General features: G+C 71.0%; 60 protein-coding genes and 1 tRNA gene (1 of these 61 only partly in view). 41 read left to right on the top strand and 20 right to left on the bottom strand.

The features are described from left to right. Window positions 1–111, top strand: the end of a protein-coding gene (locus J3P36_RS10730; protein WP_210507997.1) for a nucleotide sugar dehydrogenase. 1,188 nt of this gene lie to the left of the window's left edge; only the last 111 of its 1,299 coding nucleotides appear in the window; its start codon lies off the left edge, out of view; it ends in the stop codon at window positions 109–111. 171 nt (window positions 112–282) lie between these two features. Here J3P36_RS10730 and J3P36_RS10725 read toward each other — a convergent pair. After that, window positions 283–356, bottom strand: a tRNA-Gly gene (locus J3P36_RS10725). A 54-nt stretch (window positions 357–410) separates the two neighbouring features. On the opposite strand from J3P36_RS10725, the gene dcd reads away from it, so the two are divergent. After that, window positions 411–1,016: a dCTP deaminase gene (gene dcd, locus J3P36_RS10720; protein ID WP_210507989.1), complete on the top strand. Its 606-nt coding sequence runs from the start codon at window positions 411–413 to the stop codon at window positions 1,014–1,016. 38 nt (window positions 1,017–1,054) lie between these two features. Here the strand turns inward: dcd and idi are convergent, their stop codons facing one another. Continuing rightward, complete coding sequence (gene idi / locus J3P36_RS10715) at window positions 1,055–1,588, bottom strand: isopentenyl-diphosphate Delta-isomerase (protein WP_210508571.1); 534 nt, start codon at window positions 1,586–1,588, stop codon at window positions 1,055–1,057. A gap of 28 nt (window positions 1,589–1,616) precedes the next feature. Between idi and J3P36_RS10710 the strand changes: the two genes are divergently transcribed. The 6 genes from J3P36_RS10710 to J3P36_RS10690 are packed head-to-tail and all read left to right on the top strand — an operon-like array spanning window position 1,617 to window position 6,593. Then, on the top strand, window positions 1,617–2,684 hold the full coding sequence (locus J3P36_RS10710; protein WP_307807051.1) for a polyprenyl synthetase family protein: 1,068 nt from the start codon (window positions 1,617–1,619) through the stop codon (window positions 2,682–2,684). After that, window positions 2,681–3,544, top strand: coding sequence for a squalene/phytoene synthase family protein (locus tag J3P36_RS16370; protein ID WP_246854622.1), 864 nt, complete (start codon window positions 2,681–2,683; stop codon window positions 3,542–3,544). Before J3P36_RS10710 ends, J3P36_RS16370 begins: the two co-directional genes overlap by 4 nt. After that, complete coding sequence (crtI, locus tag J3P36_RS16365; RefSeq protein ID WP_307807050.1) at window positions 3,541–5,115, top strand: phytoene desaturase family protein; 1,575 nt, start codon at window positions 3,541–3,543, stop codon at window positions 5,113–5,115. The genes J3P36_RS16370 and crtI overlap by 4 nt, the downstream gene beginning before the upstream one ends. Continuing rightward, on the top strand, window positions 5,112–5,432 hold the full coding sequence (locus J3P36_RS10700) for a lycopene cyclase domain-containing protein (RefSeq protein ID WP_210507987.1): 321 nt from the start codon (window positions 5,112–5,114) through the stop codon (window positions 5,430–5,432). The genes crtI and J3P36_RS10700 overlap by 4 nt, the downstream gene beginning before the upstream one ends. After that, entirely contained in the window at window positions 5,429–5,743 is a 315-nt protein-coding gene (locus J3P36_RS10695; RefSeq protein WP_210507986.1) for a lycopene cyclase domain-containing protein, read from the top strand. The genes J3P36_RS10700 and J3P36_RS10695 overlap by 4 nt, the downstream gene beginning before the upstream one ends. Next, window positions 5,730–6,593, top strand: coding sequence for a prenyltransferase (locus J3P36_RS10690; protein ID WP_210507985.1), 864 nt, complete (start codon window positions 5,730–5,732; stop codon window positions 6,591–6,593). Before J3P36_RS10695 ends, J3P36_RS10690 begins: the two co-directional genes overlap by 14 nt. Window positions 6,594–6,705: 112 nt before the next feature. On the opposite strand, the gene J3P36_RS10685 is transcribed toward J3P36_RS10690, so the two are convergent. Next, entirely contained in the window at window positions 6,706–8,088 is a 1,383-nt protein-coding gene (locus J3P36_RS10685) for an MFS transporter (RefSeq protein ID WP_210507984.1), read from the bottom strand. A gap of 250 nt (window positions 8,089–8,338) precedes the next feature. On the opposite strand from J3P36_RS10685, the gene dnaK reads away from it, so the two are divergent. The 8 genes from dnaK (at window position 8,339) to J3P36_RS10645 (ending at window position 16,491) form a co-directional block, all read left to right on the top strand. Beyond that, window positions 8,339–10,198, top strand: coding sequence for a molecular chaperone DnaK (gene dnaK / locus J3P36_RS10680; RefSeq protein ID WP_210507982.1), 1,860 nt, complete (start codon window positions 8,339–8,341; stop codon window positions 10,196–10,198). A 3-nt stretch (window positions 10,199–10,201) separates the two neighbouring features. Beyond that, window positions 10,202–10,843, top strand: coding sequence for a nucleotide exchange factor GrpE (locus J3P36_RS10675; protein WP_210507980.1), 642 nt, complete (start codon window positions 10,202–10,204; stop codon window positions 10,841–10,843). Between the two features lie 27 nt (window positions 10,844–10,870). Further along, window positions 10,871–11,869 (top strand): DnaJ C-terminal domain-containing protein, encoded by a 999-nt coding sequence (locus J3P36_RS10670; RefSeq protein WP_210507978.1) that lies wholly within the window; start codon window positions 10,871–10,873, stop codon window positions 11,867–11,869. Window positions 11,870–11,887: 18 nt separating this feature from the next. After that, entirely contained in the window at window positions 11,888–12,298 is a 411-nt protein-coding gene (locus J3P36_RS10665) for a heat shock protein transcriptional repressor HspR (protein WP_374100718.1), read from the top strand. Window positions 12,299–12,306: 8 nt separating this feature from the next. Beyond that, window positions 12,307–12,627: an ATP-dependent Clp protease adapter ClpS gene (gene clpS / locus J3P36_RS10660; protein WP_210507974.1), complete on the top strand. Its 321-nt coding sequence runs from the start codon at window positions 12,307–12,309 to the stop codon at window positions 12,625–12,627. Further along, a complete protein-coding gene (locus J3P36_RS10655) occupies window positions 12,627–13,064 on the top strand; it encodes a DUF2017 family protein (RefSeq protein ID WP_210507972.1) in 438 nt (145 codons plus the stop codon). Before clpS ends, J3P36_RS10655 begins: the two co-directional genes overlap by 1 nt. A 91-nt stretch (window positions 13,065–13,155) precedes the next feature. Continuing rightward, window positions 13,156–15,321, top strand: coding sequence for an ATP-dependent Clp protease ATP-binding subunit (locus tag J3P36_RS10650; RefSeq protein WP_210507970.1), 2,166 nt, complete (start codon window positions 13,156–13,158; stop codon window positions 15,319–15,321). Window positions 15,322–15,438: 117 nt separating this feature from the next. Further along, window positions 15,439–16,491 (top strand): zinc-dependent alcohol dehydrogenase family protein, encoded by a 1,053-nt coding sequence (locus J3P36_RS10645; protein WP_210507968.1) that lies wholly within the window; start codon window positions 15,439–15,441, stop codon window positions 16,489–16,491. Window positions 16,492–16,560: 69 nt separating this feature from the next. Here J3P36_RS10645 and J3P36_RS10640 read toward each other — a convergent pair whose 3' ends face one another. Next, window positions 16,561–17,607: a low specificity L-threonine aldolase gene (locus J3P36_RS10640; RefSeq protein ID WP_210507967.1), complete on the bottom strand. Its 1,047-nt coding sequence runs from the start codon at window positions 17,605–17,607 to the stop codon at window positions 16,561–16,563. 75 nt (window positions 17,608–17,682) lie between these two features. On the opposite strand from J3P36_RS10640, the gene J3P36_RS10635 reads away from it, so the two are divergent. Beyond that, on the top strand, window positions 17,683–18,882 hold the full coding sequence (locus tag J3P36_RS10635; protein WP_210507966.1) for a glutathionylspermidine synthase family protein: 1,200 nt from the start codon (window positions 17,683–17,685) through the stop codon (window positions 18,880–18,882). Next, entirely contained in the window at window positions 18,879–19,439 is a 561-nt protein-coding gene (locus J3P36_RS10630) for a hypothetical protein (protein ID WP_210507965.1), read from the top strand. Before J3P36_RS10635 ends, J3P36_RS10630 begins: the two co-directional genes overlap by 4 nt. A gap of 91 nt (window positions 19,440–19,530) precedes the next feature. Here J3P36_RS10630 and J3P36_RS10625 read toward each other — a convergent pair whose 3' ends face one another. Both J3P36_RS10625 and J3P36_RS10620 read right to left on the bottom strand, forming a co-directional pair. Beyond that, entirely contained in the window at window positions 19,531–20,910 is a 1,380-nt protein-coding gene (locus J3P36_RS10625; protein ID WP_246854621.1) for a DUF6421 family protein, read from the bottom strand. 103 nt (window positions 20,911–21,013) lie between these two features. Then, window positions 21,014–21,400 (bottom strand): hypothetical protein, encoded by a 387-nt coding sequence (locus tag J3P36_RS10620; protein ID WP_246854620.1) that lies wholly within the window; start codon window positions 21,398–21,400, stop codon window positions 21,014–21,016. A gap of 53 nt (window positions 21,401–21,453) precedes the next feature. Here J3P36_RS10620 and J3P36_RS10615 point away from each other — a divergent pair, with 53 nt between their 5' ends. From J3P36_RS10615 to J3P36_RS10570, 10 genes are all read left to right on the top strand, one after another. After that, window positions 21,454–22,374: an AEC family transporter gene (locus J3P36_RS10615; RefSeq protein ID WP_210507964.1), complete on the top strand. Its 921-nt coding sequence runs from the start codon at window positions 21,454–21,456 to the stop codon at window positions 22,372–22,374. 45 nt (window positions 22,375–22,419) lie between these two features. Continuing rightward, window positions 22,420–23,112 carry a GntR family transcriptional regulator gene (locus tag J3P36_RS10610; protein WP_307807049.1) on the top strand — a complete coding sequence of 231 codons (693 nt, stop codon included), beginning with the start codon at window positions 22,420–22,422 and terminating at the stop codon, window positions 23,110–23,112. A 73-nt stretch (window positions 23,113–23,185) separates the two neighbouring features. Continuing rightward, window positions 23,186–24,163: a sugar phosphate isomerase/epimerase gene (locus J3P36_RS10605; RefSeq protein ID WP_210507963.1), complete on the top strand. Its 978-nt coding sequence runs from the start codon at window positions 23,186–23,188 to the stop codon at window positions 24,161–24,163. A gap of 94 nt (window positions 24,164–24,257) precedes the next feature. Beyond that, on the top strand, window positions 24,258–25,250 hold the full coding sequence (locus J3P36_RS10600) for a 4-hydroxythreonine-4-phosphate dehydrogenase PdxA (protein ID WP_210507962.1): 993 nt from the start codon (window positions 24,258–24,260) through the stop codon (window positions 25,248–25,250). A 73-nt stretch (window positions 25,251–25,323) separates the two neighbouring features. Then, a complete protein-coding gene (locus J3P36_RS10595; RefSeq protein WP_210507960.1) occupies window positions 25,324–26,295 on the top strand; it encodes a tripartite tricarboxylate transporter substrate binding protein in 972 nt (323 codons plus the stop codon). Then, the gene (locus tag J3P36_RS10590) at window positions 26,292–26,843 is read left to right on the top strand and encodes a tripartite tricarboxylate transporter TctB family protein (RefSeq protein ID WP_210507958.1); all 552 of its coding nucleotides are present in this window, start codon (window positions 26,292–26,294) and stop codon (window positions 26,841–26,843) included. The genes J3P36_RS10595 and J3P36_RS10590 overlap by 4 nt, the downstream gene beginning before the upstream one ends. Window positions 26,844–26,845: 2 nt before the next feature. Next, the gene (locus J3P36_RS10585; RefSeq protein WP_210507957.1) at window positions 26,846–28,366 is read left to right on the top strand and encodes a tripartite tricarboxylate transporter permease; all 1,521 of its coding nucleotides are present in this window, start codon (window positions 26,846–26,848) and stop codon (window positions 28,364–28,366) included. Between the two features lie 133 nt (window positions 28,367–28,499). Next, window positions 28,500–30,245 carry a dihydroxyacetone kinase family protein gene (locus J3P36_RS10580; RefSeq protein ID WP_210507956.1) on the top strand — a complete coding sequence of 582 codons (1,746 nt, stop codon included), beginning with the start codon at window positions 28,500–28,502 and terminating at the stop codon, window positions 30,243–30,245. Between the two features lies 1 nt (window position 30,246). Then, a complete protein-coding gene (locus J3P36_RS10575) occupies window positions 30,247–30,717 on the top strand; it encodes a ribose-5-phosphate isomerase (RefSeq protein WP_210507955.1) in 471 nt (156 codons plus the stop codon). 83 nt (window positions 30,718–30,800) lie between these two features. After that, entirely contained in the window at window positions 30,801–31,187 is a 387-nt protein-coding gene (locus J3P36_RS10570) for a hypothetical protein (RefSeq protein WP_210507954.1), read from the top strand. A gap of 98 nt (window positions 31,188–31,285) precedes the next feature. On the opposite strand, the gene J3P36_RS10565 is transcribed toward J3P36_RS10570, so the two are convergent. Further along, a complete protein-coding gene (locus J3P36_RS10565) occupies window positions 31,286–32,122 on the bottom strand; it encodes an exodeoxyribonuclease III (RefSeq protein WP_210507953.1) in 837 nt (278 codons plus the stop codon). Between the two features lie 97 nt (window positions 32,123–32,219). Between J3P36_RS10565 and pyrE the strand changes: the two genes are divergently transcribed. Beyond that, the gene (gene pyrE, locus J3P36_RS10560) at window positions 32,220–32,774 is read left to right on the top strand and encodes an orotate phosphoribosyltransferase (protein WP_210507946.1); all 555 of its coding nucleotides are present in this window, start codon (window positions 32,220–32,222) and stop codon (window positions 32,772–32,774) included. Further along, entirely contained in the window at window positions 32,771–33,433 is a 663-nt protein-coding gene (locus tag J3P36_RS10555) for a septum formation family protein (RefSeq protein WP_210507944.1), read from the top strand. Before pyrE ends, J3P36_RS10555 begins: the two co-directional genes overlap by 4 nt. Here J3P36_RS10555 and J3P36_RS10550 read toward each other — a convergent pair. The 3 genes from J3P36_RS10550 to J3P36_RS10540 all read right to left on the bottom strand — a co-directional run bounded on the left by J3P36_RS10550 (window position 33,430) and on the right by J3P36_RS10540 (window position 36,256). Further along, complete coding sequence (locus tag J3P36_RS10550) at window positions 33,430–34,230, bottom strand: HAD-IIA family hydrolase (RefSeq protein ID WP_210507942.1); 801 nt, start codon at window positions 34,228–34,230, stop codon at window positions 33,430–33,432. The genes J3P36_RS10555 and J3P36_RS10550 overlap by 4 nt on opposite strands. An 89-nt stretch (window positions 34,231–34,319) precedes the next feature. Then, window positions 34,320–35,219 carry a DNA methyltransferase gene (locus tag J3P36_RS10545; protein WP_307807048.1) on the bottom strand — a complete coding sequence of 300 codons (900 nt, stop codon included), beginning with the start codon at window positions 35,217–35,219 and terminating at the stop codon, window positions 34,320–34,322. Window positions 35,220–35,293: 74 nt separating this feature from the next. Beyond that, a complete protein-coding gene (locus J3P36_RS10540; protein ID WP_210507940.1) occupies window positions 35,294–36,256 on the bottom strand; it encodes a quinone oxidoreductase in 963 nt (320 codons plus the stop codon). 50 nt (window positions 36,257–36,306) lie between these two features. On the opposite strand from J3P36_RS10540, the gene J3P36_RS10535 reads away from it, so the two are divergent. From J3P36_RS10535 to J3P36_RS10500, 8 genes are all read left to right on the top strand, one after another. Next, window positions 36,307–36,936, top strand: a complete 630-nt coding sequence (locus tag J3P36_RS10535) for an RNA methyltransferase (RefSeq protein ID WP_210507938.1) — start codon at window positions 36,307–36,309, stop codon at window positions 36,934–36,936. A gap of 84 nt (window positions 36,937–37,020) precedes the next feature. Then, window positions 37,021–38,307, top strand: coding sequence for an adenylosuccinate synthase (locus J3P36_RS10530; protein ID WP_210507936.1), 1,287 nt, complete (start codon window positions 37,021–37,023; stop codon window positions 38,305–38,307). Window position 38,308: 1 nt separating this feature from the next. Beyond that, complete coding sequence (locus J3P36_RS10525) at window positions 38,309–38,926, top strand: GNAT family N-acetyltransferase (protein WP_210507934.1); 618 nt, start codon at window positions 38,309–38,311, stop codon at window positions 38,924–38,926. Between the two features lie 25 nt (window positions 38,927–38,951). Continuing rightward, window positions 38,952–39,293, top strand: coding sequence for a chorismate mutase (locus J3P36_RS10520; protein WP_210507932.1), 342 nt, complete (start codon window positions 38,952–38,954; stop codon window positions 39,291–39,293). Window positions 39,294–39,365: 72 nt separating this feature from the next. Continuing rightward, window positions 39,366–39,914, top strand: a complete 549-nt coding sequence (locus tag J3P36_RS10515; RefSeq protein WP_307807047.1) for a helix-turn-helix transcriptional regulator — start codon at window positions 39,366–39,368, stop codon at window positions 39,912–39,914. Then, window positions 39,911–41,419, top strand: coding sequence for a DHA2 family efflux MFS transporter permease subunit (locus J3P36_RS10510; RefSeq protein ID WP_307807046.1), 1,509 nt, complete (start codon window positions 39,911–39,913; stop codon window positions 41,417–41,419). The genes J3P36_RS10515 and J3P36_RS10510 overlap by 4 nt, the downstream gene beginning before the upstream one ends. A gap of 144 nt (window positions 41,420–41,563) precedes the next feature. Beyond that, complete coding sequence (locus J3P36_RS10505) at window positions 41,564–41,992, top strand: ester cyclase (RefSeq protein ID WP_210507929.1); 429 nt, start codon at window positions 41,564–41,566, stop codon at window positions 41,990–41,992. Between the two features lie 115 nt (window positions 41,993–42,107). Beyond that, on the top strand, window positions 42,108–42,815 hold the full coding sequence (locus J3P36_RS10500; RefSeq protein ID WP_210507928.1) for an ester cyclase: 708 nt from the start codon (window positions 42,108–42,110) through the stop codon (window positions 42,813–42,815). Here J3P36_RS10500 and purL read toward each other — a convergent pair. Next, the gene (purL, locus tag J3P36_RS10495; RefSeq protein WP_210507927.1) at window positions 42,763–45,069 is read right to left on the bottom strand and encodes a phosphoribosylformylglycinamidine synthase subunit PurL; all 2,307 of its coding nucleotides are present in this window, start codon (window positions 45,067–45,069) and stop codon (window positions 42,763–42,765) included. The genes J3P36_RS10500 and purL overlap by 53 nt on opposite strands. A 183-nt stretch (window positions 45,070–45,252) precedes the next feature. On the opposite strand from purL, the gene J3P36_RS10490 reads away from it, so the two are divergent. Continuing rightward, window positions 45,253–45,855: a PadR family transcriptional regulator gene (locus tag J3P36_RS10490; RefSeq protein ID WP_210507926.1), complete on the top strand. Its 603-nt coding sequence runs from the start codon at window positions 45,253–45,255 to the stop codon at window positions 45,853–45,855. 25 nt (window positions 45,856–45,880) lie between these two features. Here J3P36_RS10490 and J3P36_RS10485 read toward each other — a convergent pair whose 3' ends face one another. After that, window positions 45,881–46,630 carry an HpcH/HpaI aldolase/citrate lyase family protein gene (locus J3P36_RS10485; protein ID WP_210507925.1) on the bottom strand — a complete coding sequence of 250 codons (750 nt, stop codon included), beginning with the start codon at window positions 46,628–46,630 and terminating at the stop codon, window positions 45,881–45,883. A 161-nt stretch (window positions 46,631–46,791) separates the two neighbouring features. On the opposite strand from J3P36_RS10485, the gene J3P36_RS10480 reads away from it, so the two are divergent. Further along, on the top strand, window positions 46,792–48,276 hold the full coding sequence (locus J3P36_RS10480; protein ID WP_210507924.1) for a cytosine permease: 1,485 nt from the start codon (window positions 46,792–46,794) through the stop codon (window positions 48,274–48,276). A 259-nt stretch (window positions 48,277–48,535) separates the two neighbouring features. Here the strand turns inward: J3P36_RS10480 and purQ are convergent, their stop codons facing one another. The 6 genes from purQ to J3P36_RS10450 all read right to left on the bottom strand — a co-directional run bounded on the left by purQ (window position 48,536) and on the right by J3P36_RS10450 (window position 52,376). Then, a complete protein-coding gene (gene purQ / locus J3P36_RS10475) occupies window positions 48,536–49,231 on the bottom strand; it encodes a phosphoribosylformylglycinamidine synthase subunit PurQ (RefSeq protein WP_210507923.1) in 696 nt (231 codons plus the stop codon). After that, window positions 49,228–49,482: a phosphoribosylformylglycinamidine synthase subunit PurS gene (purS, locus tag J3P36_RS10470; RefSeq protein ID WP_210507922.1), complete on the bottom strand. Its 255-nt coding sequence runs from the start codon at window positions 49,480–49,482 to the stop codon at window positions 49,228–49,230. The genes purQ and purS overlap by 4 nt, the downstream gene beginning before the upstream one ends. A 73-nt stretch (window positions 49,483–49,555) precedes the next feature. After that, window positions 49,556–50,065, bottom strand: a complete 510-nt coding sequence (locus J3P36_RS10465; protein ID WP_210507921.1) for a hypothetical protein — start codon at window positions 50,063–50,065, stop codon at window positions 49,556–49,558. Continuing rightward, entirely contained in the window at window positions 50,058–50,546 is a 489-nt protein-coding gene (locus tag J3P36_RS10460; RefSeq protein ID WP_210507919.1) for a hypothetical protein, read from the bottom strand. Before J3P36_RS10460 ends, J3P36_RS10465 begins: the two co-directional genes overlap by 8 nt. Then, window positions 50,543–51,259 (bottom strand): hypothetical protein, encoded by a 717-nt coding sequence (locus J3P36_RS10455; RefSeq protein ID WP_210507917.1) that lies wholly within the window; start codon window positions 51,257–51,259, stop codon window positions 50,543–50,545. The genes J3P36_RS10460 and J3P36_RS10455 overlap by 4 nt, the downstream gene beginning before the upstream one ends. A gap of 229 nt (window positions 51,260–51,488) precedes the next feature. Further along, window positions 51,489–52,376, bottom strand: a complete 888-nt coding sequence (locus J3P36_RS10450; protein WP_246854618.1) for a VOC family protein — start codon at window positions 52,374–52,376, stop codon at window positions 51,489–51,491. A gap of 116 nt (window positions 52,377–52,492) precedes the next feature. Between J3P36_RS10450 and J3P36_RS10445 the strand changes: the two genes are divergently transcribed. Continuing rightward, window positions 52,493–53,086, top strand: coding sequence for a hypothetical protein (locus tag J3P36_RS10445; RefSeq protein ID WP_210507915.1), 594 nt, complete (start codon window positions 52,493–52,495; stop codon window positions 53,084–53,086). Window positions 53,087–53,099: 13 nt separating this feature from the next. On the opposite strand, the gene J3P36_RS10440 is transcribed toward J3P36_RS10445, so the two are convergent. Together J3P36_RS10440 and J3P36_RS10435 are read right to left on the bottom strand one after the other, a co-directional pair. Continuing rightward, a complete protein-coding gene (locus J3P36_RS10440; protein ID WP_210507913.1) occupies window positions 53,100–54,185 on the bottom strand; it encodes an ABC transporter permease in 1,086 nt (361 codons plus the stop codon). Next, window positions 54,182–55,063: an ABC transporter ATP-binding protein gene (locus J3P36_RS10435; protein ID WP_210507911.1), complete on the bottom strand. Its 882-nt coding sequence runs from the start codon at window positions 55,061–55,063 to the stop codon at window positions 54,182–54,184. Before J3P36_RS10435 ends, J3P36_RS10440 begins: the two co-directional genes overlap by 4 nt. Window positions 55,064–55,545: the final 482 nt, after the last annotated feature.

The following is a 55,545-nucleotide window of genomic DNA, read 5'->3' as shown; positions in this document are numbered from 1 at the left end:
ATCCTGCTGACCGACCACGACGACGTCGACTACGGTGCCCTGCAGGACGCCAGCGTGCCGGTCTTCGACGCCCGCAACAAGCTGGTGGGCGCGAACGTCGAGCGCCTCTGACGCTTCCGAGCACGACGAGCCCCCTCGGCTCTCCTCACGGAGGTCGAGGGGGCTCGTTCGCGTTCGCCCACTCCTGCTACCGAGCGCGCCCCGAAACACCGAGCGCACCCCGTGCACAGGGGGCTTTCGGTGCTCAGGGGCGCGTTCGACGATCGAGCGCGGAGCGGGAGATGGAGCGGGTGACGGGAATCGAACCCGCGCTACCAGCTTGGGAAGCTGGAGTTCTGCCATTGAACTACACCCGCGTGTGCCGCCGAGGGCGACCGGGTCCATCTTAGGGGAGCCGCTACAGTGGCGGTGTGCTGCTCTCGGATCGTGACATCCGCTCGGAGATCGCCTCGGGCCGCATCGGGCTCGAGCCGCATGATCCCGAGCTCCTCCAGCCGTCGAGCTTCGACGTGCGACTGGACCGGTACTTCCGGCTGTTCGACAACCACAAGTACCCCTACATCGACCCGGCCGAGGACCAGCCCGACCTGACGCGGCTCGTCGAGGCGAGGCCGGAGGCGCCGTTCATCCTGCACCCCGGTGAGTTCGTGCTCGGCTCGACCTATGAGCAGGTCACCCTTCCCGACGACATCGCCGCGCGGCTCGAGGGCAAGAGCTCGCTCGGCCGGCTGGGGCTGCTCACCCACTCGACGGCGGGCTTCATCGATCCCGGCTTCTCGGGTCACGTCACCCTGGAGCTCAGCAACGTCGCCACCCTGCCGATCAAGCTGTGGCCGGGCATGAAGATCGGGCAGCTGTGCTTCTTCCGGCTCACCTCGTCCGCCGAGCACCCTTACGGCACCGGCCCTTACGGATCGCGGTATCACGGTCAGCGTGGGCCGACCGCGTCGCGGTCGCACGTCAACTTCCACCGCACCGACGTCTCGGCACGGGACGACGGGCGGACCGGCGCGTAGCTCACCCCAGCAGTAGCGGCGGCTTCGTATCCCGCCGCTCAGTGGCGGCGCAGCTGCGCCAGCGCCGGCAGCTGCAGTGCGAGCCACGGGCTGAACGCCCATCCGGCACTCTCGACCGCTGCGGTGAGCCGGTCCTCGTCGACCCACTGCCAGTCCATGACCTCGTCGGGGTCCGGGCTGACCGGGCCGCGGACCCGCGCCACATAGACGGGGCACACCTCGTACTCGACGATGCCCGAGGCGTCGACCGCGCGGTAGCGGAAGTCGGGGAGTGTCAGCTCGAGGTCGTCCAGCTCGATGCCGAGCTCCTGCCGCGCGCGGCGCACGACGGCCTCGCCGATGTCCTCACCGGGACCGGGGTGACCGCAGAACGAGTTGGTCCAGACTCCGGGCCAGGCCCGCTTGCCGAGCGCGCGGCGGGTGACGAGGATGCGCCCCTCGTCGTCCCGCACATGGCAGGAGAAGGCGAGGTGGAGGGGCGTGTCGGTGGTGTGCACGTCCGCCTTCGCGGCGGTGCCGATGGGCCGGGCGTCGTCGTCGAGGAGGACGACGAGCTCCTCGCCTGAGTTCATCTTCACCGCCGTATGTCACACTGACCGCGTGGATGCGTCATCGGGGAGTCCGCCTGTCATCGCGGGCGGGCTGTCCGCCGTGGACGCCGTCCTCGAGCGCTTCTTCAGCGTAGCCGGGTCCCGCGCCCGCGAGATCGGCGCCGCCTACGAGGAGCTGTGGTCGGCGCTCCGCAGCAGTGCGGCCGGCGGCAAGCGGCTGCGGCCGCGGCTCGTGCTCCAGGCCTACACCGCGTTCGGCGGCGACGACCGCGAGGCGGCGGCGCACGTGGGGGCCGCCTTCGAGCTCCTGCACACCGCGCTGATCGTGCACGACGACGTGATCGACCGCGACTTCACCCGGCGCGGAGCTCCCAACGTCTCCGGCCGATACCGCGACGACGCGACGACCGCCGGCATCCCGATCCCCACCGCCGAGCACCGCGGCATCTCGACCGCGATCATCGCCGGCGACCTCGCTCTCACCGGCGCGTACCGGGTGATGGACTACGACGGCATCTCGCCCGCGACGAAGGACCGGGTCGTGCGCCTGCTCGACGACGCCGTCTTCGCCTCGGCGGCGGGCGAGCTCATCGACGTCGACTACAGCATCTCGAGGGAGATGCCCACCGTGGAGCAGGTGGTCGAGATGGAGCGGCTGAAGACCGCCGTCTACACGTTCGAGACGCCGCTGCAGGCCGGCGCGGTGCTCGCCGGCGCCGACGAGTCGCACCTGCCGGTGCTCGCCGCGTTCGGCCGCGACCTCGGCATCGCCTACCAGGCCACCGACGATCTCCTCGGCGTCTTCGGCGACGAGCGGGAGACCGGCAAGACCACGCTCGGCGACCTGCGCGAGGGCAAGCGGACGGTGCCCATCGCGTTCGCGGCCACGACGGATGCCTGGCCCGGCATACGACAGTTCCTCGGCAAGCCGGACCTCTCGGCCGGCGAGGCGGACCGCGTTCGAGAAGCGCTCATCGCCTGCGGTGCCGAGGTCTTTACGCGCGGGCTCGCGTCGCGCAAGGCGGCGGAGGCCGTTCAGCTGCTCGACCGACTGCCCGCGCCCGTCGCCGAGGAGCTCGCCCCGCTCGCGCGGCAGGCCCTGGACCGCATCCGATGACGCCGCTCGAGCAGTACGGCCGCGTCGCCGAGGAGGCGGCCGGCGTCGTCATCCGCCGCTACTCGACGTCGTTCGGGCTCGCGTCCCGGCTTCTGCCGCGCCGCAACCGCGCCGACATCCAGAACATCTACGGGCTGGTCCGCGTCGCGGACGAGGTCGTCGACGGCGTCGCGGCGTCCGCGGGGCTGCCGACCCCGGCCGTCGGCGAGCAGCTGGACGCTCTTGAGGCGGACGTGCTGCGGGCCATCCGCACCGGCTACAGCAGCAACCTCATCGTGCACGCGTTCGCGCGCACCGCCCGGCGGACCGGCTTCGGCGACGACCTCGTCGTGCCGTTCTTCGCGTCGATGCGCGCAGACCTCACCGCGAACGAGCACACGCCGGAGTCGTTCGCAGAGTACGTGTACGGGTCCGCCGAGGTGGTCGGGCTGATGTGCCTCGCCGCGTTCCTCGACGGCCGCAGGCCCGCCGACCTGCCCCGGCTCGAGCGCGGCGCCCGCGCCCTCGGGGCCGCCTTCCAGAAGGTGAACTTCCTCCGCGACCTCTCGGCCGACTTCGGGTCCCTCGGCCGCAGCTACTTCCCCGGGGTCCGGGTGCAGGAGTTCGACGAGGACGTGAAGAACCGGCTGCTCGACGACCTCGACCGCGACCTCGCGGAGGCGGCCGACGTGCTCCCGTCCCTGCCGGTCGGAAGCCGGCGCGCGGTCGCGGTCGCGCACGGCCTGTTCGCGGAGCTGTCCCGGCGCCTGCGGGAGACGCCCGCCGAGCGGATCGCCGCCGAGCGCGTGAGCGTGCCGCAGCACGTGAAGCTGCGCATCGTGGCGGCCGGCGTCGCCGGCGCTCGGGGAACCCGGGCGTGAGGGAGCGCGCCGCCGTCATCGGGGGAGGGATCAGCGGTCTCGCGACCGCGGCCCTGCTCGCCCGGGAGGGTCTCGACGTCACCCTCTTCGAGTCGCGGGAGCGACTGGGCGGTCGCGCCAGCCTGCTCGAGCTCGACGGCTTCCGGTTCGACGAGGGCCCGTCCTGGTACCTCATGCCCGAGGTGTTCGACCACTTCTACCGGCTGCTCGGCACCACCGCCGACGAGCAGCTCGACCTGGTCCGTCTCGACCCCGGCTACGACATCCTCTACGAGCCGCAGCCCGGCGGCACGGCCGAGAGGCTGCGCGTGGGGGCGACCCGCGCGGAGAACGTCGCGCTCTTCGAGAGCGTCGAGCCGGGCGCCGGCCGGGCGCTCGAGGAGTACCTCGACTCGGCTGCCGAGGTGTACGAGCTCGCCAAGGAGCGCTTCCTCTACACGACCTTCGCCGACCTGCGGCCCGTGTTCGCGGGCGAGGTCCGCGGCTCCCTCGGGCGCCTGCTCGGCCTGCTGACCCGGTCGCTCGACGCGTTCGTCGCCCGCCGGTTCGCCGATCCGCGGCTGCGCCAGCTGCTCGGCTACCCGGCCGTGTTCCTCGGCTCGTCCCCGTTCGCCACACCGAGCATGTACCACCTGATGAGCCACCTCGACCTGGAGGACGGCGTCCTCTACCCGCAGGGCGGGCTCGTGCGGGTGATCGACACCATCGCGGCCCTCGCCGAGGAGGCGGGCGTCACGATCCGCACGTCGTCGCCGGTGACGCAGATCGCGACCGAGTCGATCGGTGGCGCGAAGTCGGTCGTCACCGGGGTGCGCTACCGGGACGCGGACGGTGCCGAGCGGTTCTTCGCCGCCGACACCGTCGTGGCGGCCTGCGATCTGCACGCCGCCGAGACCCGACTGCTGCCGCCCGAGCTGCGCACCTATCCGGAGTCGTGGTGGCGGAAGCGCACGCCCGGCCCCGGCGCGCTGCTCCTGCACCTCGGCATCCGCGGCGAGCTGCCGCAGCTCGGCCATCACACGCTGCTTTTCGCGAAGGACTGGCGCGCCAACTTCGACGCCATCTTCGGCTCCGACCCGTCCATTCCCGATCCGGCATCCCTCTACATCTGCAAGCCGAGCGCGACCGATCCGGGCGTCGCCCCCGAGGGCCACGAGAACGTCTTCGTGCTGGTGCCCGTTCCCGCGGACCCCGGCATCGGGCACGGGGGAGACGCGCACGTGGAGCGCCTCGGGGACGCGGTGCTCGACCAGATCGCGGAGTGGGCGGGCATCCCGGACCTGCACGAGCGCGTGGTCGTGCGTCGCACGGTGGCCCCCGGTGATCTCGCGGACCGGCTGGGCGTCTGGCGGGGCAGCGCCCTCGGCCCCGCCCACACCCTGATGCAGAGTGCGTTCTTCCGAGCCGGCAACGTCAGCAAGCGGGTGGACGGCCTGCTCTACGCCGGAGGCTCCACCATTCCCGGCATCGGGCTGCCGATGTGTCTCATCAGCGCGGAGCTGGTCGTCAAGCGGCTCCGCGGCGATGTGTCCGCCGGGCCGCTGCCGGTTCCGCTCGAGGCGACGCGGTGAGCTTCCTCTACCTGGCCGCGCTCCTCGTCTCCCTCTTCGGCATGGTCGTGCTCGACCGCAGGTACCGGCTCTTCTTCGCCAAGGACGCGCGACGAGCGGGCATCGTGCTCGCGGTCGGCATCCTGTTCTTCCTCGCCTGGGACGTCGCGGGCATCGGGCTCGGAATCTTCTTCCGCGGCGGCTCACCGCTCCTGACCGGCATCGTGCTCGCGCCCGAGCTGCCGCTCGAGGAGGTCTTCTTCCTGGCCCTGCTCTGCTACGTGACCATGAACGCGTTCGCGGCCGCGCGGATCCTCCTCGAGCGGAGGCGGGCGTGACCTACCTCGCGCTGAACGCGGCGTTCCTCGTCGCGCCCGTGCTGCTGTTCGTGTTCGCGCTGCTCAAGCTGCGGCGCAGCCGGCGCCCGGCGCCCCTGCTGACGGCGGCGGGCATCGCACTCGCCGTGGTGCTGCTCCTCACCGCCGTGTTCGACAACGTGCTCGTCGGCCTGGGCATCGTCGGCTACGACGAGTCGCGCATCAGCGGCATCCGCATCGGCGTCGCCCCCATCGAGGACTTCGCGTACGCCGTCGCCGCCGTCCTCGGCCTCCCGTCCCTGTGGATCCTGCTGCGCCGTGAATCCCGCTAGAGCCCTCCTCACGTCGTCGCGGCCGCTGTCCTGGGTGAACACGGCCTACCCCTTCGCGGCCGCGTACCTGCTCACCGAGGGCCGCGTGGACGCCGCCTTCGTCATCGGCACGCTCTACTTCCTGATCCCCTACAACCTCGCGATGTACGGCATCAACGACGTGTTCGACTACGAGTCCGACCTGCGGAACCCGCGCAAGGGCGGAGTCGAGGGCGCCGTGCTCGACCGCCGGCTGCACCGCACGACGCTCTGGGCGGTCGTGCTCACGAACGTGCCGTTCCTCGTCCCGCTCGTGCTGCTCGGCGGACCGCTGTCCTGGCTCGTGCTGGCGATCAGCATCGCGGCCGTCCTCGCCTACAGCGCGCCGAGGCTGCGGTTCAAGGAGCGGCCGTTCCTCGACTCGCTCACCTCGAGCACCCACTTCGTGAGTCCCGCCGTCTACGGCCTCGCGCTCGCCGGGGCGGAGCCGACCCCGCCGCTGATCGCCGTGCTCGCGGCGTTCTTCCTGTGGGGCATCGCGAGCCACGCGTTCGGGGCGGTGCAGGACGTGAACGCCGACCGGGAGGGCGGCATCGCCTCCGTCGCGACCGTGATCGGCGCCCGCGCGACGGTCGTCCTCGCGCTCGCCGCCTACCTGCTCGCGGCCGTGCTGCTGTTGCCGAGCGACTGGCCCGGACCGCTCGCCGCGATCCTCGTGCTGCCGTACGCGCTCAACGTCGTCCCGTTCCTCCGGGTGACGGACGCGGACGCCGAGCGCGCGAACGCGGGCTGGAAGCGCTTCCTCTGGCTCAACTACGCCGTCGGCTTCCCGGTCACCCTGCTCCTGATCTGGTACTCGCTCATCCGCTGACCCGACCCGTCCGCCCATGGCTGGGTCCCCTTGCTGCCGAATTGCCGGTTTCCGCCCCTATCCGGCCGAGATGAGGGCGGAATGTGGCAACTCGGCCGGGGTGGGGGACGGGTCAGGCGGACGGGCGCGCCTCGCGGGGCACGCGGACGAGCAGCATGAGGACGAGGCCGACCGCGAGCACCGCGACGATGCCGAGGATGCCCCACGCGGTCACGCCGGAGACCGCGATGAGCAGCGTCCAGAGCGCGGGGGAGAGGAACGAGGCGGCGCGGCCCGTCGTCGCGTACAGGCCGAACACCTCGCCCTCCCGGCCGGCGGGCGTGACGCGGGCGAGGAACGAGCGGCTCGCCGACTGCGCGGGGCCGACGAACAGGCACAGCAGCAGGCCGCCGATCCAGAACACGACGTCGCCGAGGTCGCGCAGCACGAACACCGCGGTGCCCGCGACCACGAGGCCGACCAGGCTGCCGACGATGACCGTCTTCGGGCCGAGCCGGTCGTCGAAGCGCCCCGCGACGATCGTCGAGACGCCGGCGACGAGGTTGGCCGCGATGCCGAACGCCACCACCTGCAGGAACCCGAAGCCGAAGACGGCGGCCGCGATGACGGCCCCGTAGCTGAACACACCCGCGAGGCCGTCACGGAACACCGCGCTCGCGAGCAGGAACCAGAACGTCGTCCGCGACTCCCGCCAGAGCCGCGCGACGTGGCGGGCGAGGAGCACGTAGCTGCGGAAGAAGCCGACCCGCTCCTGCCGCTCGGCCGCGGGCAGCTCCGGCACGTTGCGGAAGATGGGGATCGCGAAGAGCAGGGTCCACAGGGCGCAGCCGACCGCGACGATGCGGAACGGCAGCCCGTCGTCCTCGGGGAGGCCGAACCAGTCGGCGGCGTAGGCGATCACGACGAGGACCAGCGCGACGATCCCGCCGAGGTAGCCGAAGCCCCAGCCGAGGCCGCTGACCCGGCCGACGGTGGAGGGGTTCGAGACCTGGACGAGCATGGCGTTGTAGTGCACACCGGCGATCTCGTTGAAGACGCTGCCCACGGCGACGAGCGAGACACCGAGCACGAAGTAGGCGGGGGCGCCCTGCACGAAGAACAGGGCCGCCATGCAGAGGACCAGCAGACCCGTGTTGACTGCGAGCGCCCGCTTGCGCCGGCCCGTGCCGTCGCTGCGCTGACCGAGCACGGGCGCGATCAGGGCGACGAGCACGCCCGCCACCGTTCCGGCGAGCCCGAGCCCGGAGGCGAGGCCCGCGATGCCGGCCTCGTACGCCGGGTCGCCCTCGCCGAGCGCGGCGACCTCGGGCTCCAGGAACACGTCAGTGGTGAGGTACAGCGCCGTGAAGATGAAGGTGAGGATCACCGAGTTGAACGGCTGGGCGGCCCAGTCCCATAGCGCCCAGGACAGCACCTGCCTGCGGGGGACGGCACGGTCCGCGTGCAGCTCGAGACCGGTGGCCGGGACGACGACGTCCGGCGGGGGAGTGCTCATGCGCTCACCGTAGCGGCGGCGGGAAACGGCGGGTGAAGAACGTGCCCCCACCAGTCCGGGGGACGCGGGCGGGGGCAGAACGGGGGGCGCGAGCGGCTGTTGAGTCCCGTAGGCTCAACCCTGGCCCGGGCCGACTTGACACCCCTAGGGCCGGGAATAAACTTGAGCCAGCGGGACTCAACTACACCGTAGAGCTTTCACCGGAACCGGAGCGGTTCCCGACCGCAGGAATCAGGAGAATCGACAGCACATGGCACGCGCAGTAGGCATCGACCTCGGAACCACCAACTCGGTGGTCTCGGTCCTCGAAGGCGGCGAGCCCGTCGTCATCGCGAACGCCGAGGGCTTCCGCACCACCCCGTCCGTCGTCGCCTTCACCAAGGACGGCGACATCCTGGTCGGCGAGACGGCCAAGCGCCAGGCGGTCACCAACGTCGACCGCACCATCTCGTCCGTCAAGCGCCACATGGGCACCGACTGGACCACCACGATCGACGGCAAGCGGTACACGCCGCAGGAGATCTCGGCCCGCATCCTCGCCAAGCTGAAGCGGGACGCGGAGCAGTACCTCGGCGACACCGTCACCGACGCCGTCATCACCGTCCCGGCGTACTTCAACGACGCCGAGCGCCAGGCGACCAAGGAGGCGGGCGAGATCGCCGGCCTCAACGTCCTCCGCATCATCAACGAGCCCACCGCGGCCGCCCTCGCCTACGGCCTCGACAAGGGCCGCGAGGACGAGCTGATCCTCGTCTTCGACCTCGGTGGCGGAACGTTCGACGTCTCCCTCCTCGAGGTGGGCAAGGACGACGACTTCTCGACCATCCAGGTCCGCGCCACGTCCGGCGACAACCGCCTCGGCGGCGACGACTGGGACCAGCGGGTCGTGCAGTGGCTCATCCAGCGCTTCAAGGAGTCGACCGGCGTCGACGTCTCGAAGGACAAGATCGCCCTGCAGCGCCTCAAGGAGGCCGCGGAGCAGGCGAAGAAGGAGCTCTCGAGCTCCACCACCACGAACATCCAGCTGCCCTACCTCTCGCTGACCGAGAACGGCCCGGCGAACCTCGACGAGACGCTCAGCCGCGCCAAGTTCGAGGACCTCACCAAGGATCTGCTCGACCGGACCAAGAAGCCGTTCCAGGACGTCATCCGCGAGGCCGGCATCAAGGTCAGCGACATCGCGCACGTCGTCCTCGTCGGCGGCTCCACCCGCATGCCGGCCGTCAGCGACCTGGTCCGCCAGGAGACCGGCGGCAAGGAGCCCAACAAGGGCGTGAACCCGGACGAGGTCGTCGCCGTCGGCGCCGCGCTGCAGGCCGGTGTCCTGAAGGGCGAGCGCAAGGACGTCCTCCTCATCGACGTCACCCCGCTGTCCCTCGGCATCGAGACCAAGGGCGGCATCATGACGAAGCTGATCGACCGCAACACGGCGATCCCGACGAAGCGCAGCGAGACCTTCACCACCGCGGACGACAACCAGCCGTCCGTCGCGATCCAGGTCTTCCAGGGCGAGCGCGAGTTCACCCGCGACAACAAGCCGCTCGGCACCTTCGAGCTGACCGGCATCGCCCCCGCCCCGCGCGGCGTCCCGCAGATCGAGGTCACCTTCGACATCGACGCCAACGGCATCGTGCACGTGTCCGCCCGCGACAAGGGCACCGGCAAGGAGCAGTCGATGACGATCACCGGCGGCTCGTCGCTGCCGAAGGAGGACATCGACCGCATGGTCCGCGAGGCCGAGGAGCACGCCGCGGAGGACAAGCGCCGCCGCGAGGCCGCCGAGGTCCGCAACAACGCCGAGCAGCTCGTCTACTCCATCGACAAGCTCATCAAGGACAACGACGACAAGCTGCCCGCGGACGTCAAGTCCGAGGTGCAGGGCGACGTGGATGCCCTCAAGGCCGCCCTCGCGGGCGACGACGACGACGCGGTCAAGACCGCGCTCGACAAGCTGTCCGAGAGCCAGACCAAGCTCGGCCAGGCGATCTACTCCCAGCCGCAGGCGGATGCGTCCGCCCCGGCCGGGGACCAGTCGGCGCCGGCCGGCGGCTCGGACGACGACATCGTCGACGCCGAGGTCGTGGACGAGGACGAGGACAGCAAGAGGTAGTCGATGGCTGACAAGGATGATGACGACCAGCAGCCGGAGCAGCAGCCGGGGGGTCGCGCGGGTGAGCCGCGCGACCCCGCCGGGGCCGGCGAGTTCATGTCGATGGAGGGACCGGACGTCGAGACCCCGACCGGGGGAAGCGGCGACCAGTCGTTCTCGCCCGAAGATCTGTCGTTCCTCGAGGACGTCTCCGCCGGCACGGCCGGCGCGGCGACCGCTCCGACGGAGCAGGTCGACGAGCACCTCGCGGACCTGAAGCGGGTCACCGCCGAGTACGCGAACTACCGCCGCCGCACGGAGGCCAACCGCCAGCTCGAGCGCGACCGCGCCGTGAGCGACGTGGTGAAGCTCCTGCTGCCGGTGCTCGACGACCTCGACCGGGCCGAGAAGCACGGCGACCTCGAGGAGGGCGGTCCGTTCACCACGATCGCGTCCAAGCTCCGCGGGAGCGTCGAGCGCATCGGCCTCGTCGCGTTCGGCGAGGCGGGGGAGAGCTTCGATCCCGCCCACCACGAGGCGATCTTCCAGAAGCCGAACCCGGAGGTGACCGCGCCGACCGTCGCGGACGTCGTCGAGCGCGGCTACCGGATCGGCGAGGTGACGCTGCGCGCGGCCAAGGTCGTCGTCGACACCCCGGCCGACTGATACCACCCAGGAGAGGGACTACCGACATTGGCAAGCCAGGACTGGTTCGACAAGGACTTCTACAAGACCCTCGGCGTCGCGAAGGACGCCGACGAGGCGACGCTGAAGAAGGCCTACCGGAAGCTGGCGCGGCAGTTCCACCCCGACTCGAACCCCGGGAACGCCGCCGCGGAGGCGAAGTTCAAGGAGATCAGCGAGGCGTACTCGGTGCTCTCCGACGCCCAGCAGCGGCGTGAGTACGACCAGATCCGCGCCATGGGCTCGGGCGCCCGCTTCGCGGCGCCCGGGTCCTCCGGCGGCGGCGGATTCGAGGACGTCTTCGGCAACATGTTCGGCGGCGGCGGAGGGGGCCGGCCCGGTGCCGGCTATCCCGCGGGCGGCTTCGAGGACATCTTCGGCTCGATGTTCGGCGGCGGGAGCGGCGGCGGCTTCGGGCAGCCGAGCGGAGGGTTCCGCGGCTTCGGCGGCCCGACACCGGGCGGTGACATCTCGGCGACGACCACCATCGACTTCGTCACCGCGACCCAGGGCGACACCGTGCGCCTGCAGGGCGCGGACGGCCGCCCGATCAACGTGAAGATCCCCGCCGGCGTGCAGGACGGGCAGAAGATCAAGCTGCGCGGCAAGGGCCAGCCGAGCCCCGACGGCGGCGAGCCGGGCGACCTCGTGCTCACCGTCACGGTGCGCAAGCACCCGGTGTTCGAGCGCGACGGACTCAACCTCAAGGTCACCGTGCCCGTCACGTTCGCCGAGGCGGCGCTCGGGGCGACCATCGAGGTCCCGACGCTCGGCGGCGAGCCGGTGCGCCTGAAGGTGGCGCCCGGCACGTCGAGCGGCAAGGTGCTGAGGGTCAAGGACCGCGGCGTGCACACCTCGAAGGGCACGGGCGACCTCCTCGCCCGCGTCGAGGTCGTCGTGCCCGCGCACCTGACCCGCGAGCAGCGGGAGGCCCTCGAGGCGTTCGTCGCCGCCGGTCCGCCGGAGAACCCCCGCCGCGAGCTGATCGACCGGGCCCGGGCGGTGTGACCCATGGACGAGGAGGAGATGGCATCCGCGCCGCTCTTCGCGATCGCGGTCGCCGCCGAGCTCGCGGGCATGCACCCGCAGACGCTGCGGCAGTACGACCGGATCGGACTCGTCTCACCCCGCCGCACCGCGGGCAAGTCCCGCCGCTACTCGATGCGGGACATCGCCCAGCTGCGTGAGGTGGCCCGCCTCGGCGCCGAGGGCATCAGCCTGGAGGGCATCCGGCGCATCCTCGAGCTCGAGAACGAGGTGGCGGCGCTGCGCGGCCGCGTGCGGGAGCTCGAGTCGGCGCTCGCCGACGAGCTGCTGCGCCGTCCCGGCCGCCGCGTGTTCGCCGTCGGCGACGACGGCGTGACCCCGCTGCGCGCCGGCATGCGGACGAGCCGCCGCACCGAGCTCGTGCTCTGGCGGCCCGGGTCCCAGGACTGAGGTCGCGGATGCCGCGCGCCGCGACGGAACCCGATGTGCTGGAGGCGACCGGCACGGAGGAGGACCTCCGGCTGGAGGAGGACCTCCGGCTCGGCGCCCCCTGGCACACCGTGGTCTGGGACGACCCCGTCAACCTCATGACGTACGTGTCGTGGGTGTTCCGCAGCTACTTCGGCTACGCGAAGGAGAAGGCGGAGCGCCTCATGCTGCAGGTGCACACCGAGGGATCCGCCGTCGTCGCCACCGGCAGCCGCGAGGAGATGGAGCGGCACGTCGAGGCGATGCACGGCTACGGACTGCTCGCGACTCTGCGGCCGGCGGAGCCCTGATGGGCTTCGTCCGCACCGAGGACGGCGTCGAGCGCGTCTTCCAGCCGTGGGAGCGCGCGCTCCTCGCCGACCTCTCCGGCGATCTCGCCGACCTGCTCCGGGCGGCCGACTCCGTGCCCGGGGACCGGGCTATCGCCCGGCTCCTGCCCAAGGCCTACCCGGACGACGCCACCGCGGCGGCCGAATTCGCGGACTTCGCGCGCCCTCGACTCACCGAGGGCAAGGTCGCGTCGGCGGAGGCGATCCTCGCCGACCTCGCGGCACCGGACCCGGTCCGCATCCCGCACGAGCGGGTCCCCCTGTGGCTGCGCGGGCTCACCGACCTGCGGCTGGTGCTCGCCGAGCGCGCCGCCGAGCGCCCGGATCCGATCCTCGCCGAGGTGTCCGACTGGCTCGGGTGGGTGCTGTCGGACCTGCTCGAGACGATCGAGGACTGACTTCCTGGCGCGGAGCGGAACACCGGAATAAACTTGAGCCGGAACGACTCAACATAAGTAGACTTTCCACCCTTCAGTTCCGAGGAGAACCATGGCGAACTTCCAGGGCGCACGGCAGCAGGACGAGCAGCAGTCGGCGCTCCAGCAGTACGGCATCAACCTGACCGAGGTCGCCCGCAGCGGCAAGCTCGATCCGGTGATCGGCCGCGACTCCGAGATCCGCCGCGTCAGCCAGGTGCTGACCCGCCGCACCAAGAACAACCCCGTGCTCATCGGCGAGCCCGGCGTCGGCAAGACCGCCGTCGTGGAGGGGCTCGCCCAGCGCATCGTCGCCGGCGACGTGGCCGACTCGCTCAAGAACAAGCAGCTGGTCATGCTCGACATCTCCGCCCTCATCGCGGGCGCCAAGTACCGCGGCGAGTTCGAGGAGCGGCTGAAGGCCGTCCTCAAGGAGATCAACGAGTCCGACGGCCAGATCATCACCTTCATCGACGAGCTGCACACCCTGATGGGCGCGGGCGGCGGCGAGGGCTCCGTGGCGGCCGCGAACATGCTGAAGCCGATGCTGGCGCGCGGCGAGCTGCGCATGATCGGCGCCACGACGCTCAACGAGTACCGCGAGTACATCGAGAAGGACGCCGCGCTCGAGCGCCGCTTCCAGCAGGTGTACGTCGGCGAGCCGAGCGTCGAGGACACGGTCGCGATCCTCCGCGGCCTCAAGGAGCGGTACGAGGCGCACCACAAGGTGTCCATCGCCGACTCCGCGCTCGTCGCCGCGGCCGCGCTGTCGCACCGCTACATCACCGCACGGCAGCTTCCCGACAAGGCGATCGACCTCATCGACGAGGCCGCGTCCCGCCTGCGCATGGAGATCGACTCGGCCCCCGTCGAGATCGACGAGCTGCGCCGCGCGGTCGACCGGCTGAAGCTCGAGGAGCTCGCCCTCAAGCGGGAGAAGGACGACGCGTCCAAGGCCCGGCTCGAGAAGCTGCGCGCCGACCTCGCCGAGCGGCAGGCGAACCTCGCCGTCCTCGAGGCGCGGTGGGAGAGGGAGCGCGCCGACCTCAACCGCGTCGGAAACCTCAAGGAGAAGGTCGACAGCCTCCGCATCCGCGCCGAGCGCGCGCAGCGCGAGGGCAACCTGGAGGAGGCGTCCCGCCTGCTCTACGGCGAGATCCCCGTCATCGAGCGAGAGCTGAACGAGGCCGAGAAGGCCGAGCAGAACCCGGACGAGCCCCGCATGGTCAACGACCAGGTCACCGACGAGGACATCGCTGCGGTGGTGGCGGCGTGGACCGGCATCCCGATGGGCCGCCTGCTGCAGGGCGAGACGGAGAAGCTGCTCAACCTCGAGGGCGAGATCGGCCGGCGCCTCATCGGCCAGCGGAAGGCGGTGCACTCGGTCGCGGACGCCATCCGGCGCACCCGGGCGGGCATCTCGGACCCTGACCGGCCCACCGGCTCCTTCCTCTTCCTCGGCCCCACCGGCGTCGGCAAGACCGAGCTCGCCCGGGCGCTCGCCGAGTTCCTGTTCGACGACGAGAAGGCGATGATTCGCATCGACATGAGCGAGTACGGCGAGAAGTTCGCCGTCTCCCGCCTCGTCGGCGCCCCTCCCGGCTACGTCGGCTACGACCAGGGCGGGCAGCTCACGGAGGCGGTGCGCCGTCGCCCCTACTCGGTCGTCCTCTTCGACGAGGTCGAGAAGGCGCACCCCGAGGTGTTCGACGTCCTGCTGCAGGTGCTCGACGACGGCCGCCTCACCGACGGGCAGGGCCGCACCGTCGACTTCCGGAGCACGATCCTGATCCTCACGTCGAACCTCGGCAGCCAGTACCTGGTCGACCAGTCGATCCCGGCCGAGCAGAAGGAGCAGGCCGTGCAGGCGCTCGTCCGGCAGTCGTTCAAGCCGGAGTTCGTCAACCGGCTCGACGACATCGTCGTCTTCTCGGCGCTCACCGAGGAGGACCTCGGCCAGATCGTGTCCCTCTACATCGACCGGCTCGAGCGGCGGCTGTCGGAGCGGCGGCTGCAGCTCGCGGTCACCCCGCACGCGCGGACGTGGCTCGCCGATCGCGGCTACGACCCGGTGTACGGTGCCCGCCCGCTGCGCCGGCTCATGCAGCAGGAGATCGACGACCGCCTTGCGCGGGCACTGCTCGCGGGGGAGATCCGCGACGGCGACACCGTCCGGGTGGACGTCAACGCCGACGGCGACTCCCTCGAGGTCGGCCGCTTCGAGTTCGTCGAGGCCTGATCCCCGTAGTGAGGCCTTCCGAGTTGCCACTTTCCGCCCCTTCCCGAGCGGTATGAGGGCCGAAAGTGGCAACTCGGCCGCGTGAGGCGGCGTCGCTGGGCGGCGTAGGGTCGAAGGATGCTGGCGACTCTCATCCACGGTGAACGCGACATCCGAGTGGAGGAGGTTCCGGACCCGACGCTCTCGACCGGCGGCGACGCGATCGTGCGCGTCGTCGCGAGCTGCGTCTGCGGCTCCGACCTCTGGCCCTACCGGGGCGTGCAGCCCACCACCGAGCCGCACCGGATCGGGCACGAGTTCATCGGCGTGGTCGAGGAGATCGGCGACGACGTGTCGAACGTGGCGCCCGGCGACTTCGTGATCGCCCCGTTCTACGACTGCGATATGACGTGCGCCAACTGCCGGAACGGCGTCAGCACCTCGTGCCTGCACGGCGGCTGGTGGGGTTCGGAGGACCGGATGGGCGGCTTCGCCGACGGCGGCCAGGGCCAGCGCGTCCGGGTGCCGCACGCCGACGGCACCCTCGCGGTCGTGCCCGGCGGAATGCCGGACGCCGACCTGATCCCGGACCTGCTGACCCTCTCCGACGTCATGGGCACGGGGCACCACGCCGCGGTGAGCGCCGGCGTGCGCGAAGGCTCCACCGTCGTCGTGGTCGGCGACGGCGCGGTCGGCCTCTGCGGCGTGCTGGCCGCCAAGCGGCTCGGCGCCTCCCGCATCGTCGCGATGTCGCGACACGAGGCACGGCAGGCGGTCGCGCGCGAGTTCGGCGCCACCGACATCGTCGAGGAGCGCGGCGACGAGGGCGTCCGGCGCGTGAAGGACCTGTTCGACGGCATCGGCCCCGACTGCGTGCTCGAGTGCGTCGGCACGAAGGAGTCGATGCACCAGGCGCTGCGCTCGGCGCGGCCCGGCGGCCAGGTCGGCTTCGTCGGCGTCCCGAACGGAGGGCCCGAGCTGCCCGTGCGCACGATGTTCAACACGAACGTCGGCGTCCGCGGCGGCGTCGCCCCGGTCCGCAACTACATCGAGGAGCTCCTGCCCGACGTGCTCAGCCGCACGATCCGCCCGGGCCGCGTCTTCGACCTCGAGCTTCCGCTCACGGAGGCGGCCGAGGCGTACGCGGCGATGGACGAGCGCCGCGCGATCAAGGTCCTGCTCCGCCCGTAAGCGCCCGAGTTGCCAGTAGGTGTCCCCATTCCATTCGGATGGGAGCACCTACCGGCATCTCGCGGGCGATCAGCGGGCGAGCTCCTCGCGCACCGCTGCGACGAACGCGTCGACGTCCGCCTCGGTGGTGTCGAAGCTGCACATCCAGCGCACCTGACCCGCCGCGCGGTTCCAGTCGTAGAAGCGGTAGCGCTCGCGCAGGCGGTCGGCGGCCGCGTTGTCGAGCACCGCGAAGATCGCGTTCGCGTCCGTCGGCTGCGAGAACGAGAGGCCCGGCGTCCCCTCGAGCGCGCTGCGGAGGCGCTGCGCCATCGCGTTCGCATGCGACGCGGACCGCAGCCCGAGACCGTCGTCGAACAGGGTGAGCAGCTGGGCGCTCATGAAGCGCAGCTTGCTCGCGAGCTGCATGCTCAGCTTCCGCAGGTAGAGGAGTCCCTCGGCGCGGTCGGGGTTCAGGACGACGACCGCCTCAGCGCCGAGCAGGCCGTTCTTGGTGCCGCCGAGGCTCAGGACGTCGACGCCCGCGTCGGAGGTGAACTCGCGCAGCGGGACGCCGAGGGCGGCGGCCGCGTTCCAGATGCGGGCCCCGTCCATGTGCAGCGCCATGCCGTGCTCGTGCGCGTATTCGGCGATCGCGCGCACCTCAGCGGGCGTGTAGACGGTGCCGAGCTCGGTCGACTGGGTGATGCTCACGACGAGCGGCTGGGCACGGTGCTCGTCGCCCCAGCCCCACGCCTCCGTCGCGATCAGCTCGGGGGTCAGCTTGCCGTCCGGCGTCGCGACGGGCAGCAGCTTGAGCCCGCTCACCCGCTCCGGAGCCCCGGCCTCGTCGGTGTGGATGTGCGCCGTCCCGGTGGAGATGACGGCGCCCCAGCGGGGCATCATCGCGGTCAGCCCGACCACGTTGGCGCCGGTGCCGTTGAAGACGGGGAACGTCTCGGCCCGCTCGCCGAACGTCTCGCGCACCACCTCGTTCAGGCGCGCGGTGTAGGCGTCCTCCCCGTAGGCGATCTGGTGGCCGCCGTTGGCCGCCGCAAGCGCGGCGAGGACCTCGGGATGCACCCCCGCGTAGTTGTCGCTGGCGAACGTGCGGATCTCGGGATCATGCAGTCTCACTCCTCAATTCTCGCCTGTCCGCAAGGGGTCGCCGGACCGCCCCGGGAAGCGCGGACCGTGCCATACCGTGAAGCAATGCGGAGGGTCGAGAGCGTTCCTCGCGCCGACTGGCGCCGGCGCTGCGACGAGGTCGGGTTCACCTTCTACGACCTGCCGTCCGAGGGCGGCCGCCCCTACTGGAACGAGTCGGCGGCGTACTCGTTCACGCTCGGCGAGATCGAGGTGATCGAGGCGGCCACCAAGGCCCTGTTCGACCTGTGCATGGACGCCGTCGAGCACGTCGTCCGCAGGAGAAGGTATGCCGAATTCGGCATACCGCCGTCGCTGCACGAGCTGGTGCGGCAGTCGTGGGACGAGGACGACCCCACCGTGTACGGCCGCTTCGACCTCGCGTACGACGGCGACCTCACCGTGAAGCTGCTCGAGTTCAACGCCGACACCCCCACGTCGCTCGTGGAGTCGGCCGCCGCCCAGTGGCAGTGGCTCACCGAGGTGCACGGCGAGCAGGCGGATCAGTTCAACGGCCTGCACGAGCAGCTCATCGAGCAGTGGGAGCACATCCGCACCGCCCGCTGGGGAGTGGCGCCCGGGAGCCGGCTGCACCTCGCGTCGCTGCACGACTCCGGTGACGGCGAGCTGATCGTCGAGGACGCCGACACCGTCGCGTACATGGCGGAGACCGCCGCCGCTGGCGGGTTCGAGCCGAAGCTGATCTTCATGGAGGACGTCCAGTGGGACGTCGACCGCCTCCGCTTCCTCGACGGCGACGGTGAGCCGATCGACCGCATCTTCAAGCTGTACCCGTGGGAGTGGATGGCGCGCGAGCAGTTCGCCGCCTTCCTGCCGACCAGCCGCTCCGGAACCGCCTGGGTGGAGCCGGCGTGGAAGCTGCTGCTCAGCAACAAGCAGCTGCTCGTCGTGCTGTGGGAGCTCTTCCCCGGCCACCGGAACCTGCTGCCTGCATTCACGACGCGGGAGCCGCTCGCGGGCCGCCCCTACGTCTCCAAGCCGCGACTCGGCCGCGAGGGCGCCAACGTCACCGTGTTCGAGGCCGACGGCAGCGTCGCCGCCGTGGCGAGCGGTCCGTACGGCGAGGAGGGCTTCGTGTTCCAGGAGCGCGCCCGGTTCGCGCCCATCCCGGGCAAGACCGCCGTGATCGGCAGCTGGATCGTCGGGGACTCGCCCGCCGGCATCGACCTCCGCGAGACGAGCGGCCCCGTCACGGGAGACCTCGCCGAGTTCGTCCCCCACTTCATCGAAGGAGGTCGAGCATGAGCATCCGCAGGACGAGGTCTGTGTCTCTGTCCGGCATCGCGGCACGCCGAGCCACCACCCGGCGCACGGTCGCGATCGCCTCGATCGCGGGCGCCACGCTCGCCCTCTCCGGCTGCACCGCCCCCGACGAGGGGGTCGTGCTGGAGGGCGCGGACGGTGAGAGGTACGTGGTCCCGGAGGGGACGGAGCGGCCGCAGTACGACTCGCGGGAGGACTGCCTCGCCGACGTCGAGGAGCAGATCCGTCTGCTGGAGGCGCAGGGCGAGGACATCGTCGACGAGCCCGAGGACCTGTGCGAATCGACCGAGGGCTACCGGGGCGCGTACACCCACGCCTGGATCGGGCCGCTCATCTTCGCCGCCGCCCGCTGGAACTCGCCCCGGGTCGCCGCCTGGGCACCCGTCGGCAACGGCGGTTTCGCCGCCCCGGGGTCCCGGCTGCAGGCCGACATGGTGCAGCCGGCGCCGGCCGGCTCGAAGGTGGGAGAGCGGGCGCCGCTGAAGGGCGGCTTCGGCACGAGCGGGAAGAGCGGCTTCGGGGAGAGCGCGGGCGGCTGACCCGTCGCGTTCCGCAGAGCCGAGGTGCCCGTTGCGGCGCCGAGTTCCCGCTGCAGGGGTCACTCCGCGCCGCAACGGGCACTCAGAGGGGTCAGTCGCGGCCGGTGATGCCCGACGTCGAGGCGATGACGTCGCCCATCTTCTTGCCGAGGGCCTCGTAGAACATCGACAGCGGGAACTCGTCGTCGAGCACGGCGTCCGTCATGCCCTTCGGCGGCCCCGAGAGGACCTCGTCGGGAAGGCCACGCGCCCACTGCGACGCGGGATGCGGCGTCAGCGTGCTGCGGACGAGGTCGTACGCGGCGAGCCAGTGCGCCGTCTTCGGCCGGTCGATCGACGCCCAGTAGAGCTCGTCGATGGCGTCCGACAGCGCGACGACCGCATCCGGCACCTCCGCCCAGTCGAAGGCGAGGCGGGTGTCGGTCCAGTGCAGCACGCGCCGCTGGTGCAGCCACGCGAACAGCAGCTGCCCGCCGAGGCCGTCGTAGTTGCGGACGCGGCTACCGGTGAGGGGGAAGCGGAACAGGCGGTCGAACAGGATCGCGTACTGCGCGAGCCGGGCGCGGTCGCGCGTCACCTCGTCGGTGTCCTCCGCGCGCACCAGGCGGACGCTCTCGCGGAACGCGGTGAGGTCGCACCGCAGCTCCTCGAGCGAGTAGAGGAAGTACGGCATCCGCTGCTTGATCATGAACGGATCGAACGGCAGGTCGCCGCGCATGTGGGTGCGGTCGTGGATGAGATCCCAGAGCACGAAGGTCTCCTCCGCGAGCTCCTGGTCGCTCAGCAGCCGGCGCGCGTCCTCGGGCAGCTCGAGCTGCGTGATCTCGGACGCGCGGTTCACGACGCGGCGGAAGCGCGCCGCCTCGCGGTCCGCGAAGATCGCGCCCCAGGTGAACTTCGGTACGACGGCTCCGGTCGCCACCGTCTCGGGGAAGAGCACGGCCGAGTTGGTGTCGTAGCCGCCCGTGAAGGCGAGGAAGCGGATCGGCACGAACAGCGCGTTCGAGTACGCCGTCGTCTCGAGCTCGGCGATGAACTCCGGCCACACGACCTCGACGAGCACCGCCTCGAACAGGCGCTCGGTGCTGCCGTTCTGCGTGTACATGGGGAACACGACGAGGTGCTGCAGCCCGTCCTCGCGCTGCAGCTCCGGGCGGAACGCGGCGACGGCGCGCGTGAAGTCCGGCACGCCGAAGCCGGCGGCCGCCCAGGCGGCGAGGTCCGCTCGCATCGCGGCGAGGTAGTCCGCGTCGTGCTCGAACGCCGGCGCGAGCTCCTCGACGGCGGCGTCGAGGTCGGCGACGAGTCGGGCCGCCTCGGCGCGATCGGCGTCCTCGCGGAGCGAGCCGTCGCGCTGCTGCAGCTCGCGCAGCCCGCCCACCGCGGAGGCGAGGCGGTCCCAGCCGGGCGCCAGCGCCGGGTCGACCGAGCCCGTCCGGCGGGTCTCGTTCGTCGTCAGCGTGGCGTCCATTCGTCCTCCGTAGGTCGGTGTCCTACCGAGGCTATTGAGCGCGGGCGCGGCAGAGGGTTGCGCTGACCAGCGGGTAAGTTGCGGTCGACGCAGGAATGTTGCGTCAGAAGGTGGCGCCGGGCACCGCGCCGATGATCAGCGCCAGCCCGAGGACGAACACCCCGGCCGCCAGCGCCGAGGTGACGAGGGGCACCCAGAACGCGAGCCGCCGCAGCACGAGCAGCACCACGGTGACGACGATCCCGGCGACGACCACGAGCACCGGGCCGAGCAGGGCGATGCCGAAGCCGACCCCCATCTGGTCCAGGTCGCACTGCACGCCCGAGCCGCACGGGTCGCTCGCCATGACGAGGAACGGCGACATCACGAGGAGCAGCAGCCCGAGCCCCGCCGTCAGCAGGAGCAGCACGATCGAGAGCACGAGATCCCACGTGCGGAGGGGGCGCCGGACCTGCACCGCCGCCGGCGCGGCGGGGGACGGCGGAGACATGGTGAGAGAGTAGCGGGGGAGGAGGTCCCTCCCGAAGGACGGAGCGATCTCGCATGACGGGCGTGCTGATCGGCTTCGCCATCATCGCGTCGATCATCGCCACCGGCTACTTCGTCGGCCGTTCGGGCATCCTCGGCAGTGCGTCGAGCGGCGTGCTGGCGCGGCTCGCGTTCTTCGTCCTGTCGCCGTGTCTGCTGTTCACGGTGCTCGCGCGAGCCGACGTCGCCATGCTCTTCTCGTCGCTGCTCCTGGCATCGGTGATCGCGGCCCTCGCGTCGACCCTGATCTTCGCGCTCTTCGCGCTGCTGCTGTGGCGGCGCCGGCTGCCGGAGGCGGTGGTCGGCTCCCTCTCCGCGGGATACGTCAACGCCAACAACATCGGTCTGCCGGTGGCCGTCTACGTTCTCGGCGATCCCGCGTACCCCGCGCCGATCATCCTGCTGCAGCTGCTCATCCTGACGCCGATCGCGCTCACCCTGCTCGATGTGTCGACGAGCGGCAAGGTCTCGGTGCGGCGGATCCTGCTGCGGCCGTTCCTGAACCCGCTGCTCATCGGCTCGGCCCTCGGGGTCGTCCTCGCGGTGACGCACGTCCGGCTGCCCGAGCCCGTGATGGAGCCCTTCGAGCTCGTGGGGGCGGCCGCCGTGCCCGTCATGCTCCTCAACTTCGGCATGTCGCTGCACGGTCAGCGACCGCTGGCTCCCGGTTCCGGGCGGCGGGACATCCTGCTCGCCAGCGCGCTGAAGCTCGCGATCATGCCGGCGATCGCGGCGCTCGCCGGATACCTGCTCGGTCTGCGCGGACAGGAGCTGTACGCGGTGACCGTGCTCGGCGCCCTGCCGACCGCGCAGAACGTGTTCAACTACGCGCAGCGGTATGAGCGCGGCGTCGTCCTCGCCCGCGACACGGTGCTGACGACCACCGTCGGCTCCCTGCCGATCCTTCTGCTGGTCGCGCTCTTCCTGCATCCCTGACCGCCTTCCGGACCTCGCGGCACCGATTTCGTATAGGATCGCGGCGTGGGGACGGGTTCACGGATCGAGCGGCCGCCGGCGCGCCAGATGCTGGCCGACCACGTGTACCAGGCGCTGATGACCTCGCTCGTCGAGGGCCGGCTCACCGCCGGCGAGAGCCTCAACATCGACGCCCTCTCCCGCGAGCTCGACATCTCCCAGACGCCCATCCGCGAGGCCCTCGCCCGGCTCGAGTCGACCGGGCTCGTGGTGCGGGAAGCGCTGCGCGGCTACCGCGTCGCCCCGCTCTTCTCCGCCGAGGAGCTGGCGGAGCTGATGGAGGCCCGGCTCGCGATCGAGCCGCAGCTGGCGCGGCTCGCCGGCGAGGCCCCCGGAGCGGACCTCGTCGCGGCGCTGCAGGACTCGAACGCGGCCCTGGCGCGGTACGGCCAGGACGCCGGCGAATCCCTGGCCTCCTACTGGCAGGCGGACGAGCGCTTCCACCGGCTCATCGCCGAGGGCGCGCACAACCGCTTCCTGCTCTCGGCCTACTCCGCGCTCGGCGGGCACGTGCAGCGCTTCCGCCTCTTCGGCGGCCTGGGCGTGCGCGATGCCGACGCGGCGGTCCGCGAGCACCAGCTGATCATCGACGCGATCGGCGCGAGCGACGCGGAGGGCGCGTTCCGCGCGATGCACCACCACGTCGGGCTCGTGAAGCACCGGGCGATCGAGGAGTCCACGGGAGCCGCGCGCTCCTAGCGGCGCGCCTTGCCCCTCCTTCTCTTGCTGTTACTATTTCCTATAGGAAACACGATCAGCACAACGGAGTGACATGAGCTACACCGCCGACACCTGGCCCATCGCGGCCGCCCTCCTGCAGTTCCCCGGCAGAACGCGGGACGGGCGCTCGGTGCAGGACGCGCCGGCGGAGGCATGGAGCGCGACGCTCGCCGAGGTGCGCGCGCTCGGCTTCTCGGCGGTGGACCTGACGGACAGCTGGCTGCGCATCGGCGATCTCCCCTCTGCGCGCCTCGAGGAGTTCAAGGCCGTCGCCGACCAGCTCGGCCTCGACGTCCCCGTCGTGTCCGTGACCCGGCGCAGCGTCGCGGATCCGGTGGACGGCGACGAGAACCTCGCCTACGCCCACCGCACCATCGAGGCGGCCGCCGCCCTCGGCATCGGGCTGCTCTCCATCGGCTTCCACCAGCCGCTCACGCCGGCGCAGCAGGAGCACCTCTGGTTCTGGAACGCTCCGGGCGGCGGGGACGACGTCGACGATCCTGAGGCGTGGAGCTCGGCGGTCGCCCGGATCCAGGAGGTCGGGCGCCACGCGGCCCAGTACGGGATGGACGTGTCCATCGAGCTGTACGAGGACACCTTCTTCGGCACCGCGGACAGCGCCGTGCGCTTCATCCAGGACGTCGACCTGCCGAACGTGGGGATCAACCCGGACCTCGGCAACCTCATCCGGCTGCACCGCCCCGTCGAGCGGTGGCAGGACATGCTCGCGAAGACCCTGCCCTACACGAACTACTGGCAGGTGAAGAACTACACGAGGGACGAGGACCCGCGGACCGGCGCCATCGTCACCATGCCGGCTCCGCTCGAGCTCGGCGTCATCGACTACCGCAGCGCGATCCGGGACGCCGTCGCCGCCGGCTTCCGGGGAGTCATCACCTGCGAGCACTACGGCGGAGACGGCCTGGGCGTCAGTGCCCGCAACATGCGCTACCTGCGCACGATCCTGCCGAGCGAAACCCCGGCCGGGCAGGACCCGGCCGGCCGGCCGCTCGATCGGCGGGTCGCCTGATGGGCCCCTCCGGCGCCGCCCGGCCCGCCCTCACCGCATCTGCCGCCGTCCGCCTGGACGCGGCGCTTCCGCGCACGACTCAAGGAGATCCGTCATGACCGCCCGCCCCGCCATCGCTCTCACCCTCGGCGACCCCGCCGGTGTCGGCCCCGAGCTCGCGGCCAAGCTCCTCGCCCGGCCCGAGACGCTGCAGAAGGCCGAGGTCTACATCCTCGCCGACCGCAGCGAGGTCGAGGCGGCCGCCGCTGCCGCCGGCGTCGAGATCCCGCTCGCCGACGAGCCGGCCCCCGGCTATGCCGTCGTGCTCGAGGACGGCACCGCTCCCACGGAGCCGATCCCGCTGCGCAAGGTGAGCGTCGAGGCGGGGCAGCGCGTCAAGCACCAGCTGCTCCGCGCCCTGGAGATGGCCCGGCAGGGGAGGATCGGCGCCATCGTCTTCGCGCCGCTCAACAAGACGAGTCTCCACCTCGCCGGCATGCACGAGGAGGACGAGCTGCGCTGGTTCGCCAAGGAGCTCGGCCACGAGGGCGTCACCAGCGAGCTGAACATCCTGCCCGGGCTCATCACGGCCCGCGTCACCTCCCACGTCCCCGTGTCCGCCGTCGCGGAGCGCATCAAGGCACCGGCGGTGACGGCCGCGATCCGGCTGCTGCACGAGACGCTGCGCGACTCCGGTCTCGCGTCGCCGCGGCTCGCGGTGGCCGCCCTCAACCCGCACGCCGGCGAGAACGGCAACTTCGGACGTGAGGAGATCGACGAGATCGCGCCGGGGATCGCCGCCGCCGTCGCGGAGGGCATCGACGCCAAGGGGCCCTTCCCCTCCGACACCGTGTTCCTCAGTGCGAAGCGCGGCGACTACGACGGCGTCGTCACGATGTACCACGACCAGGGCCAGATCGCGATGAAGCTCATCGGCTTCGACCGCGGAGTCACCATCCAGGGCGGGCTCCCCGTCGTCATCGCGACGCCGGCGCACGGCACCGCGTTCGACATCGTCGGAAAGGGCATCGCCGATCCTGGAGCGACCGAGCACGCCTTCGACCTCGCGGTCGCCATCGCCTCCCGGCGCATGGATCGCACTGCCTGATCCCTTCCCCCAAATAAAATATCCGATAGGATATTCGCATCGGGTCGCAGAGGCCCCGGAAACAGGAGAGACAATGAAGTCAGGAAGAATCGGCGCCGCCGCTCTCGGCACCGCCGCCCTCCTCGCGCTCACCGCGTGCTCAGGAGCAGCCGGCGGCTCGCCGGCCGCCGAGGACGGGGCACCGTCGGGTGACGTCCGCATGATCGTCCCGTTCAGCGCGGGAGGCGGCAGCGACCAGTCCGGCCGCGCCATCGCCGCAGGCCTCGAGGACGGCACGGGACTCAACATCAGCGTCGAGAACCGCGAGGGAGGCTCGGGCGCCGTCGGCTACTCGTTCTTCCTCGGCCAGGACGCGAACCCGAACTACCTGCTCGCCGCGGAGACCGCGCTGCTCGCGCTGCCGCTCACCCAGGACGTCGAGTTCTCCTACGAGAGCTTCACCCCGATCATGAAGCTCGGCGACGACTACACGCTGCTCGTCGTGCCCGCGGACTCCGAGTGGGACACCTGCTCCGACGTCGTCACCGCCGCCGGGGACGGCCGCGTCGTGGCCGCGGTGTCCGGTGCGACGAGCCTCGACGAGATCGTCTTCACGCTCGTCGAGCAGGACCAGGACGTCGAGTTCGACCGCGTTCCGTTCGAGTCCGGCAGCGAGGTGCTCGCGGGTCTGCTCGGCGGACAGGTCGACGTCGCCTCTCTCAACCCCTCCGAGGTCCTCGGCCAGCTGGAGTCGGGCGACCTGAAGGCGCTGTGCGCGTTCTCCGACGAGCGGTACGAGTACGAGGCGCTCGCCGAGATCCCGACCGCGACCGAGCAGGGCATCGACGTCTCCTTCGCCCAGTTCCGCGGCTTCATCGCGCCGGGCAACATCACCGACGAGGCGCGCGACTTCTGGATCGAGGCTGCGGAGGAGTTCGCCGAGAGCGACGCCTACGACACCTACATCGCGGACAACGTGATGCAGGCCAACGCGGTCTACGGCGACGACTTCGTCGACTACCTCGAGGGCAACCGCGCCGAGCTCGAGAAGGTGCTCGTCAAGTGATCACCACCCGGAGTGCCGGCCTCGCGGCCAGCATCGTTCTCGCGCTCATCGGAATCGCGGCCGTCCTCGGCGGCGTCGGTTACGGGATGTTCGTGGACGGCGGCGAGGTCGGCCCCGGGTTCCTTCCCGTCTTCGCGGGAGCGCTCGTCGCCCTCTTCGCGGCGATCGACGTGGCCGGCCGGCTGCGGCGACGTCGTCCGCACGACGCGATCCACGAGGTGGTCGCACCCGAGGTCGACGAGGAGCTGCGAGCGGACCTCGCGGCCGCCGAGAGCAGCGACCTCGACATCTTCGGCCGCACCCAGCGGCAGCGCACCCGCATGCTCGCCATCGTGGTCGGCATCCTCGTCGCCACCCTCCTGCTCGTCCAGGTGCTCGGCTTCATCCCGGCCTTCGGCGTGATGCTCCTCGTGATCGCGGTCTTCGTGGAGCGGCGCAAGTGGCTGCCGTCGCTCGCGGTCACGCTCGTCACCTGTGCGGTCGTCTACCTCCTGTTCGTCACGTTCCTCCGGGTGCCGCTGCCCGAAGGCGTCTTCGGAGCCCTGTGATCATGATCGACAACCTCCTCCTCGGGTTCCAGACGGCGCTGACGCCGGAGAACGTCCTGTGGTGCTTCATCGGCGTGCTCGCCGGCACCGTGATCGGGCTGCTGCCGGGCCTCGGGTCCACGACCGGCGTCGCGATCCTCATTCCCCTCACGCTCACCCTGGAGCCGGTCACCGCGCTGATCATGCTCGCGGGCATCTACTACGGCGCCCAGTACGGCGGCACGATCACGTCCGTGCTGATCTCCACACCGGGTGAGGCGGCCAGCGTCGTCACCACACTCGACGGCTACAAGATGGCGCGCAACGGCCGCGCCGGCGCCGCCCTCGCCATCAGCGCGATCGGCTCCTTCGTCGCCGCGATCATCTCGCTCGCGCTGCTGATGGCCCTCGCCCCGCCTCTCGCCGACCTCGCCCTCGAATTCGGGCCGGTCGAGAACCTCGCGATCATGATCCTCGGTCTCGTCATCGTGGTCAGCTTCGCGGGCGGCGCCTTCTCGCGGGGCATGATGATGGCGGCGCTCGGCCTGCTCATCTCGACCGTGGGCGTCGCGACCGGCTTCTCCAGCGCCCGCTTCACCTTCGGCAACGTGGACCTCCTGAGCGGCATCCCCTTCGTCGAGGTGATGATCGGGCTCTTCGCGGTCGGCGAGGTGCTCCACCAGATCCGCGTCGGGGCGGCGGCGCCGATCCGCACCCGCTTCCGCGACCTCATGATCACGCGGTCCGAGCTGAAGCGCAGCGCGGCGCCGATCCTCCGCGGAACCGGCATCGGCTTCCTGCTCGGCATCCTCCCCGGTGCCGGGTCCACGCTCGCGTCCTTCATGGCGTACGGCATCGAGAAGCGGGTGTCGAAGCGCCGGGGCGAGTTCGGCAAGGGCGCCATCGAGGGCGTCGCGGCTCCCGAGAGCGCCAACAACGCCGCCGCCAACGCCAACTTCGTGCCCACGCTCGCCCTCGGCATCCCCGGCGGCGGCACGACCGCGGTGCTCCTCGGCGCGTTCACGATCTACGGCCTGCAGCCCGGGCCGCTGCTGTTCGAGACCCAGCCGACCCTCATCTGGGGCCTGCTCGTGTCGTTCTTCATCGGCAACGTGCTGCTGCTGGTGCTGAACCTGCCGCTCGCCCCGGTGTTCGGGCAGATGCTCCGCATCCCGTACGGCTACCTCTACCCGATCATCCTGCTCACGAGCTTCGTCGGCGCCTACGCGGTCAGCAACAACATGTTCAGCGTGCTCATCGTGCTGGTGTTCGGGCTGGTCGGCTGGGTCATGAAGGAGATCGACCTGCCGATGGCGCCCCTCGTGCTGGGCCTGGTGCTCGGGCCGCTGCTCGAGAAGTCGCTGGTGCAGACCTCGGCGATCGGCCAGGGGAGCTTCCTCGTGCTGCTTCAGCACCCGATCAGCGTCGGCATCCTTCTCGTCGCCCTCGCGCTCGCGGTCGGGCCGACCGTGCTGCGCAAGGTGACGGCGAGCCGCCGGGTGCAGCAGGCCGCGGCCAAGGAGAAGGATTCGGTCTCCCGCTGACCGGGGGAAGCGAAGTGCCGGGGTCTCGGAACAGCCCTCGGCGAGGAGTACCGTCGGGCTCCCCGGGTGCGAGTCCGGGGAGCCCGATCAGGACAGGAGACAGGTGGATGGTGCCGCACACTGAGGCGAGCCGATGACCCGGCTGTACAACGAGCCGGCGGCGTTCGCGGACGAGATGATCGAGGGCTTCGTCGCGGCGAACGCCCGCTACGTCCGGGCGGTGCCCGGTGGGGTGGCCCGCTCGACGGTGTCGCCGGAGGGGCAGGTCGCCCTCGTCATCGGCGGCGGCTCGGGGCACTATCCGGCTTTCGGCGGGCTGGTCGGTCAGGGGCTGGCGCACGGCGCCGCGATGGGCAACCTGTTCGCCTCGCCGGCGACCCAGCAGGTGGAGTCGGTCGCTCGCGCCGCCTCGAACGGCGGGGGAGTGCTGCTCTCCTACGGCAACTACGCGGGCGATGTGCTCAACTTCGACGCCGCGCAGGACCGCATCCGCGCGGCGGGCATCCCGTGCGAGACGGTCACGGTGACCGATGACGTCTCGAGCGCGCCGCTCGCCGAGAAGCACAAGCGGCGCGGCATCGCCGGCGACCTGACGGTGTTCAAGTCGGCGGGGGCGGCCGCGGAGGCCGGCTACGACCTCGCCGAGGTCGTGCGTGTCGCCGCCCTCGCGAACGAGCGCACCCGGTCCTTCGGTGTGGCCTTCACCGGCTGCACGCTGCCGGGTGCTGCCGAGCCGCTGTTCACCGTGCCGGAGAGGCGGATGGCGGTGGGGATGGGCATCCACGGCGAGCCGGGCATCGGCGAGACCGACATCCCGACCGCGGACGAGCTCGCCGGGATGCTGGTCGCCCGGCTGCTCGAGGAGCTCCCGGAGGGCGTCGAGAGCGCGCGGGGCGCCCGCGTGGTGCCGATCCTCAACGGGCTGGGCTCGGTGAAGTACGAGGAGATGTTCGTCGTCTACCGGCGCATCGCCCGGCTGCTCGAGGAGGCGGGGGTCGAGATCGTCGACCCGCACGTGGGCGAGTTCTGCACGAGCTTCGACATGGCCGGCACCTCGCTGACCCTGTTCTGGCTGGACGAGGAGCTCGAGCGGCTCTGGGACGCTCCCGTCGACAGCCCCGCCTACCGCAAGGGCTCCGTGGTCGCCGCCGAGCGCGTCGCCACGTCCGCGCAGCAGGGGGAGCAGGAGGACCGTTCCGGGTATCCCGCCGCGACCCCCGAGTCGAAGGACGCCGCACGCCAGGTCGTGGCGGCGATCGAGGCGCTGGCCGCCACGGTCGACGCGAACGTCGACGAGCTCGGCCGCATGGACTCGATCGCGGGCGACGGCGATCACGGCATCGGCATGCAGCGGGGCTCACGGGCAGCGGTCGCCGCGGCACGTGAAGCCGCTGCCGCGGGTGCGGGCGCGGGCACCGTCCTCCTGCAGGCGGGCGACGCGTGGTCGCACCGCGCCGGCGGCACCTCGGGCGCCCTGTGGGGCGTCGCGCTCCGCGCCCTCGGCGACGCCCTGGGCGACGAGGCGCGGCCGAACGCCGCCATGGTCGCGAGCGGTGTCGCCGCGGCCGCGGCCGGCATCACCTCCTACGGCAAGGCGCAGCTCGGCGACAAGACGATGGTCGACGCCCTGCTGCCCTTCGCCGAGACCCTGACCCGCGAGGTCGCGGCGGGAACGAGCCTGCTCGAGGCCTGGACCTGGGCCGCCGATGCGGCCACGGCCGCTGCGGCCGGTACCGCTGACCTGCTGCCCCGGATGGGCCGGGCCCGTCCGCACGCCGAGAAGAGCCTCGGCACCCCTGACCCCGGGGCGCACTCGTTCGCCCTGATCGTGCGTGCCGTGGGCGACGTGCTCGACGGCGGCCCCACCGAGAGGAGCTGACATGGCGGAGCCTCTGCGCCTGGTCATCGGAAGCGATGACGCCGGGTTCGACTACAAGGAGATCCTGAAGAAGGACCTCGAGAACAGCGACGGCGTCGCCTCGGTCGTGGACGTGGGCGTCGACTCGGACGGCCACACCGCGTATCCGAAGGTGGCCGTGGCGGCCGCCGAGCTGGTCGCCAAGGGCGAGGCCGACCGGGCCCTGCTGATCTGCGGCACCGGCCTGGGGGTGGCGATCGCGGCGAACAAGGTGCCCGGCATCCGCGCCGTGACCGCGCACGACAGCTTCTCGGTGGAGCGGGGCGTGCTCTCCAACGACGCCCAGGTGCTCACCATGGGCCAGCGGGTGGTCGGCATCGAGCTGGCCCGCCGTCTGGTGCGGGAGTGGCTGACCTACCGCTTCGACCCGAGCTCGGCCTCCGCGGCCAAGGTCGCCGTCATCGAGCAGTACGAGAGCACCGGCAGCTGCTGACGCCGCCGCGCCGCCGGTTGCGGGACGGTGTCGAGCGGTCCGGCGCGTCGGCGTCGGACCCGCCCGTGCCCTAGTCTCTGGCGGTGCCCCAGTTCGCCGCTGTCGCGTTCGCCCTGATCCTCGCCGCCGTCGCCGTGTTCCAGATCGCCCTCATCGCGGGTGCGCCGCTCGGGCACCTGGCCTGGGGCGGGCAGGACCGGGTGCTGCCGCCGCAGAAGCGCTGGGGAAGCGTGGTCTCGGTCGTGCTCTACGCCGCCTTCGGCCTGCTCGGCCTCGAGCGGGCCGGAGTGGTCGAGCTGCTGCCGGCGGGGGCGGACACGCTCGTGCACATCGCGATGTGGGTCGTCGCCGGATACCTGGCGCTCGGGATCCTGCTCAACCTCGCTTCGCGCAGCAAGCCGGAGCGCTACGTCATGACGCCCGTCGTCACGGTGCTCGCCGCACTCGGCTTCGTCCTCGCACTCGGCTGACGCCGTCGCGCTATCCGCAACGGCAAGCGCTCGACGCAGCGTTCTCCGGTTGCGGATCGCACCGGACGTTGCGGTTCTGTCGCTGAGGCGTCGAGCGCTCAGAAGATCATCGGGCGGTCCTCGTCGAGCTCGCTCGGCAGGGCGATGTCGACGACGACCGGCACGTGGTCGCTGGGGGCGGTGCCCTTGCGCTCGTTGCGGTGGATGGCGGCCGAGGTCACCAGCTCGGCGAACGCGGGCGAGCCGAGGATGAAGTCGATGCGCATGCCCTCGTTGCGGGGGAAGCGCAGCTGCTTGTAGTCCCAGTAGGTGAAGCCCTCCGGGACGCGCTCTCGCACCACGTCGGTGAGGCCGATGCGCTCGAACTCCGCGAAGGCGGCACGCTCGGGCGGCGAGACGTGCGTGGCGCCGTTGAAGAGGTGGATGTCCCACACGTCCGAGTCGAGCGGCGCGATGTTCCAGTCGCCCATCAGCGCGAGCGGCAGGTCCGGCTTCTCGTCGAGCCAGCCCTTGGTCTCGGCGGCGAGCTTCGCGAGCCAGTCGAGCTTGTAGTCGTAGTGTGCGTGGTCGAGCTCGCGGCCGTTGGGCACGTAGAGGCTCCACAGCCGCACGCCCTCGACCGTGACGCCCATCGCCCGCGCTTCCCGGGGCAGCGTGCCGTCCTCGGCGGCGCTGCCGAAGCCCGGCATGGTGGCGAAGCCGTTGGTGACGTCCTCCATCGGCAGGCGGCTGGCGAAGCCCACGCCGTTCCACTGGCTGAACCCGTTGACCTCGACGTCGTAGCCGGCCTCGGTGAAGGCCAGCACCGGGAACTGATCGGCGCGGCTCTTGACCTCCTGCATCGCGAGCACGTCGACGTCCTCGCGGACCAGCCACTCGACCACGCGGTCCACTCGAGCCCGGATCGAGTTGACGTTCCACGTGGCGACCCGCATGCCGCCCACGATACCCAGCCCCGCTGACGCTCCCGCCCCGGCGGAGCTCGTCGCCGCCGCTCCCGACCTCGGAGCGGGCGCGGCCTAGGCTTGTCGGGTGACCGACGCCCGCAGCCAGCTGATCGACTACATCGCCTCGGACGCCGTCTTCCACGGCGACTTCACGCTCACGAGCGGCAAGAAGGCGACCTACTACGTCGACCTCCGCAAGGTGAGCCTCGACCACCGCGTCGCCCCGCTCATCGGCCAGGTCATGCTCGACCTCATCGCCGACGTCCCGGACGTCGCCGCGGTCGGCGGCCTCACCATGGGCGCGGATCCGATCGCCGCCGCGATCCTGCACCAGGGCGCGGCGCGCGGCGCCGGCTACGACGCGTTCGTCGTGCGCAAGGAGCCGAAGGACCACGGCCGCGGCCGCCAGGTGGAGGGACCCGACCTCGCCGGCAAGCGCGTCATCGTCGTCGAGGACACCTCCACGACGGGAGGGTCCCCCCTCAAGGCGATCGAAGCGCTCGAGAAGGTCGGCGCCGAGATCGCCGCCGTCGCCGTCGTCGTCGACCGCGCGACGGGCGCGAAGGAGCGCATCGAGGCAGCCGGATACCCGTACCTCGCCGCGCTGAGCCTCGCCGACCTCGGCCTCGCGGAGCAGTGACCGGCGGAGGCGGCTCCGTCCCGGCTCCGGCGACCCCCGACCCGGACCCGGACGCTCCTGCTGAAGGGGAGGCGGCGGCCCGCGACCGCCGCTCCCGCATCGTCGTGATCGTCTCGATCGCGGTGCTGGCGCTCGCCGGGCTCGCGCTCGCCTTCTTAGTCGGCACACGCCTCCAGCCGGCCCCGCCTCCGCCGGCGCCGGAGACGACCGCCGCGCCCGTCACTCCCACCCCGACGCCGACACCGACGCCGACGCTCGCGCCGCTCCCCGCCGCACCGGCGGCCCCCGGCGTCGTGTCCTGGGAGGAGCTCGGCGGAGGCGAGTGCCTCGACCCCTGGGCGTCGCCGTGGGCCCGCGAGTTCACCGTCGTCGACTGCGTGCAGCCGCATCGCGCGCAGCTCGTCGCCCGCGGGGTCTTCGATGGGGACGCGCTCGCCCCCTACCCGGGCGAGCAGGCCCTGACCTCGCAGCTGGGCCTGCGCTGCGCGTCGCCCGACGTCGTCGACCTGGTGACCGCCGAGCAGTACGCCGACCTCCAGTACCAGGCCGCGTATCCGGCGACGGAGGAGCAGTGGGCGGCCGGGGACCGGTCCTACTTCTGCTTCGTCTTCCGGGGCTCCGGGGAGCCGCTGACCGGCAGCGTGGCGGTCGCCAGCTAGATCTCGACCTCGATCGGCTCCGTGGCGAGCAGGTCGGCGACCGAGTCGATCACCTCGTCCGGCCGGAACGGGTACTGCTCGATGACCCTGCGATCGCTGATGCCGGTCAGCACGAGGATCGTGTGCAGGCCCGCCTCGATGCCGGCCACGATGTCGGTGTCCATGCGGTCGCCGATCATCGCGGTGTTCTCCGAGTGCGCGCCGATCCGGTTCATCGCGGAGCGGAACATCATCGGGTTCGGCTTGCCCACGATGTACGGGGACTTGCCGGTCGCCTTCTCGATGAGCGCCGCGATCGCGCCGGTCGCCGGCAGGGCGCCCTCGGCGCTCGGGCCGGTCGCGTCCGGGTTGGTGACGATGAAGCGGGCGCCGTTGTTGATCAGGCGGATGGCCTTGGTGATCGCCTCGAACGAGTAGTTGCGGGTCTCGCCGACGACCACGTAGTCCGGGTCGGTCTCCGTCATGATGAAGCCGGCCTCGTGGAGGGCCGTCGTCATGCCGGCCTCGCCGATCACGAACGCGCTGCCGCCCGGCATCTGGGAGGCGCAGAAGTCGGCGGTCGCGAGCGCCGACGTCCAGATCGACTCCTCCGGGACGATCAGACCCGATGCGCGGAGGCGCGCGCTGAGGTCGCGCGGCGTGAAGATCGAGTTGTTGGTGAGCACCAGGAACGGCTTGCCCTGGTCGGTCCACTGCTGGATGAGCTCGGACGCCCCCGGGATCGGCTGGTTCTCGTGCACGAGCACGCCGTCCATGTCGGTGAGCCAGCAGTCGATCTCGTCGCGTGACGTGCCCATCTCGTCCTTCCGGTCAGGTGCTATCGACCCTACAGAAGCGGGGTGAACGCTCCGCTTCGGGGGCGTGCGCTCGTCCACCGGCGGCGGGATCAGAGGGTGCGGAACTCCGCGGTGTCGCCGACGCGGGCGCGCATGACCTCGATCGCCTGGTCGCTCTCGTCGACGAGGACGAAGCGGCGGCCGAGCTCGCGGGCCGCGGCGCCGGTCGTGCCGCTGCCGGCGAAGAAGTCGAGAACCCAGTCGCCCGGCGCGCTCGACGCCGCGACGATGCGGCGCAGCACGCCGAGCGGCTTCTGCGTCGCGTAGCCGGTCTTCTCGGCGCCGGTCGGGGAGACGATCGTGTGCCACCACACGTCGGTGGGCAGCTTGCCGCGTGCCGCCTTCTCGGGCGTCACGAGTCCGGGCGCCATGTACGGCTCCCGGTCGACGGCTGCGGAGTCGAAGTGGTACCGGTCCGGGTCCTTCACGTAGACGAGGATCGTGTCGTGCTTGGACGGCCACCGGCGGGTGGCGCGGCCGCCGTAGTCGTAGGCCCAGACGATCTCGTTGAGGAAGCACTCGCGGCCGAACAGCCCGTCGAGGAGCACCTTCGCGTAGTGCACCTCCCGGTAGTCGAGGTGCAGGTAGAGGGTGCCGCGCTCGTCGAGGAGACGCCACGCCTCCTCCAGCCGCGGCTCCAGGAAGTCCCAGTAGTCGGCGAACCGGTCGTCGTAGGCGTAGGCGACGCCCTTCAGCGTCTCGTAGGTCGCGCCCTTGAAGCCGACGCGTGTGCCGGCCTCGGAGCGGACGGTGGTCAGCGTCGTCCGCTTCTGCTGCCGCCCGGTGTTGAACGGAGGGTCGAGGTACACGAGGCGGAATGCCCCGTCCGGCAGCCGGCGCACCGCGTCGAGGTTGTCGGCGTGCAGCACGAGGTCGGGCCCGTCCGGCGTCCACAGCGGGTCCGCCGCCGGGAGATCCCGGGCGGGCGCGATCGGCTGGGGGTCGGACACGGCTCGACCCTACGTGACGAGTGCCTCCCGGCTCGGGCGGCCGAGCGCACGCCGGCGTACTCGAGCCGCACCGCCTAGGGGAGGAGGAGCACCTTGCCGGTGGTGCGGCGGGCCTGCAGGTCCTCGTGGGCGCGGGCCGCCTCGGCGAGGGGATAGGTGGCGCCGATGCGCACCGACAGCCGGCCGGACTGCACCGCGTCGAACAGCTCGCCCGCCCGCCACTGCCGCTCCTCGGCATCGCGCAGGTAGAAGCTCATGGTCGGCCGCGTCAGGTAGACCGAGCCGGCGGCCGCCAGCCGCTGCGGGTCGACCGGCGGGACGGGACCCGACGCTGCCCCGAACAGCACCAGATAGCCGCGCACGGCGACCGACGCCAGCGACTCGTCGAACGTGTCCCTGCCCACCCCGTCGTAGACGACGTCCGCGCCGCGGCCGTCCGTCAGCTCGCGGACGCGCTCGCGGAAGCCGTCGTAGCGGAGCACCTCGTCGGCGCCCGCGCCGCGGGAGAGCTCGGCCTTCTCGTCATTGCTCACCGTCGTGATGACGCGGGCACCCCGCGCCTTGAGCAGCTGCGTGAGCAGGAGGCCGACGCCGCCGGCGCCGGCGTGCAGCAGCACGGTGTGCTCGGGACCCACCGGGAACGTCGAGGCGGAGAGGAAGTGGGCTGTGTAGCCCTGCAGGAGGAGGGCCGCCGCGGTCCGATCGTCGACGGCATCCGGCACGCGCACGGCCTTCTCGGCGGGGACTATGGCGAATTCGGCATATGTTCCCCGGGCTTCGGCGGTGGCGACCCGGTCGCCCTCCGCGAAGCCGGTTCCCTCACCCGCCTCGACGACCGTGCCGGCGGCCTCGGCGCCCAGCCGGAAGGGGAACCGCACGGGGTAGATGCCGCTCCGCTGGTAGGTCTCGATGAAGTTCACTCCGGTTGCCGCCACCTTGATGAGCACCTCACCCGGTCCTGGCGCCGGCCGCTCCACCTCCCGCAGCTCCAGGACCTCCGGTCCTCCGGTCCGCTCGAACTCGATCGCCTGGGGCATCGGCATCCTTCCGTCTGCTTCAGCCTAGGCACGCGCCGTAGCCTGGGCGCATGGGAGAGCCGGGACCGAGCGCGGAGCTGAGCACCGCCGGCGTCGGCCCGTGGCCGGGGGAGTGGCCGATCGGCGAGCACTGGGACCCCGAGCTGCTCGAGCACGGCGACAGCCGCAACGTCGTCGACCGGTACCGGTACTGGCGGATGGACGCCATCGTCGCCGACCTCGACACCCGCCGTCACCCCTTCCACGTCGCCATCGAGAACTGGCAGCACGACCTCAACATCGGCTCCATCGTCCGCACCGCGAACGCGTTCCTCGCGACGGCCGTGCACATCGTGGGACGACGGCGGTGGAACCGCCGCGGCGCGATGGTGACGGACCGCTACCAGCACGTGGTGCACCACGAGACGATCGAGGACCTCGCCGCCTGGGCCGCGTCTCAGAGCCTCCCGCTCGTCGCTGTGGACAACGTGCCCGGCTCGGTGCATGTGGAGGACCAGGCTCTGCCCGAGCGCTGCGTGCTGCTGTTCGGCCAGGAGGGGCCGGGGCTCACTCCCGAGGCGCTCGCCGCGGCCTCCGCCGTGGTCGACATCCCGCAGTTCGGCTCGACGCGCTCGATCAACGCGTCCGCCGCTGCCGCGATCGTGATGCACGAGTGGATCCGGGTGCACGCGCTCCGCTGACCGAGGAGCGGTGACCGCCGCCGAGGGGCCGGGACCGCGACCACTAGGCTGGAGGGGGTCTTTCGGCCGACGGAAGGGGATGGCATGCCCGCGGTCGTACTGATCGGCGCGCAGTGGGGCGACGAGGGCAAGGGCAAGGCGACCGACCTGCTCGGCAGCCGCGTCGACTACGTCGTCAAGTTCAACGGCGGGAACAACGCCGGCCACACCGTCGTCGTCGGCGACGAGAAGTACGCGCTGCATCTGCTGCCGTCGGGCATCCTGTCGCCGGGGGTCGTGCCGGTCATCGCGAACGGCGTCGTCGTCGACATCGAGGTGCTCTTCAACGAGCTGGATGCGCTGAGCGCCCGGGGCGTCGACGTCTCGCGCCTGCTCGTGAGCGCGAACGCGCACGTCATCACGCACTACCACCGCACCATCGACCGGGTCACCGAGCGCTTCCTCGGCAAGCGCCAGATCGGCACGACCGGCCGCGGCATCGGACCGACGTACGCCGACAAGATCAACCGCGTCGGCATCCGCGTGCAGGACATCTTCGACGAGGGCATCCTCCGCCAGAAGGTGGAGGGCGCGCTCGAGCAGAAGAACCACCTGCTCCTCAAGATCTACAACCGCCGCGCGATCAGCACGGAGGAGATCGTCGACGACCTCCTCTCCTACGCCGACCGCCTGCGCCCGATGGTCTCCGACACCTCGCTCGAGCTGAACCGGGCGCTCGAGGCGGGGCGCACCGTCCTGTTCGAGGGCGGGCAGGCCACCATGCTCGACGTCGACCACGGCACGTACCCGTTCGTCACGTCCTCGAACGCCACGAGCGGCGGCGCTGCGACCGGGTCGGGCGTCGCACCGAATCGCATCGACCGGGTCATCGCCGTCGTCAAGGCGTACACCACACGCGTCGGCGCGGGGCCGTTCCCCACAGAGCTGCACGACGAGAGCGGCGAGTGGCTGCGCGGACGCGGCTTCGAGTTCGGCACCACCACCGGCCGCCCCCGCCGCACCGGCTGGTACGACGCTCCGATCGCGCGCTACAGCGCCCGCATCAACGGCGTCACCGACTTCGTGCTCACGAAGCTCGACGTCCTCACCGGGCTCGAGCGGATCCCCGTCGCCGTCGCGTACGACGTCGACGGCAGGCGCGTCGACGAGGTGCCCGTCTCGCAGTCCGACTTCCACCACGCGAAGCCGATCTACGAGGAGTTCGAGGGCTGGAGCGAGGACATCAGCGGCGCCCGCGAGTTCGGCGACCTGCCGAAGGCCGCCCAGGACTACGTGCTCGCCCTCGAGGAGATGAGCGGATCCCGGTTCTCGGCGATCGGCGTCGGACCGGACCGCGACGCGATCGTCGTCCGCCACGACCTCCTCGACTGACGTGACCGCTCAGCCGCCGGCGCGCACGCCGCTCGTCGGCCGCTTCGTCCGGCTCGATCCGCTCGCCCGGGAGGACCTGCCGGAGCTCTTCGCCGCGATCGGCCGTCCGGAGGTGTTCGCCGGCGGCTACGGCGGCGGCCCCGCCGGCTATCGGGACACTCTCGACGGCTTCCTCGAGTTCGCGGACGGCTACTACCTGTGGGACGGCCCGGGCGTCAGCTGGGCGGTCCGGCGCCTTGCGGACGGCGGCATCGTCGGCACGACGACCCTCGGCGACCTCGACCTCCGCAACGAGCACGCCCACCTGGGCTGGACCGCCTACGCCCCCGAGGTCTGGGGCACCGAGGTGAACCCGGAGGCGAAGCTGCTGATCCTCGGGCACGCGTTCGCCTGCGGGTTCGGGCGCGTGAAGCTGCAGGCCGACCTGCTCAACGACCGATCGCGGGCGGCCATCCTTAAGCTCGGCGCCACCTTCGAGGGCGTCGTCCGCCGCGACCGGCCGCGGGCCGACGGCAGCTGGCGCGACTCGGCGGTGTACTCGATCCTGGCCGACGAGTGGCCCGCCGTGAGGGCCGGACTCGAGCGGCGCCTGGGCCTCCCCGCTTCGTCGAACGGGTGACCGGAGGCGGGGCTAGGGTCGGAGCATGACCCTCTCCGACCGCCCGCTGGAGCCCGAGGAGCAGGAGGCGCTCGCCGACCTGCTCTCGCTCCGCCAGAGCATCGACAACATCGACGCCGCGCTCACGCACCTGCTCGCCGAGAGGTTCAAGTTCACCCAGCGGGTCGGCGAGCTGAAGGCCGTGCACGGCCTCCCGGCCGCCGACCCGGACCGCGAGCGGCAGCAGATCCAGCGCCTCCGGGCGCTCGCAGAGGACGCCCACCTCGACCCCGCCTTCGCCGAGAAGTGGTTCGGGTTCGTCGTCGCCGAGGTCATCCACCACCACGAGCGGATCGCCTCCGCGAGCTCGGAGCGCTCGACGGACTGACCGGATCTCCTGTATATTCCTTTCGGAATAGTCCATATGGAAGACCGGTCGCCCTCCCTCAGCCCTCTCGCCGTGTCAGCGCTCGCGCTGCTCGCCGAGCGTCCGATGCACCCCTACGAGATGTATCAGCTGATGCTGCAGCGGCGGGACGACCGCAGGGTGAAGGTCCGGCCCGGATCGCTGTACCACACCATCGACAGACTCACCCGGGACGGCCTCGCCGAGGCCGTCGGCACCGATCGGGCGGGCAACCGTCCCGAGCGCACGACGTACCGGGTGACGGAGGCAGGACGGGCCGCGCTAGCGGCGCGGCTGACCGCCATGCTCGCCGCTCCCGCGGAGGAGTATCCCGAGTTCCCGCTCGCGCTCAGCCAGGCCCACAACCTCCCCGCGGACGACGTGGTGCTGCTGCTCGGCCGGCGGCGGGATGCGCTCCGCGCGCGGGTGGACGAGCTCGACGAGAGTGCCCGGAAGCTCGCGGAACGGGATCTGCCGGAGAAGTACTGGGTCGACCTGGACCACGAGCGGGCCATGCTGCGCGCCCACCTGGACTGGCTCGAGCGCCTGCTCGAGCGCATCGCGACCGGCCGGCTCGACTGGCAGAAGGAAGAGCACTCGTGAATCAGCAGCAGGACATCCGGCCCTGGCCGGCGCTCTGGTCGCTCGTCCTGGGGTTCTTCATGATCCTCATCGACACGACCATCGTCTCGGTCGCGAACCCCGCGATCCTGGGCGACCTCGACGCCGACATCAACGCCGTCATCTGGGTGACGAGCGCATACCTGCTCGCCTACGCGGTGCCGCTGCTCATCACCGGCCGTCTCGGCGACCGGTTCGGCCCGAAGAACATGTTCCTCATCGGCCTCGTCGTCTTCACGCTGTCCTCCGCCTGGTGCGGCCTCTCCGGCAGCATCGAGATGCTCATCACGGCCCGCGCCGTGCAGGGACTCGGGGCCGCGCTGATGACGCCGCAGACCATGGCGGTCATCACCCGCATCTTCCCGCCCGACCGCCGCGGTGCGGCGATGGGCCTCTGGGGTGCGACCGCGGGCGTCGCCACCCTGGTCGGCCCGGTGCTCGGCGGCGTGCTCGTCGACGGTTTCGGCTGGGAGTGGATCTTCTTCATCAACGTGCCGATCGGGATCCTGACGTTCGTGCTCGTCCTGCGGAACGTGCCGAAGCTGCCGACGCACTCGCACCGGTTCGACCTCGTCGGAGTCGTGCTGAGCGTCGTCGGCATGTTCCTCCTGGTGTTCGGCATCCAGGAGGGAGAGACGTACGACTGGGGCGTCATCGCGGGCCCGATCAGCGTGTGGGCGCTCATCATCGCGGGCCTCGTCGTGCTCGCCGGGTTCGTCGTCTGGCAGGCGGTCGGCCGGGGCGAGCCGCTGCTGCCGCTCCGGCTGTTCCGCGACCGCAACTTCTCGCTCGCGAACGCCGCGATCACGACCGTCGGCTTCGCGATCACGAGCATGTCGCTGCCGCTCGTCTTCTACTACCAGACGGTGCGCGGCATGACGCCGACGCAGAGCGCGCTGATGCTCGTGCCGATGGCCGTGCTCGGCATCGTGCTGGCCCCGATCGTCGGCAGGATCATCGATCGCACCAATCCGCGCAACCTCGCGGTGGCCGGGTTGCTCCTGCTCGCCGTCGCGCTCGCCTGGTACTCGTTCCTGCTGACGCCGGACACCCCGATCTGGCTGCTGCTGCTCCCGAGCGCCGTGCTGGGCTTCGCGAACGCGGGCATCTGGTCCCCGATCTCGAACACCGCGACCCGCAATCTGCCGCGGGAGTCGGCGGGCGCAGGCTCCGGCGTGTTCAACACGACCCGCCAGGTGGGTGCCGTGCTCGGCAGTGCGGGCATCGCGGTGCTGATGGAGTCGCGGCTCGCGGCGGAGCTCCCCGGCGGCGGATCCGCCGGAGCCTCGGAGTTCGGCGGTGGCACCCTGCACGAGGCCCTGCAGGGCGGGTTCGCGACGGCGATGGGGCAGTCCCTGCTGCTTCCGGCCGCCGTCGCGCTCGTCGGCGCGGTGCTGGTCGTGTTCTTCACGAAGCCGAAGGCGAACGTCGCCTGGGCTGCGCCGGCCCGTCCGGCCGCCGCGGAGGAGGCCGCTCCCCGCGCCTGACGCGCGACCCTCTCTCGACGGCACGTCCCGCCCCGACGGGCACGTCTGGTTCTGGGGTCTTCCGGCCCTGACGCCGGAGGAGGCACGACGGGGATGCTCGTGCCCCGGGACAGCGCCGTCCCGAGCCGTCGACGAGGAGGAATCATGACCGCCGAATCCGTCCGCACGATGGTGCAGGACTATCTCGACACCCTGCTGGCGCGCGGCGACTACGGCCGCTTCTTCGCCCCGACGGTCCACTTCGAGGTGATGGGCACCGGCCAGCAGGCGGACGGCGCCGAAGCGGTGGAGCAGACGATCCGCTGGCTGCACGAGGCGGCCTTCGACGCGCATCCCGAGGTCGTCCGACCGCTCCTCGTGGGCGAGCACGGCGGAGCAGCGGAGCTGATCTTCGCCGGCACTCACACGGGCGAGTTCGCCGGAGTCCCGCCGACGGGCGCGTCGGTCCGCGTGCCCTACTCGGTGTTCTACGACGTCGCGGACGGCAGGATCACCGCCCTGCGCGCGTATCTGCCCATGGACCAGCTGGTCGGGCAGCTGCAGGCCGCGCCGGCCGCCGCCGCGACTCCCTGACCGGATGCCGGGACCTCCCTTCCCCGCTGAAGCGACGGCGGGCCTTCCGGCCCTGAACCGCGGAGTGCCTCGCGTGGGAGCTTGGGCACCGGTGGCCTCGAAGAAGGAGGAGCCCGTGTCCGTCGAGCAGGTTCACAGCACGGTGGAGGGCTACCTCGACGCCCTCTGCACCCGGGGCGACTACGGCCGCTTCTTCGCCGACGACATCACGTTCGACGTCCTCTGGTCGGACAAGAGCGCGCAGGGGCCGAAGGAGGTCGAGGCGACGATTCGGGCCATCCACGAGGTCACCTTCGACGCCCGGTCGGAGGTGCTGCGCCTCGTGGTCGGCGAGGACGGCGGGGCCGCCGAGCTCTCCTTCGCCGGGCGGCACACCGGGGAGTTCCGGGGAGTGGAGGCGACGGGTCGCCTCGTGCGGGTCGCCTACTCGACCTTCTTCGACGTCGCCGACGGGAGGATCACGGCGTTCCGCATCTACCTCCCCGTGGAGCGGCTCCTCGCCCAGGTCAGCGGTCGGATGAGCCGCCTCGAGGAGCTGTTCCCCGAGCAGGACGCCGCGGACGCCTACTTCCTGCCCGAACCGGAGCCCGAGCACGTGTACGGGAGCGGTACCGGGATGCCACAGGATCGGCAGGTCGAGGCGGCGGATGCCGCTCCTCCCGGCCATCGGGAGCCGTCGGCGGACGCTCCCCCCGACGAACGCGAGCCGTCGGCGGTCAGCGCGTCGAGTGACCGGCAGGGGTCGCTGTGGCATTCGCTCCGGGCGCTGCTCAGGCGAAGTGAGCGGGAAGGGTCGACGACCAGCCGCCACGCAGCTCGCTGAGCGGGATCTCGAACTGGTCCTGCACCTGCAGAGCCGCCTCTTCGCCCGTCCCGTCGGTGACGCCGATGCGCAGCACCGCGTAGCCCCGGCCCTCGCAGAGTCCGACGAAGCGCACGTCGTCCTCGCGCGGCACCGAGACGAGCACGCGTCCGGTCGACTCGCTGAACAGCGCCGTCGCCGCGTCGATGCCGTCGCGCTCGCAGAGCTCGCCGAGCCAGACGCGGGCGCCGACGCCGAAGCGCAGCACGCTCTCGGCGAGGGCCTGGGCGAGACCGCCGTCGGCGAGGTCATGGGCGGAACCGAGCAGCGACTCGTGCGCGGCCGCCGACAGCAGGGCGGCCAGGTCCTTCTCGCGCTGCAGGTCGACGGCCGGCGGGCGGCCGCCGAGGTGGTCGTGCACGACGCCGGCCCAGGCCGAGCCGTCGAGCTCGAGCGCCGTCGTGCCGAGCAGGTAGAGATTGTGGCCCTCGTCCTGCCAGCCCGAGGGGACGCGGCGGGCGACGTCGTCGATGGTGCCGAGGACTGCGACCACAGGGGTCGGGTGGATGGGCTGGTCGCCCGTCTGGTTGTAGAGGGACACGTTGCCGCCGGTGACCGGGATGCCGAGCTCGAGGCATCCGTCGGCGAGGCCCTCCACCGCGCGGGAGAACTGCCACATCACCTCGGGGTTCTCGGGGCTGCCGAAGTTCAGGCAGTCGGAGACCGCGGCCGGCGTCGCGCCCGTTGCGGCGACGTTGCGGTAGGCCTCCGCGAGGGCCAGCTGGGCGCCCTGGTACGGGTCGAGGTAGGCGTAGCGGCCGTTGGCGTCGGTGGCGACGGCGAAGCCGAGGCCCGACTCCTCGTCGACGCGCACCATGCCCGCGTCGTCGGGGAAGCTGAGGGCCGTGTTGCCGAGCACGTACCGGTCGTACTGGTCCGTGATCCACGCGGGGTCCGCGAGGTTCGGGCTCGCGGTGAGGCGGAGCACCTGCTCGCGGAGCTCCGCGCCGTCCTTCGGGCTGGGGAGCGCGGACGCGGAGTCGGCGTTGAGGGCGTCCATCCAGGTCGGATACGCGATCGGCCGCTCGTAGACGGGGCTGTCCACCGCGACGGTGCGGGGATCCACGTCGACGATGAGCTGGTCGTGCCAGGTGATCCGCAGCCGGCCGGTGTCGGTGACCTCGCCGAGGACGCTCGTCTCGACGTCCCACTTGCGCACCACCTCGAGGAAGCCGTCGAGCTTCTCCGGGCGGACGACTGCCATCATCCGCTCCTGGCTCTCCGACATGAGGATCTCCTCCGCGGTGAGCGAGGGGTCGCGCAGCAGCACCTGGTCGAGGTCGATCGCCATGCCGCCGTCGCCGTTGCTCGCGAGCTCGCTGGTCGCGCAGCTGATCCCGGCGGCGCCGAGGTCCTGGATGCCCTCGACGAGTCCCTCGCGGAACAGCTCGAGGCAGCACTCGATGAGCACCTTCTCGGCGAACGGATCGCCGACCTGCACGGCCGGCCGCTTCGTCGGCCCGCCCTCGCTGAAGGTGTCCGAGGCGAGGATGGAGGCGCCGCCGATGCCGTCTCCGCCGGTGCGGGCGCCGAACAGCACGACCTTGTTGCCGACGCCGCGGGCGTTCGCGAGGTGCAGGTCCTCGTGGCGGAGGACGCCGACCGCGAGCGCGTTGACGAGCGGATTCGCCTGGTACACCGGGTCGAACCAGGTCTCGCCGCCGATGTTCGGCAGGCCGAGGCAGTTGCCGTAGAAGCTGATGCCCGCGACGACGCCGTGCACCACGCGGGCGGTGTCCGGGGAGTCGATGGCACCGAAGCGCAGCGCGTCCATCACGGCCACGGGGCGGGCGCCCATCGAGATGATGTCGCGCACGATGCCGCCGACGCCGGTCGCGGCGCCCTGGAACGGCTCGATGTAGCTCGGGTGGTTGTGGCTCTCGATCTTGAAGGTGACCGCCCAGCCCTCGCCGACGTCGATGACGCCCGCGTTCTCCCCCATGCCCACCATGAGGTTCTTCTTCATCTCGGGCGTGACCTTCTGGCCGAACTGGCGAAGCCACACCTTCGAGCTCTTGTAGGAGCAGTGCTCGCTCCACATGACCGAGTACATGGCGAGCTCGCCGCTCGTGGGACGGCGGCCCAGGATCTCGCGGATCTTCGCGTACTCGTCGTCCTTCAGGCCGAGGGCTGCGTACGGCTGCTCCCGGTCGGGGGTGGCGGCGGCCCGCTCCACGGTGTCGACGACGGGAGCCTGCAGCGAGGTCTCGGGCACGGCGGAACTCCTCAGCTTCGCTATGGGGACCGTCAGAGTCTACGTTCCGCGCCTCCGCGCCGCCGTCGGCAGGACTGGCCGAGCAATGGCGCTTGTGTCACGATAGATACCGATATATCGTTACCGTATCGCTCAGAACGGAGCGGCATCGACCCGGAAGGGTGACCCACGAAAGAAGGAACCATGTTCACTCCTACTCCTGACCACCGGCCGCGCCATCCCCGCCGCGGCCACGACGGCTTCGGCCACCCCGGCTTCTTCGGTCCCGGTGCGCACGGGCACGGCGGCTTCGGTGCCGGCTTCGGCCCGGGCTTCGGTCCCGGCTTCGGTCCGCGCGGGCGCGGTCGCGCCCGCCGGGGCGACGTCCGGCTCGTGCTCCTGTCGCTTCTCGCCGACGCTCCCTCGAACGGCTACGGACTGATCCGCTCGATCGCCGAGCGCACCGAGGGCCGCTGGCGCCCGAGCCCCGGCTCGGTCTACCCGACCCTGCAGCAGCTGGTCGACGAGGGGCTCGTCGCCGGCAGCGGCGAGGGCCGGGGCGGCGAGTACGCGCTCACCGAGCAGGGCCGCGCGTACCTCGACGAGCACGCCGACGAGATCGCCGCCGCCTGGGGCGGTCTGCCCGGACGCGACGGCGGAGCCGACGACCCGTTCTGGATCAGCTTCATGAAGCTCGTGAAGGCGGTACGCCAGTTCTCGTCCGACGCGTCGCCCGAGCAGAGGGCCACCGCGACGGAGCAGATGGACCAGCTCCGCAAGTCGCTCTACGGAATGCTCGCGGAGTGAGGCCACGCCAGGGCGGCGCGTCCGCTCAGTACCCGCCGGCCCCCTGAGCCGGCGCAGCACCCAGCACCGAGGCGGCACCGGCGTCGATCGCGCCGGCGTCGGTCGCCACCGAGACATCGTCGAACCCGAGCTCGAGGAGGCGCGCGGCCTTCCCCGGCTCGCCCCCGAACGCCCCGCACCGGATCCCCGCCGCTCGGCAGGCCGCGAGGATGCGCCGCAGCGGGGCGTCCTCGTCAGGGGCGGCGAGCAGCTCCTCGAGGGTGATGCCCAGGGCGAGGGACAGGTCGTAGGGGCCGACGAAGATCGAGGTCACCCCGGGCACGGCCACGATCTCCTCCAGCTCGTCGAGTCCACCCCGCGTCTCAATCATCAGCCACACCTCGGTGCGGTTGTTCGCCTCGTCGCGCGTCGGAGCGTCCCGCCCCCAGAGCGGCTCGAGCGGCCCCCAGCTGCGGCGGCCGAGCGGCGGGTACAGCGCCGCATCGACCGCGGCGCGCGCGTCCGCCGCACCGTCGACGAGGGGCACCACCACACCGCGGGCGCCCGCGTCGAGGGCGGAGCCGATGGCCGCGGCATCCAGCCCGGGCACCCGCACCAGTGTGCGCGGCCACGCCTCGGTGCGCAGCCGGAGCGTGTCCACCACTCGCGAGCGGTCGTATGCCCCGTGCTGCATATCGAGCAGCACCCAGTCGAAGCCGGCGACCGCATACCGCGCCGCGGTCGCGCTCTCGCCGAGCAGGCACCAGATTCCGCGGGCGGGTGAGGCGTTTCCCATGCCCGGATTATCCCGGGTCCCCGTCGTCGCCCGCACCGCACGGAGGAGGAGGGCCGGGCGGTGGTATAGGGCGAGCTTGTGGCGGGCAAAGGCGCAGGTCCCGTTGTGGCGCGTGCAGGCCGGCCATATCGTTCCCACCACTGACGAGACCGAGGAGACCTGTGAACGCCACGCCCAGCGCCGAGCCTGTCGTCGCTCCTTCCGCACCCGAGACGATCGAGTCGCGCTCGATCGACTGGGTCCCGCTCAGCGCCCGCGGCGGCAAGCCGTGGACGCTGTTTCCGCTCTGGTTCATGTCGAACGCGAACGTGACCACCCTCGCCACCGGCATGCTCGGCGCCGCGCTCGGCGGCTCCCTCGCCGCGTCCCTCCTCGCCATCGTCCTCGGCGTCGCCGTCGGAACCGTGTTCACCGCGTTCCACTCGGCGCAGGGCCCGCAGCTGGGCCTGCCGCAGATGATCCAGTCCCGGGCCCAGTTCGGCTACCGCGGCGTCATCCTCATCTGCGCGATCGTCGTGTTCAGCCTCGTCGGCTTCAACATGTTCAATCAGATGCTCGCCTCCGACGTCGCGGTCATGACCACCGGCGTGGACGCGCCGGCGCTCTGGTACCTCGTGATCAGCGGCCTCGCGGTGCTGCTCGCGATCTTCGGCTACCACTGGATCCACGGGGTGCAGAAGTGGCTGACCCTGCTGTTCCTCGTCACCTTCGGCGTCTTCACGGTCGCCGCGCTGTTCGTCGTACCGCTCGATCCTGCGCAGCTGTCTCTCGCGAACCTCAACTGGGTCGCGTTCCTCGTGCAGTTCGGCGGTGCCGCCGCGTATGCGCTCGGCTGGGCGCCGTACGTCTCCGACTACTCCCGCTACCTGCCGCCGCAGACGAGCCCGGCACGGGCCCTCGGCTACACCTACGGCGGGGTCTTCGTCGGCGCGGTCTGGCTGATGGGGCTCGGCGCCCTCATCGCGGCCGCGTTCTCGGGAGCGTCCCCGCTCGAGGGCGTGCGTGACGCCGCGGACCTCATCCTCCCCGGTGCGGGCCTCTGGCTGCTGGTCGCCGCCCTCCCCGGCCTCATCAGTGTCATCACGGTCAACATCTACGCGGCGGCGCTCGAGGTCGTGACGATCCTCGACTCGGTCCGCCCGGTGAAGCCGACCCGCACCCTGCGCGTGGTGTGCTGCCTCGTCATCGCAGCCGCCGCCGTGGTCGGGTCGCTCCTCAGCACGGGCGAGTTCCTCGCCAACTTCGGCAGCTTCCTCGTCGTGCTGCTCTACGTGCTCGTGCCGTGGACGAGTGTGAACCTGGTCGACTACTACTTCGTCCGGAAGGGCCGGTACGCGGTGCGGGAGATCTTCAACCCGCACGGCGTCTACGGCGCCTGGGGTTGGCGCGGGCTCACTGCCTACGCGATCGGCATCGTCGCCATGATCCCGTTCGTCGTCACGGTCTGGTACACCGGGCCGGTTGCGACGCTGCTCGGCGGCGCGGACATCGCCCTGTTCGTCGGGCTGCTCGCCTCGGCGGTCGCGTACCTGATCCTCGCGCGCACGCTCGACTTCGCCGCGGAGGAGAAGGTGGCCGAGGAGGACCGCCTCCAGTACGGCCACGAGGCGGTGCGCTTCGGCGTGACGGAGCTCGGCCGCCGCTGATCCGCCCCGGTGCCGCCACCCGGTGATCGAGGAGGGCGCAAAGCGCCCGTCTCGAGATCACGCAAGGTGTTCCCGGACTCGGCCACGCCGGTAGACCGCCCCGGTGATTGAGGAGGGCGCGGAGCGCCCGTCTCGAAATCACGCGACGTGCCTTCGGACCGGATCATCCGCCGGGCCGGCGAGGTGGCCGAGTCCAAGGGCAAGGTCGCGTGGTTTCGAGACGCCGCCTGCGGCGGCTCCTCAACCACCGGAAGGACGGCTACGCCGCGAGGACCGCCTGCAGCACCGACTGGAAGATGCGGAGGCCGTCGATGCCCGAGCGCATGGCGGCGCTCGTGTCGGGCCCGAAGCCCGGCTCCACCGCGTGCTCGGGGTGCGGCATCAGGCCGACGACGTTGCCGCGCTCGTTCGCGACACCCGCGATGTCGTTGATCGAGCCGTTGGGGTTGTAGCCGAGGTAGCGGAACACGACGCGGCCCTCGCCCTCGAGGCGCTCGATGGTGTCGGCATCCGCGATGTAGCCGCCCTCGCCGTTCTTCAGGGGGATGACGATCTCGTCGCCGTCCGCGAAGGCGGTCGTCCACTGCGTGCGCGAGCTCTCGACGCGCAGGCGCTGGTCGCGGCAGACGAAGCTGCCCTTCTCGTTGCGGATGAGGCCGCCGGGGAGCAGGTGCGCCTCGGTGAGCATCTGGAAGCCGTTGCAGATGCCGAGGACCGGCATCCCGCTGTTCGCGGCGTCGATGACCTCGCGCATGATCGGCGAGTGGGCCGCGATGGCGCCGCAGCGGAGGTAGTCGCCGTAGCTGAAGCCGCCGGGCAGGACGAGGGCGTCGACCCCCTGCAGGTCGTGGTCGCCGTGCCAGAGCGCGACGGGCTCGGCGCCGGCGAGGCGGATGCCGCGGGCCGCGTCCCGGTCGTCGAGCGAGCCGGGGAACGTGATGACGCCGACCTTCATCGCTCGTCCTCCGTCCGGATGGCGACGACGTCCTCGATGACGCCGTTCGAGAGCAGGGTCTGTGCGATGTCCCGCACGTCGGCGAGCACGCCGTCGTCGACGGGCCCGTCGACGGTCAGCTCGAACCGCTTGCCGATCCGCACCGACGAGAACTCGGACTTGCCGAGCCGCTTGAGCGCCCCGGCCACCGCCTTGCCCTGGGGGTCGAGGAGCTCGGCCTTGGGCATGACTTCGACGACGATGGTCGGCACGGGGCCACCCTTCCGATCGGGAACCCGACGATTCTACCGGCCCCGCCGAGCGGGCGGTCCCTCGGTCGCGCTGCTAAGGCGACATCGATTCTGGTGCGGTGGTTGCTTGGACCCACCGGGCCTCTTCTGCGATTGCGCTTCGGATACGGTTCCAGATCGGTTGCTTCTTCTTCGCTGGAGGTTTAGGGAGAGGCTCAGAATGGCGGACCAGCCCGTGCGCAGAGGAGAGGTCCTCGTCCTCTTCATCGGAGTCTGGCTTTCGAATGACACCTGCCTCAACCGGCGCGGCTCTCACATGCTTAGCCCGGAACACCAGAGCCCGAGTCGGCAGAGCGTGCAACGTGCGAGGGTCGCGCCCGCGATCCTCGAGCACCTTCCAGAGGTGCACGGACATGCCCTCCTGATCGGCGCCTACATCCTCCGCGTAGTCGTACCGCAACATTGCCGGACCCACGGCACGTTCACCGGACTCCAGATCGAGCACTGCGGCGTCTTCGTAGAGCTTCTGCGGAACCTTGCGTAGAAGTTCGTCGTCGTCCCGTATCGATGCGTCATCCCAGAGCCAGTCTCCGGAATCACTCATAAAGTCGATGCCACTCGGGATTCACCTTGGCCGTACGGCGGGACAAGTCCCGGAGGAAGCCTTGGATCGCCGTGTAGGGGAAGGCGCCCTCATACCACTCTCTTAGTGTGTGACTATCACGATCGCTCGCGCGCACATAGAAGGAGTCGTCGACATTGACGTCGATCTGCAACGAGAGGGGGCCACACCTCCATACCGCGACCACTGCCCCGTCCTCATCAGCAGAGACCGAAGGAAAAACTGTTGACGCCGTAACAACTCCCTGAAGAATACGCCGGAACGCGGCCTGCGCGCGGGGATCGGGCGGCGTGTGTAGCTGCGAGAATCTGCGCGAGACATAGCCGACTACCGCTGGATCGAAGTGTGCGGCTTCGCTGGCCTCGCGCGCATTTACGGAACGTTGGAAAGGCTTGCGCTGAGCGAGCTTCCACTGGAGGGAAGACCGTCTGAGTTCAGGGGCGACTAGAGCAGAGGCGCTCATCGGACCATCCCCCAAGTGTCCAACTGCTTGCTCGAGGACGAAGATACGAAAGCTTGGAGCAGTTGTTCGTGGGCCGCATTGAGGAGGTCGGTGGCCGTTATGTCTTCGCGTGACGCCTTCGCGTTGGAGTCGAGCCACATGACATTCTGTCCCTCGCGCGTCGCAGCGTTCACTTCGACAACGGTGTCGACGTCCTGCTCGCTCACTGTCGGCAGAGTGATATGGAAGGCGTACTGGATCGATCGATCAGCTGGCGGTATGACATGATCACCACTCAACAGAGTTGCTGTCGCCACCTCTAAAGGGCTTACGGCGCCGAAATCATTCGAATATTCGCACTGAGCGCGGATCGGCCGTGGAGCTTCGCCTGCCGCCAGCATCACCGCCTTCGCGTAATCGTTGAAGCGGGCGAGGAGTTCGGACTTCAGTGTCTCGAAACCTTCGTACTCGGTCCCGTCCTCAAACTGCCAGTAAAGACTGAATCGGTCATTCTGGAAACCCACCCGGTGTCCCTTGCTGTCGCGGAACACGAGCCAAGGAAAGGGCATCCCGCCCTCAGGGAAGTAGTCTGACTGATTCGCGTCGGGCTCGACCGGCGGCAACGCGAAACTTTCAGCTATCAATGAGTAGCGTTGAGTCCAGCCACTTATGAAGCTTGCGAGGGCGGAAACGCGCAGCTCCCGAATCGGTGGGAAATAAAGGGTCAGATCCACTGAACGCACTGGTGGAGTTCGAAACCTGAGAGCTTCCGTGGGCGCGCCGGGCATAGATCGAATATATCGTGGCGCAGCTGAAGTGCGCGCGGCTCACTGGGACTTGGGTAGTAGCTGGGAGAATGAGTCGTACGGGCAGGCGCGGGCGAGCAACTCCGCTTGATCGCGATTGACGACCTTGCGCGACCGCGCGGACGAGTCTGTCAGCTACAGGTAGGAGCCTGGCGGGTCAGGATGCGGCAGCCACCGCGACGCGGACGGTGTTGGCCCACGGGTCCTCGAAGGAGAGGCCCGCGCCGGTGTCACGCTGCTGCACGCCCCGGGCGGTGAGGCGCTCCCGCAGCGCGCCGAGGTCCTCAACGGTCGGAACCGCGATCGACACCTCGCCGAGGCCCAGCGCCGGCGTGCGGGTGCCCGCCCCGGCGCTGTGCCAGGTGTTCATGCCGAGGTGATGGTGGTAGCCGCCCGCGGAGACGAAGAGGGCGGAGTCGCCGAACGCGGCCGTCACCTCGAAGCCGACCGTGTCGACGTAGAACGCGCGGGCGGTGGCGATGTCGCCCACCTTGAGGTGCACGTGCCCGACGCCCGCGTCGCCCTGCACGCCCGTCGTCGCGCCCTGCTCGGTGAGGTTCTCCTGGAGGAAGCGGTTCGGGTCGAGGAACACCGTCCCCATTCGCACCCGCGAGCCGTCCCACTGCCATTCGGCGCGCGGGCGGTCCCAGTACAGCTCGACGCCGTTGCCCTCGGGGTCGTCGAAGTAGAGCGCCTTGCTGACGAGGTGGTCGGAGCTGCCGTTGAAGGATCCGCCGTAGCGGGTGGCGACCGAGTACACCGAGGCGGCGAGGTCCGACTGATCGGGGAAGAGGAACGCCGTGTGGTACAGCCCGGCCTGGGAGGGGGACGCGTGCCTCAGCTCGCGCCGCTGCTCCAGCACGAGCGCGGCGGCGCCGCCCCGGCCGAGCTCGGCACGATCGCCCTGCTGTGCGAGCAGGTCGAGGCCGACCCCGTCGCGGTAGTACGCGATCATCCGGTCGAGGTCGGCGACCGCGAGGGTGACGGCCCCCATGCCGGTGTCCGCGGCGAGGGAGTCCGACGGGCGGGGGTGAGCATCGGTCATGTCGCGTCCAACCGTTCGCGCGAGCGCCGAATTCCATTGCACGGCGGTTGCAGTGGTCGGCGATCGACGCCCGGGAGGGCCGGCCCCCGCTGGAATGGGCGCCACGAGGAGGAACCATGTCCGCTGAACCGCTGCCCAACGTCGTTCCCGCGCTGGCCGGCCCCGCGCTGCCCGCCGCCCCCGCGTTGCCCCTGCCGCCCGCTCCGCCCGAGCCGGCCGTGGGCGGGACCGTGCCCGAGGCGCTCGCCCTGCGGCCGGAGGGCCGCACTGCCGTCGCGCTCTGGCTCACCCTCTACTGGTGCGCGGCCGGGCTCGGCACCCTCTTCCTGCTGCTGTCCGGGGTGTACCTCGCGGTGGGCGCCGTCTCGGTGACGAACGTGATCACCGTCGCGCTCGCGACCTGCGCGCTCTACCTCGGGGCGGGGCTCGCGACGCGCCTGTTCCGGCTGGGCGCCGGGCTCAGCTGGTTCGCCCGCGGCACGGTCACCACGCGGTCGCTCTCGGTCGGCTGGGTGCTGCTCATCCTCGTCGTCATCGGCGGCGGCATCCTCGCGGCGCTGCTCGATCTGAAGGCCGCCGACATGCTCGGCTCGTTCGACGGCCTGCTCGGCACCATCGGGGCGGTCGCCCTGCTCGCGGTGCTCGGTCCCGGATACGGCGAATACCGGGAGGCGAGGGACGAGACCCTCACCTCCCGGCAGCCGCACTGAGGAGGATGCGCACTCAGCCGCGCAGCGCCTCGCCGAGCTTCACGCGGCCGCCCATCCGCAGCAGCGAGTTCTCGTAGACGCGCGCCCCGAGCACGACCACCGCGGCGGTGGTGGCGAGCATGATCGCGAGCGACAGCAGCGGCTCCCACCACTCGGCCGTGCCGAGGAAGATCCGCATCGGCATCCCGACGGGTGCCGAGAACGGCACGTAGGACATGATCGTCAGCACCAGGTCGTTGTCGTTGAAGAACACGATCAGGAAGTACGGGATCATCACGAGCATCGTCACCGGAGTCGTGACGGCGCCGACGTCCTCCTGGCGCGAGACGAGCGCCGCGCTCGCGGCGAAGATCGCGGCGAGCAGCACGAAGCCGACCGCGAAGAACGCGATGAACCAGATCACCGACGGGCCGAGCGCGGTCAGCAGGTTCTGCTGCCCGGTCAGCGCGAGGGCCGCGGTCGCGGCGAGGGCGATGAGCACGATCTGGCCGAGGGCTAGGACACTGTTGCCGATCACCTTGCCGGCGAGCAGGGCACGCGCGGGGATCGCCGAGAGCAGCAGCTCGACGACCCGCGTCGACTTCTCCTCCACGACGCTCTGCGCGATCGTCGCGCCGAAGGTCAGGGCCGCCATGAAGAAGATGAGCCCGAACCCGAGCGCGACCAGGTACACGAGGATCGGATGAGTGGGCGCCGGGTCGAGGAGCTGCACCTCTGGCGAGACGCTGAGCAGCATCACGAGGTCGTCGGGCTCCGAGTCGAGGGCGACGAGCGAGTAGCCGAGCGTGCCGTCGTCGGGCACCACCGCCGCGGCGACGGTCTCGTCGCGCACCAGCTGCTCGGCCTCGGCGACATCCGCCGTGGTCGTCACGTCGACGCCGTCGAGACCGGAGACCACCTGGGTCGCCCCGGGCGCAGCGGCGACCTTGATGTCCTCCGGGTTCTGCGCGGCGACGCTGCCGAAGATGATCGACGCGAGCACCGCGAGCAGCAGGATGACGCCCGAGATCACGAAGGCCTTGCTGCGCAGCTTGGAGCGGATCTCGCGGTCGGCGACCAGGCCGACGCTGCTCCAGAAGGGGATGGCGGGGGCACTCACTTGACGACCTCCGTGAAGATCTGGGCCAGGGTCGGCCGCGAACGGGTGAAGGAGACGACGCTGCCGCGGGCGACCGCGGACTGCAGCACGCGCTGGGCGGTGACCTCGTCGCTCTCGAAGAGCGCCCAGCCGGCGCCGAACTCGCGGACGACCACGCCCGGCTCGGCACGCAGCCACCCGGTGTCGTCGCTCGTCAGCAGCTCCCACGCGAGCCGGGAGTTCTGATCGCGCAGCCTCTCGGCGCTGCCGGCCGCGCGGATCCGGCCGCCGGCGATGATGACGAGGTCGTCGCAGAGGCGCTCGACCAGCTCGAGCTGGTGGCTCGAGAAGAGCACCGGCACCCCGCGGGCCGCGCGCTCCTGCAGCACGCCCACCACCGCGTCGACGGCGAGCGGGTCGAGGCCCGAGAACGGTTCGTCGAGGATGAGGACCTCGGGCTCGTGCACGAGCGCGGCCGCGATCTGCGCGCGCTGCTGGTTGCCGAGCGACAGGCTCTCGACCGTGTCGCCGGCCCGCGGCGCGAGCTCGAGGCGCTCGAGCAGCTCCGCGGTCGCCGCCTCCGCCGCCGACTTGCTCATCCCGTGCAGGCGCCCGAGGTAGGCGATCTGCTCGGCCACCCGCATCTTCGGGTAGAGCCCCCGCTCCTCGGGCATGTAGCCGAAGCGGCGCCGGTCGGCGGCCGTGATCGGCTGACCGGAGAGGCGGACGACGCCCGCGTCCGGGGCGAGCACGCCGAGGATGACGCGCATGGTGGTGGTCTTGCCGGCGCCGTTGCCGCCGACGAAGCCGGTGAGCCGGCCCGCGCCGATCTCGAAGCTCACGTCGTCGAGGGCCAGGCGCTCGCCGAAGCGCTTGCTCACATGGTCGATGGTGATCATGGCTCCACGCTAGGAACCGGGCGCACGACGCCACATCCGCCGCCGGGCGGTTTCCGTCCTCCCCCGCGCGGCGGAGGGGACGGCCTCGCCCCTTCCCCGGTGACTGAGAAGGCCGCGGAGCGGCCGTCTCGAGATCACGCGAGCCGCTTCGAACCGCGCCCCTCTTCCCGGTGATTGAGGAGGCCGCGGAGCGGCCGTCTCGAGATCACGCGAGCCGCTTCGAACCGCGCCCCTCTTCCCGGTGATTGAGGAGGCCGCGGAGCGGCCGTCTCGAGATCACGCGAGCCGCTTCGAACCGCGCCCCTCTTCCCGGTGATTGAGGAGGCCGCGGAGCGGCCGTCTCGAGATCACGCGAGCCGCTTCGAACCGCGCCCCTCTTCCCGGTGATTGAGGAGGCCGCGGAGCGGCCGTCTCGAGATCACGCGAGCCGCTTCGAACCGCGCCCCTCTTCCCGGTGATTGAGGAGGCCGCGGAGCGGCCGT

The sequence above is a fragment of the Naasia sp. SYSU D00057 genome, assembly GCF_017916505.1.
GTDB lineage: Bacteria > Actinomycetota > Actinomycetes > Actinomycetales > Microbacteriaceae > Naasia.
Note: the sequence above shows the minus strand (reverse complement) of the source record. Positions and strands in the feature narration are given on the sequence as shown.

Coding starts and splice junctions, on each gene's coding strand:
- idi (WP_210508571.1), bottom strand. CDS start 1,588: ATGAACTCAGGCGAGGAGCTCGTCGTCCTCCTCGACGACGACGCCCGG.
- J3P36_RS16370 (WP_246854622.1), top strand. CDS start 2,681: ATGACGCCGCTCGAGCAGTACGGCCGCGTCGCCGAGGAGGCGGCCGGC.
- J3P36_RS10685 (WP_210507984.1), bottom strand. CDS start 8,088: ATGAGCACTCCCCCGCCGGACGTCGTCGTCCCGGCCACCGGTCTCGAG.
- dnaK (WP_210507982.1), top strand. CDS start 8,339: ATGGCACGCGCAGTAGGCATCGACCTCGGAACCACCAACTCGGTGGTC.
- J3P36_RS10675 (WP_210507980.1), top strand. CDS start 10,202: ATGGCTGACAAGGATGATGACGACCAGCAGCCGGAGCAGCAGCCGGGG.
- J3P36_RS10665 (WP_374100718.1), top strand. CDS start 11,888: ATGGCATCCGCGCCGCTCTTCGCGATCGCGGTCGCCGCCGAGCTCGCG.
- clpS (WP_210507974.1), top strand. CDS start 12,307: ATGCCGCGCGCCGCGACGGAACCCGATGTGCTGGAGGCGACCGGCACG.
- J3P36_RS10655 (WP_210507972.1), top strand. CDS start 12,627: ATGGGCTTCGTCCGCACCGAGGACGGCGTCGAGCGCGTCTTCCAGCCG.
- J3P36_RS10650 (WP_210507970.1), top strand. CDS start 13,156: ATGGCGAACTTCCAGGGCGCACGGCAGCAGGACGAGCAGCAGTCGGCG.
- J3P36_RS10645 (WP_210507968.1), top strand. CDS start 15,439: ATGCTGGCGACTCTCATCCACGGTGAACGCGACATCCGAGTGGAGGAG.
- J3P36_RS10635 (WP_210507966.1), top strand. CDS start 17,683: ATGCGGAGGGTCGAGAGCGTTCCTCGCGCCGACTGGCGCCGGCGCTGC.
- J3P36_RS10630 (WP_210507965.1), top strand. CDS start 18,879: ATGAGCATCCGCAGGACGAGGTCTGTGTCTCTGTCCGGCATCGCGGCA.
- J3P36_RS10625 (WP_246854621.1), bottom strand. CDS start 20,910: ATGGACGCCACGCTGACGACGAACGAGACCCGCCGGACGGGCTCGGTC.
- J3P36_RS10620 (WP_246854620.1), bottom strand. CDS start 21,400: ATGTCTCCGCCGTCCCCCGCCGCGCCGGCGGCGGTGCAGGTCCGGCGC.
- J3P36_RS10615 (WP_210507964.1), top strand. CDS start 21,454: ATGACGGGCGTGCTGATCGGCTTCGCCATCATCGCGTCGATCATCGCC.
- J3P36_RS10605 (WP_210507963.1), top strand. CDS start 23,186: ATGAGCTACACCGCCGACACCTGGCCCATCGCGGCCGCCCTCCTGCAG.
- J3P36_RS10600 (WP_210507962.1), top strand. CDS start 24,258: ATGACCGCCCGCCCCGCCATCGCTCTCACCCTCGGCGACCCCGCCGGT.
- J3P36_RS10595 (WP_210507960.1), top strand. CDS start 25,324: ATGAAGTCAGGAAGAATCGGCGCCGCCGCTCTCGGCACCGCCGCCCTC.
- J3P36_RS10585 (WP_210507957.1), top strand. CDS start 26,846: ATGATCGACAACCTCCTCCTCGGGTTCCAGACGGCGCTGACGCCGGAG.
- J3P36_RS10580 (WP_210507956.1), top strand. CDS start 28,500: ATGACCCGGCTGTACAACGAGCCGGCGGCGTTCGCGGACGAGATGATC.
- J3P36_RS10575 (WP_210507955.1), top strand. CDS start 30,247: ATGGCGGAGCCTCTGCGCCTGGTCATCGGAAGCGATGACGCCGGGTTC.
- J3P36_RS10565 (WP_210507953.1), bottom strand. CDS start 32,122: ATGCGGGTCGCCACGTGGAACGTCAACTCGATCCGGGCTCGAGTGGAC.
- J3P36_RS10550 (WP_210507942.1), bottom strand. CDS start 34,230: ATGGGCACGTCACGCGACGAGATCGACTGCTGGCTCACCGACATGGAC.
- J3P36_RS10540 (WP_210507940.1), bottom strand. CDS start 36,256: ATGCCCCAGGCGATCGAGTTCGAGCGGACCGGAGGACCGGAGGTCCTG.
- J3P36_RS10535 (WP_210507938.1), top strand. CDS start 36,307: ATGGGAGAGCCGGGACCGAGCGCGGAGCTGAGCACCGCCGGCGTCGGC.
- J3P36_RS10530 (WP_210507936.1), top strand. CDS start 37,021: ATGCCCGCGGTCGTACTGATCGGCGCGCAGTGGGGCGACGAGGGCAAG.
- J3P36_RS10520 (WP_210507932.1), top strand. CDS start 38,952: ATGACCCTCTCCGACCGCCCGCTGGAGCCCGAGGAGCAGGAGGCGCTC.
- J3P36_RS10505 (WP_210507929.1), top strand. CDS start 41,564: ATGACCGCCGAATCCGTCCGCACGATGGTGCAGGACTATCTCGACACC.
- J3P36_RS10490 (WP_210507926.1), top strand. CDS start 45,253: ATGTTCACTCCTACTCCTGACCACCGGCCGCGCCATCCCCGCCGCGGC.
- J3P36_RS10485 (WP_210507925.1), bottom strand. CDS start 46,630: ATGGGAAACGCCTCACCCGCCCGCGGAATCTGGTGCCTGCTCGGCGAG.
- purQ (WP_210507923.1), bottom strand. CDS start 49,231: ATGAAGGTCGGCGTCATCACGTTCCCCGGCTCGCTCGACGACCGGGAC.
- J3P36_RS10465 (WP_210507921.1), bottom strand. CDS start 50,065: ATGAGTGATTCCGGAGACTGGCTCTGGGATGACGCATCGATACGGGAC.
- J3P36_RS10460 (WP_210507919.1), bottom strand. CDS start 50,546: ATGAGCGCCTCTGCTCTAGTCGCCCCTGAACTCAGACGGTCTTCCCTC.
- J3P36_RS10450 (WP_246854618.1), bottom strand. CDS start 52,376: ATGACCGATGCTCACCCCCGCCCGTCGGACTCCCTCGCCGCGGACACC.
- J3P36_RS10445 (WP_210507915.1), top strand. CDS start 52,493: ATGTCCGCTGAACCGCTGCCCAACGTCGTTCCCGCGCTGGCCGGCCCC.
- J3P36_RS10435 (WP_210507911.1), bottom strand. CDS start 55,063: ATGATCACCATCGACCATGTGAGCAAGCGCTTCGGCGAGCGCCTGGCC.